Origin of the sequence: Streptomyces sp. NPDC059247 (assembly GCF_042754005.1) — a bacterium.
Taxonomy (GTDB): Bacteria; Actinomycetota; Actinomycetes; order Streptomycetales; family Streptomycetaceae; genus Streptomyces.
In genome coordinates this window covers 131,217-176,592 of the sequence record NZ_JBHYZW010000014.1, presented here as the reverse complement: position 1 = coordinate 176,592, position 45,376 = coordinate 131,217, and the positions used below count along the sequence as shown (strand labels likewise).

Sequence of the window (45,376 nt, the reverse complement as noted above, 5' to 3'; positions counted from 1 at the left end):
AGCTACCTCGCCGGCCTCCACCTCCGCGCCGCGATGATCTGGATCGACGACCTCCTGAAGGTCGCCGACTGATCACAACATCACACAGGCCCTAGGCGCCAGGTTCCTGCGCGAAATGAAATCGCACCTGCCCGTCGAACTGCTGCTCCCCGTCATCACGCCCCTGGGCGACCTCTCCGGCCTCCGGGTCTTCGTCTGGCAGTTCGACGGACTCTTCGTCGTCCTGGCCGGTGTCCTCCTGATGAACGGGACACAGTCCGCACCCGCCGCCGCCCTCACCGCCCTGGCCGCCACCACCTGCTGCGTCTGGGCAGGCCTACGCCGCACAGGCCACCCCCTCCACTCCCTACCCACCCGCCTCCACCGCACCTGACCGACCAGGAGGAACCCGCACCCGAATCTCCGCCCCGAAGGCATCCGAGACGAGACAACGACGCCCAGACCCGAGAACCACCCGACGACGTCTCCGAAACGCACAGGCCACCCGCCCCGAGGACCGGCGTTCCCGCCCGCGAAGACCGCCACCACCGACCCCCGAAAACGAAAGGACCCGACCCGAAGTCCGGGCCGAGGGTCGCCCCGCGCAGGCCACGTCCCCTACCTCCTCCAGCACGCGGACAACCCCGTCGACTGGTGGCCCTGGGGACCCGAGGCCTTCGAGGAAGCGAAACGGCGGGACGTGCCCGTCCTGCTGTCGGTCGGCTACTCCGCGTGCCACTGGTGTCAGTGAACTCACAGACCCGGTAGCCGACGGTGCTCACACGTCCCTGATGATCACGCGCTTCCCGCAGAGCTTCGCCCAGTCGTCACGGTCGGAGGTCAGAACGATCACGGGAGCCGGGACACGGAGCGCGAGCGCGGTGACGAGGGCGTCGATCGCGTACTTGTGCCCGTGCAGCCCGCCAGCGTCCTGAAGCAGCGCCACGGCGGCCAGGGAATCCTCCTGGCTGACCGGTTCCACCCGCAGCCGGGAGAGCACCCACTTCAAACGCGCCAGATCGGTCTTACCATGTACGGCCTCAACAATGGTCAGCGCGGACACGAGTACGGGAACTCCAGCCTGCCGGGACGCCTCGATGCGAGCCGCCATGCCGCGGTCGTTGCGCAGAAGCAGAGAAAGCGCCTCGGAGTCGAGCACCAGCGAGCGGGCCGGCTGCTCCTTCACGCGGCGCCCCGCTCCACATTCTCGGCGTTCACGTCTCCGAACAGCTCGCGACGAGCGGCTTCGATCTCCTGCTCCGTGAGCGCGCCATGCTCCTCCTCGTGGGACGCCACGATCTCGGCGAGCCCGTCCATGGCGAGCTGGTGCCTGACAGCTTCGGTGATGTAGCTGGACAACCCGCGGCGGCCGGTTCGGGAGCGGAGCTCGCTGACCAGCTCGGCGGGCATGGACACGGAGATGTTCTCGGTGGTCCCGGGGCGGGATGGCTTCATGGCCCTAGTGTAATACATCATCTATTACAAGGAGAGGGTTTGTGAGGCAGCGAGGGCTTGCGGTGCTCCGCGTACTCCGAGGTCGACATGGCGGGGGAGCCCTCTCGACCCGTCGCGAGGACAGCAGGCGGGACTGATGGAGCGGCGGTTTGTAGGGGGAGGAGCAGAATTCCCGCCCGTCGGTGTCCGGCATTTGGTTGGGTGGGCGTCGTGTCCCTCTCGAACGGTGAATTCCGCCTGCCAGTCGACGTCCGTCCGATCTGGGGGAAGCTGGGCAACGGTTCCCGGCCGCACCCCCTCATCTGTCATGCGTTGGACACCGCGGAAGTGGCGTCCCAGTTGTTCGACCTATGTCTTGGGCCCTATCTCAAGAACCGTCTGGAAGCGGCGCTGGAGCCGCTCGGGGACGCGCGGGAGTGGGCCGCGAGGCTGGCGGGACTGCACGACCTGGGCAAGTGTTCACCCACCTTCCAGGGGTTGAGGGCGGACGTCGCCAAGACGCTGCTGCCAGAGTCCGATCACGCGGGCATCGACCGGTTGCGGGAAGGTCTGAGGAGTTCCGGGGCGCGGACGGATGTGGCGCACGGGCTGATCAGCGCGCTGTACGTACGGAAACTGCTGCTGAAGTGGGGCGCCTCGGCGGAGACTGCCGAGTCCATCGGGGTCGTGCTTGGCGCTCACCACGGGTACGTTCCGGGCCCGGCCGATCTCCGGCAGGTTTCCTACAAGCGCGGTGCGACCGGAGGGGAGACCTGGGCCACCCGTGTGGAGGCACTGGCCGACGAGTTGTGCAGGTTGCGTCGTACCTCGGAAGGTGAGCCGAGTGCGGCCGACTGGGCGCGGGTGACGATGGACGGGCCTGCGGAACTGGCCCTCGCGGCGCTCACCTCGGTCAGTGACTGGGTCGCGTCCGATCGGAAGGAGGTGGCCCACGCCGGTGCGGGCGTCGACATAATCGCGTATGCCGCCGGAGTGGCAGCGACCGAGCAGCCGAAGGTCAAGTCCTTGGGGTGGGAGGCGTGCACGGTACCCGAGGACACCTCCTTCGGATCGTTGTTCCCCCAGAGTTCCGAACGGCGCGACCTCCAGACCCGGCTGGAGCAATTGGTCGCCGGTGAGCGAGGACTCGGGGTGTTCCTGTTGTCCGCGCCGACCGGTGAGGGCAAAACGAAGGCTGCCTTGCAGGCTGCGGCTTGCATGATCCGTCTGCATCATCTGCGGGGGTTCCACGTGGCCATGCCGACCAGGGCGAGCGGTAACCAGGCGTACGAGGTTGCCGCCGAACTGCTGAGGCCGTGGGATGGACACGCAATGGGTCGGCTAAAGCTGTTCCACGGCGCCGCGGGCGAGTACCTGGACCGGCGGTCCGCCGTCGGTCCGCCACCGTTGTGTCCCGAGTGCGTCGCGGAGGACGGCGGCTCCGGGGCATCGGAGCAGTTCGGGTGCGACAGTGACGCGCAGGCGAAGGCTCAGCTGTCCTCCAAGGCCGATCACCTGAATCCGCTGGTGGTGAGCACTGTCGATCAGGTGTTGAAGGCTGCCGTTCGCTCGGGGCACGTCTTCGTGCGACTGGCGGGGCTCTCGGGCAAGGTGATCATCTTCGATGAGGTGCACGGCTACGACGTGCACGCGGGGGTTCTGTTCGAGACCTTGTTGTACCGATTGGGCGGGCTGCGGACACCGGTGGTGCTCCTGTCGGCGACCCTGTCGACTCGCCAGCAGCACGCCTTGGTGAACAGCTGGCGGGCGGGAGCCCTGGGGCTGTCGGTGGGGGAGCTGCCGGAACCCGAAGTCCCGGGGACGGCCGCCTATCCGCGGATCCTTTCCGCCGATGTCTCCGTCGGGGGCACGGTGTCCGCGGTGGGGGTCACCGCCGCTCCCGTCAACCGTGACCGGGTGGTCCAGTTGCACTGGGTGGATCGGCAAGACGTCGTGGAACTCGCCTTGCGGGAGGCGCGTCGGGGTCGGAACGTCGCGATCGTGCACAACCTCGTCGGGGAGGCGGAGAGGGACTGGGAGTCGCTGCGGAGGGGAGTGGGGGACGTGGCCGGGCAGACCGTGGTGACGGAGTTGATTCACGGGCGGCTCGGTCTGGCGGAGCGGCTCGCGGTGGAAGGACGCCTGCGCGCCTGCTTCGGGCCGCGGGGTTCGATGACCGCAGCGGCTGGGAGCGGGGGATCGGTCGTGATCGGCACCATGGTGCTGGAGAGCAGTCTCGACCTGGACTTCGACGTGATGATCAGCGCGGTGGCGCCGATCGACAGCCTGATCCAGCGGATGGGACGGATCGGGCGGCACCGGGTGGGTGCCGAACGGCCTGAAATCCGGTTCGTCCTCATCAGGGTGCCGGAGCCGCGCTCAGGACGGAAGGCGGTCAATTTCAGTTACGCCGTGAACGTGTACGACGAGGCGATCCTTCTTCGCACGTTGGCGGTGCTGAGGGAGCGGGACGTGATCCGATGCCCCGACGAGGTACAGGAATTACTCGACAGGGTGTACGACGACGGCGAGGAACTGCGTTCCCCGCTCGGATGGGAGGAGCAGTGGGAACGTGCGGCGGCCCGGTCAGAGAGGGGCACGCCGAAGGTGGGTCGCGAGGCGCTGATGGCCCGCATCCCCATGTCACCGGGTACGAGATGGGGTCTGCGGACCCTCACGGAATTCGGTCGTGCTGGTATCGGCACACGTCAGAGCGGCCATAGAGCCGACCGGGACCGCAAGGCCTGACCGGACTCCACGGCCGGGGCGGTAGGTCATTTTCGGGCAAGATCGCTGCCTATTGGCCGAATGTATGCGAGACGGCCGCGATTTCTTGAGGAACGTGTGCGCGGTGCGCCGGGATTCGCTTCACTGATCCCGCGCCGCAGTTCCAGAAGACGGAGGGGTCGAGTGACGTTCGATTTGTTGCGCGAACCCTGGCTTCCAGTGCTTCCGCTCGATTCCGACCACATCACCCAAGTGAGTCTGGTCGCCCTCGTCCTCAACGCGCACCGTCACCGCCGCCTCGTCGGCAGCAGCCCGACGATGACGGCGGCGCTGCACCGGCTCGTGCTGGCCTTCCTGCACCGGGCGTTCACCCCCGATGACGACGACTGGGACGAGCTGTGGATGGCCGACCCAGCACATCTGCTCGACGAGGAAGACGAGTTCCGGCGTCGGCTCGATCGCTATGTGGAGCGCACGGAGTCCCGGTTCGACCTGTTCGATGCCCACCGGCCGTTCCTGCAGTGCCCGGATCTCGCGAGGCGTCCCTCGTGGAATCCCGCCAAGGATGCCGAACCGCACCAGAGCACCGCCGTCCTCGTCGCGCCGTGGGCCACCGGCAACAACCGCACCCTTTTCGACCACACCACCGCCACCGAACGGCCGGAACTGTCACCAGCCGAGGCCGCGCGCTGGCTGGTCACGTTGCAGGCGTACGACACCGGTGGGCAGAAGACCGGATACGAGAAGAGCCCGGCCTCTTCGCAGACCTCTCTGGGCAGCTACTTCGGATGCGCCCTCCTGGAGGGGGACACGCTCCGCAGGACCCTTCTGCTCAACCTCGTCGCGTACCGGCCCGACGAAGGGCGTCCGACCGGTACCGGCCCTGCGGATCGGCCCGCCTGGGAGGACGACGAGGTGCACCGGCCCGATCCGGGCCCGCCGCGTCCCCCTCTGGGGCTCACCGACGCCTTGACCTGGCCGTCGCGGCGGGTGCTGCTCTTCCGCGGCCGGGAGGCCGCGGGGGCTTCGGTCGTGGGTGTGCTGCGCACTCCGGGGACCCGTCTCGACGGTGACTTGTCCCAGGACGTGGAACCCATGGCCGCCTTCCGCGAACGGTGGGTCTCGGATTCCAAGCCAGCACGCACCGTGCCCGTTCGGCTGGAGGGGGTGCGCGGCGTGTGGCAGTACACGCAGGAGTTGTTGTTGCCGGAGGTCGCGCGCTGGAGCCGCTCCGGCCGTAAGTACCAGGGCAAGGCGGGGGAGAAGAAGCTCGCGTCGAAGAACAAGCTCGTTCCCTCACTGGTTCCCGGAGCCGAGCCCGCCCGATTGCGACCCCTCGCGGTGTCCAGGGTGGACGGTTCGCACGTCATCCCCGACTCGACGGTGTTCACGCTGCGGGTCTTCGGACAGGAGTTGGGGAAGAACGGCGGGAACATCGTCGCGTGGTACGAGGAGGAGGTTCCGGCCCCCGTCGCCCTGATGCGGGCTCGTGATCGCCGTATCGGGTACGTCATCGGAGAAGCCGTCGCCTATGCCGACAACCTCGGTAACGCCCTGCGCGTGATGGAGACGACCTACCGCCAGAGTTTCGCCCCTCCGTCCTCCGGCCGTCGCGGAAAACCGTCTGCGGCCTTGCGGCGCACGGCTCTGGAAATCGACTTCTGGCCGAGGGTGGCTGAGCCCTTCAACGAACTCGTTCGGCGCCTCGGCGTCTCGGTGGGTTCGGACGCCGAGATCGAACAGGCCGTGACCGAATGGGCGGACGTCGTTCACGGCACTGCGGGCCGGGCAGCTCGACGCTGGGCGGAGGACGTCGGACGACGAGACCGGGAGCTTTTGGCGGCCGGTGAGAGCTACACGCACTACCTCCGTGCCGCCACGTGGCTCCGCGACCGTCACCGCGAGAACCTCGCCCAGTACACGGAGGTCTCATGAGCTGTCGAACACGGACGACGAGAATCGACGCGAGGAGGAGCGCCCAATGACGGTACGGACCGAAGCCCGTGAGGAACGGCAGACTCGGCGTGACGCGTTCGTCTCCCACCTGCACTCCCTCGCGACGGCGCGGGAATCGGACGCCACGCATCTGGTGGCCCGAGGGCGTGCGGAGCTCGCCGTGCTGAGACGGGGCTTCAGCGGCGGGCGACACCAGGCGCAGGCGTACGGGATCGTCGTCCCGTACGGCCCGCCGGAAGACGAGCAGGACGTCTGGCTGCTGGTGAGCGGTCTCTTCGCCCTGCACCCTCTGCCCCGCTCGCTGGGCGGACCGCACGCACCGACCCTCGCCCGTTCCCTCGGGGCTCTCGCACGGGCGAAGGGGAGTTCGGTCGAGCGCCGCTTCACCGAACTCGTTTCCGTGGAGGGCGCGGCCCTGGAACACCAGGTGCGCCAGGCTGTGCGACTCCTGCGCGGCAGCCACACGCCGTTGAACTACGGACGGCTCCTCGACGATCTCGTCGTCCTCCTCTCGACGGACCAGACGGATTACCGGGTGAAGGAGCGGCAACGCGTGCGACTGCGCTGGATCAGCGACTACCACCATCACCCGGTCGCCCGGCCCCGGAGGGCGGACGACGAGCCGGGCGGCGACCCTGGCACCCCGCTCGACCAGGCCCCCGATCCGACCACCCAGGATGACGAATGATCATTGAGCTCCACCTGCTCCAGTCCTTCCCGGTCAGCAACCTCAACCGGGACGACATCGGACAGCCGAAGACCGTGCGGTTCGGCGGGGTCACCCGGGCCCGGATCTCCAGCCAGTCACTGAAACGGGCGGCACGTGAGCTCTTCACCTCACACGGCCTGGAAACGGGTGACATCGGGCGGCGGACGAAGCAACTGCCGGAACGGGCCGGCATTCTCCTCGCTGAGCGCGGCAAGTGCGAGGTGGGCAGGGCGCAGCTGGTGGCCCAAGAAGCGCTGGCGGCGTTCGGATTCGGGGTGACCGAGGACCGGGGGCGATCCGAGTACCTGTTGTACGTGGGACCGGCCGCCGTGGAGCATCTCGCGGACTACTGCGAGAAGCGCTGGGGCATCCTGGAAAAGGCGCTGGAGAAGGAGGAGAAGCGCAAGGCGGACGCGAAGAAGGCGTCACGGACCAAGGTCAAGCCGACGCAGAAGGAGCTCATTGAAGCGCGGAAGGTCTTCGACTCCTCCCGGGTCGCCGACATCGCGCTCTTCGGCCGGATGATCGCCGACAACCAGGACTTCTCCGTGATCTCCGCCAGCCAGGTCGCCCACAGCATCTCCACCCACGCCGTGGCCAACGAGTTCGACTTCTACACGGCCATGGACGACATGCGTCCGGCCGAGGAGCCCGCCGCGGACATGATGGGCACCATCGACTACAACGCGGCTTGCTACTACCGCTACGCCAACCTGGACACCGACCGTCTGCTCCGCAACCTCTTCGGTGAGGAATCGGTGCCCCCGGAGGAACTCTCCACCGAGGACAAGGCGCTCTTGGTCCGCAGTGTCCGGGCCTGGCTTCGGGCCTTCGTCCACGCCGTCCCGCGCGGCAAGCAGAACTCCATGGCCGCGCCGACGGTCCCCGACGTCCTGTTGGGAGTCGCACGCACGGACGGGGCGTGGAGCCTCGCTAACGCGTTCCTCTCGCCCGTCGGCGACGTTGCGGACCTGATGGACACGTCCGCCCGGCGCATGACGGGATACTTCGATCAGATCCGTGACTTCTATGGGGACGAGGAGCTGCGCGGCGTGCACTACGGCTCCCTTGATCCGAGCGGAGGGCTCTCCGACCGCCAACCACGTGGTTGTCAGGAGGCGAAGGGCATCGATGCCTTCGTCGAGGGGCTCATCGGCTCGGCCGGTCTCTGAGGAGCGGTGCGGTGACGTCCACCCTGATCCTGTGCCTCGACGCTCCCATGCAGTCCTGGGGCGTCTCCTCCCGCTTCGACCGCCGGGACACGGCCCGTGAACCGACGAAGTCCGGAATCGTCGGTCTGCTCGCGTCGGCCCTCGGCGTGGCGAGGGACGACGACGATCGCGTTCGGGAACTCGCCACACTGCCGATGGGCGTTCGGGTGGACCGCGAAGGCGAGCTGGAACGCGACTTCCACACCGTTTCCAACGTGCCCAACACCGAAGGCGGTGCGGGAGCCACCGTCGTCAGCGAGCGGTTCTACCTGTCGGGGGCGCTCTTCCTCGTGGTTCTCGAAGGAGCGGACGAGGAGGTGCGCGGCCTGTACCGGGCCCTGAGACGTCCTCGATGGCCCCTGTTCCTCGGCCGCAAGGCATTCCCGCCCGGTACTCCCGTCGTACACCCGGACGAGAGCCGTGCGGTATACGACGGTCACGTGGACGACGTGCTGGAGGGCCATCCTTGGCTGGAGACACGTCCAGCGCGGCTGCGCCGTGCACGCGAGCGCCTGGACGCGGGTACACCGCTGCACCTGCGGACCGTGCGCGACACCGTGCCCGTGTTCGTAGGAGCCGAGTTGCGCCACGACCACCCGATCTCATTCTCGGCACGGCGGCGGCACGGAACGCGCGCGGTACGTGTCGGTCACGTCCCTCTGACCGCTCCGATGCTCCCACGACAGCCGGAGACCACCTCGAAGTCCGAACAGGTGGGAACAGCATGAGCCTCTGGCTGACCCGGTTGACCCCCGATCTGCGCAGAGGGGACGTGTTGAACGACCTGAATGACGCTCACTTGATGCACCGCCGCGTCATGTCCCTCTTCCCCGACCGCCTCTCCGACACCCCCCGCAGCGACGTGGGTGCCCTCTACCGGACGGAGCCCGTGCGAGACGCGGTAAAGGTCCTCGTGCAGAGTCACGTGCAGCCCGAGATCGGACGCCTGCCCGAGGGATACGCAGAGACGGGGGTGCTGCACCTGAAGTCGTACCTCGACACGCTCGCGGGGGGCATGCGGGTGCGCTATCGGATCGCTGCCAACCCTTCGAAACAGTTGGCCGTTCCCTCGGCGGGAGGCGGCCGGGTCGGGCAGCGGGTGGCCTTGCACGGGGAGGCCGCCGAGGAGTGGTGGAGGTTGCGTGCGGCCAAGGCGGGGCTCCGTCTCCAGTCCGGGCTCGTGACCCCCCGGCATCCGCTCGTCAGCCGACTCCGCGCACGCGCGGGCCTCCGATTTCACCTCGCACAGTTCGACGGGGAGGCGGAGATCCACGACGTGTCCGCCCTGCGGCGAGCCATGTGGGAGGGAATCGGAAGAGGCAAGTCCTACGGCTGCGGGCTGTTGAGCATCCTGCCGATCCGGCAACCCACCAGTGAGCCCGCCGACCACGGACGTCCCCCCACCTGAACGCGGCACGCCGTTCCTGACTGGCGGGTGGGGTGAAGCGGGCGGGGGCATAGGTTGGGGGCATGCCGAACCGCCTTGTGAACGAGACCTCGCCCTACCTGCTCCAGCACGTCGACAATCCGGTCGACTGGTGGCCCTGGGGACCCGAGGCCTTCGAGGAGGCGAAACGGCGGGACGTGCCCGTCCTGCTGTCGGTCGGCTACTCCGCGTGCCACTGGTGCCACGTCATGGCGCACGAGTCCTTCGAGGACGAGGCCACGGCCGCGCTCGTCAACGAGAACTTCGTCGCCGTCAAGGTGGACCGCGAGGAGCGTCCCGACATCGACGCGGTCTACATGGAGGCCGTGCAGGCCGCCACCGGGCAGGGCGGCTGGCCGATGACCGTCTTCCTCACCCCCGACGCCGCCCCCTTCTACTTCGGCACCTACTTCCCGCCCGAGCCCCGGCACGGGATGCCCTCCTTCCCTGAGGTCCTCGAAGGCGTCCGGGACGCCTGGACCGACCGGCGCGAGGAGGTCGGCGAGGTCGCCGACCGCATCGTGCGCGACCTCGCGAGCCGCTCCCTCGCCCACGGCGGCGACGGCGTCCCCGGCGAGGAGGAACTCGCCCAGGCCCTCCTCGGTCTCACCCGCGAGTACGACGCGCAGCGGGGCGGCTTCGGCGGCGCCCCCAAGTTCCCGCCGTCGATGACCCTGGAGTTCCTGCTCCGCCACCACGCCAGGACCGGCTCCGAGGGTGCCCTCCAGATGGCCGCCGACACCTGCGAGGCGATGGCCCGCGGCGGCATCTACGACCAGCTCGGCGGCGGCTTCGCCCGCTACGCCGTGGACCGCGCCTGGGTCGTACCGCACTTCGAGAAGATGCTGTACGACAACGCCCTGCTCTGCCGGGTGTACGCCCATCTGTGGAAGTCCACCGGCAGCGACCTCGCCCGCCGGATCGCTCTGGAGACCGCCGACTTCCTGGTCCGCGAACTGCGCACCCCCGAGGGCGGTTTCGCCTCCGCGCTCGACGCCGACAGCGACGACGGCACGGGCGAGCACGTCGAGGGCGCCTACTACGTGTGGACCCCGGAGCAGCTGACCGAGGTGCTCGGCGAGCGGGACGCCGCCCTCGCCGCCGCCCACTACGGCGTCACCGAGGACGGCACCTTCGAACACGGCAGCTCCGTGCTGCAGCTCCCGCAGGACGCGGGCGTCGCCGACGCCGGGCGGATCGCCTCGATCGCCGCCCGGCTCCTCGCCGCCCGCGAGGAGCGCGAGCGCCCCGGCCGCGACGACAAGATCGTCGCCGCCTGGAACGGCCTGGCCGTCGCCGCCCTCGCGGAGACCGGCGCCCTCTTCGACCGCCCCGACCTCGTCGAGCGCGCCACCGAGGCCGCCGACCTGCTGGTCCGCGTCCACATGGACGAGACCGCCCGTCTGACCCGTACGTCCAGGGACGGCCGGGCGGGCACCAACGCGGGCGTCCTGGAGGACTACGCGGACGTCGCCGAGGGCTTCCTCGCCCTCGCCGCCGTCACCGGCGAAGGCACCTGGCTGGAGTTCGCGGGCTTCCTCCTGGACATCGTCCTCGACCGCTTCACCGCGCCGGGCGGCGCGCTCTACGACACGGCCCACGACGCCGAGGCCCTGATCCGCCGCCCGCAGGACCCCACGGACAACGCCACCCCGTCCGGCTGGACCGCCGCCGCCGGAGCACTGCTCTCGTACGCCGCCCAGACCGGGTCCGAGGCCCACCGCGCGGCGGCCGAGGGCGCCCTCGGGGTCGTCAAGGCCCTCGGCCCCCGGGCTCCCCGCTTCATCGGCTGGGGCCTGGCCGTCTCCGAAGCGCTCCTCGACGGGCCCCGGGAGATCGCCGTCGTCGGCGCTCCCGGCGACGAGGCCTTCCGCGAGCTGTGCCGTACGGCGCTCCGCGCGACCGCCCCCGGCGCCGTCCTCGCCTTCGGCACCCCCGACAGCGAGGAGTTCCCGCTGCTCAGGGACCGCCCGCTGGTGGCCGGTGCGCCCGCCGCGTACGTGTGCCGTCACTTCACCTGTGACGCGCCGGTCACCGACCCCGCCGGGCTCCGCGCGAAGCTCTGAGACCGGCCCGCCCCGGGAACGGGACGGCCCCGCCGCCCCTCCGGAGAGGGAAGGCGGGGCCGCGCCGCGCGGAGCGGTGTCGCTCAGCTGTTGCCGGCGCCGTTGCCCGAGAGGATCGGGATGTCGTCCAGGATGTGCGACAGCGGCTCGTCGCCCTTGGCCTGGGTGGAGTTCTCGGTGCACTGCTGGTTCTGCGGGGAGGACAGCACGTTGACGTCCTGCACGGCGATCGGGATGAGCCCGATGAGCGAACCGGCGTTGACCTTGGCGGGCAGGCCGATGCACGGCTTGTTCAGGGAGCCCTGGACGAGCGCGAACTGCGGGCTCATGTTGCCGTAGGTCGCGGAGTTGCCGAACTCCTGCTTCGCGCCGTTGCCGCTGAGCGAGGTGGTGCCGCCGTCGTCGGCGATGGCGAGCGCCTGACCGGCACCCGCCGCCGTCGCGCCGAGGACCGACGCGGCCACAGCAGCCGTAGCCAACAGCTTCTTCATGGTTCAGGCCTTTCGGATTGTGGCCCGCTGAGTGGCGAGCCGCGCTGATCAACTGGCGGGAGGTCCGGAGGTTCCGCGATGTCCACCGGACGGACTACGGGCAGATGAGCGAAGTCCCGTCGGCGGGCCGGTAGACGGCCGCCGGGATCTCGCTCGGACCGACGGCGTCGGCGGGCGGCAGCGGCTCGTCCCGGCCCAGCCGCCCGAACACCTCGGCCGCCCCCTCCTCGTCCCAGGCGACGGTGGACCCGACGCCCTCGATGTCCGGGTTGAACCCGCGTACGGGTACGGTCGCGAACGCGGTACGAGCCGTGGCGAGGTTCTTCAACCGCCCTGCGAGTACGACGAGTTCGGCGGCGGAGACCCCCCGGTCGGCCGCGCCCGTCCCGCGCAGGGTCGCGGCGAGGGCCTTCAGCCGCTCCGGGTCGCCCAGCACGCCGTCGCGCAGCCGCTCCAGCGTGTTGACGACGAACCGCTGCTGCTTCCGGATGCGGCCGAAGTCCATCTGCCCGTCGGCCCGCCGCGACCGCACGTACTGGAGCGCCTCGCCGCCGCGCACCCGGGTGGTGCCGGGCGCCAGGTCGATGCCGGTGACCGGGTCCTTGAGGGGCTGCTCCGTACAGACGGGGACCCCGCCGTCGATCCGGTCCACGGTGTCCATGAAGCGGCGGAAGTCGATCTCCAGATAGCGGTGGACGGGGAGCCCCGTCATCGACTCGACGACCTTCGTGGTGAAGGCGGGACCGCCCTCCGCCCAGGCGTTGTTGATCTTCGCGGGGTGGGCGTCGTGGGCCTTTCCGGTACGCCGGTCCTGGTGCGGTCCCGGGAGGGTGGTGAGCGAGTCGCGGGGCAGGCTCACCACGTCCATCCGGTCGTGGGCCGCCGAGACGTGCACGAGCATCATCACGTCCGTGCAGTCGCACTCGCGCCCGCCGAGCCGGTAGCGCTCCTTCTCCTCCTCGGTGACGCCCTTGCGGCTGTCGATGCCGACCACCAGCAGGTTCAACCCGTGCTCGGGGGCCGGGAGGTCGTCGGCGGCGGTGGCGAGGGCGCCGGGGGCGAGCGCGGCGAGGGCGGTGAGCGCCGCCGGGACGAGCAGTGGACGCCGGGCCCACCGTGCACGGGGGAAATTCATGTCCGCACGTTATTTCGATCGTTCTCGCACACAGATACGCGACGCGACATGAACAGGGCGAATCACTCTCCTGCGGCGCTTGTGTCATGATGCGGGAATCGCAGCGGAAGGAGCGAAGATGGCGCCGGATCCCGGGAAATGGGAACGGATGGCCTTCATTCCGAAGAGCCGATACGTGAGTGATCCCGCCCCCGCCGACCGCACGCCGTTCCCGGTGTACGCGGCTCTGGTCAACCAGTGGGCGCAGTCGGGGAGGGCGGTCCCGGGAATGCCGGACCGGGAATGGGAGCGCCTGATGGCGACGCCGGTCTGGCCCACCTGGTAGGGAGATCCGCGAAGACGCCCGCCCGGCAGGGAGATCGGGAAAGACGAAAGGGGCCGCCCCGGAGGGCGGCCCCTGACGTGTGGACGTCGTCGCGTCGCGACGGCGGGGGTCAGCTGTTGCCGACGCCGTTGCCCGAGAGGACCGGGATGTCGTCCAGGATGTGCGACAGCGGCTCGTCGCCCTTGGCCTGGGTGGAGTTCTCGGTGCACTGCTGGTTCTGCGGGGAGGACAGCACGTTGATGTCCTGGACCGAGATCGGGACGAGGCCGATGAGCGAACCGGCGTTGAGCTTGGCCGGCAGGCCGATGCACGGCTTGTTCAGCGAGCCCTGGATGAGCGCGAACTGCGGGCTCATGTTGCCGTAGGTGGCGGAGTTGCCGTACTCCTGGTGCGCGCCGTTGCCGCTGAGCGAGGTGGTGCCGCCGTCGTTGCCGATGGCGAGCGCCGGGGTGGCGACGGCGGCGGTGGCGCCGACGATGGAGACGGCCGCGGCCGCAGTGGCCATAACCTTCTTGATCACGGGAGTTCCCTTCTAGAACCGGCTCCGTGCAGGGAGCGACCTGATCAACTGGATAAGGGCGCAAGGGTTCCGCTGTGTCACTCCCTTGGCGGAGCGCACTCGGCAGCGCGAAGCGCGAGCCCAGTCGAAAGGGTGAAGGGCCGGAACCAAAGTCCTCGGCCGCAGTTGATCCGGTCGCATCAATCAGCTCGATTGGTGGGAACAGGAACGGAATCACCGTGATCAAGAAGATTATGGCGGCTGCGGCTGTGACGGCCTCTGTTGTCGGCGCCACCGCTGCGGCGGCCTCCCCGGCGCTCGCCATCGCCGACGACGGTGGCACGACCTCGCTCAGCGGCAACGGCGCGAAGCAGGCGTTCGGCAACTCGACGACCGCGGGTGACTTGAGCCCCCAGTTCTCGGCGGTCCAGGGCTCGCTGAACAAGCTCTGCCTCGGCGTCCCCGTGAAGGCGAACGCCGGTTCGCTCGTCGGTCTCATCCCGATCGCCGTGCAGGACGTCAACGTCCTCGCCTCGCCGCAGAACCAGCAGTGCGCGGAGAACTCCACCCAGGCCAAGGGTGACGAGCCGCTGTCGCACATCCTGGAGGACATCCCGGTCCTCTCCGGGAACGGTGCCTACAACAGCTGACCTGTCACAGCGCGCGACTGGGCCGGAAGAGAGCGTAAATGCCCTCTTCCGGCCCAGTCGTATGCGCATTGGAGTGAATGATCAAGGCTCTCCGTTGTGTCGGTTTCCTTTTTGCGGCATGTTCGTTGTGTTCCGCGAGTCTTCCGCTATCGAAAGGACGCAGACGAAAATGAACTGTAAGAAGGCTGCTGCTGTCGTCGCCGGAATCATCCTGGCCATGGGTGCGGCCACGCCGGCCTTCGCCGACGCCGACGCGACAGGTGCGGCCATCGGTTCGCCCGGTGTCGCCTCGGGCAACGTCGTCCAGATCCCGATCCACGTGCCGATCAACATCTGCGGCAACAGCATCAACGTGCTCAGCGCGCTGAACCCGGCGTTCGGCAACACCTGCGTCAACGCCTGAGTCCCACCAGGACCCCAGGTACCCGGGGCCGGTCCCGGAGAGTGCGAACTCTCCGGGACCGGCCCTCGGTCATGTCCGGACCCGTTCCGGGCGGGGATAAGGGCCGGGGCCCGGGCCGCCCGGTGGTCGTTTCCGGAGCGGCGGGCCGCCGGTCTTCCACCCCGTGCGGGTGAGCGCACCGGCTTCGCCGGGGGCGTGCGCCGGGGCTCCGCACGGCATTTCCCCGCTCTCGGTGCCCCAATTGGGCGATCAAATACCCCGATGGACCAATGGCCAGAGGCGAGCCGCATTCACGGTCGGCTCATTAGGAATACTTTCGGAGTATCAGATTGACGGTCCATCAAAAAGCGTGTGACGTGGAGGAGTGGCCATGGGAACTGTCCGCCGGAGGACATCGAGAGCATGGCTGGGGGTCTTCACCGCCGGTCTCCTCGCCTCGGGATCGGTCGTGCTGGCGTCCCCGGCCCGCGCCGCGGAGTCCCCCTCGATCAGGGACCCCGGCCCCTCGCTCACCGGCGCCATGGGAGCCTTCCTCGACTCGGGTTCGCTCGGGGTCGTTCGTATCGGACAGTTGGAACGCTGGCTCGGCGGGCGGGAACTCCGCGTCGGGCACACCTATCTCCCCGGCGACCTGTGGCGGAACATCGAGGGTCCCCCGGGCTTCCTCGACGCCTGGGCGAACTGGCGCAACGCGAAGTCCGACCGCATGTTCGTCCTCAACGTGCCGATGCTGGAACGCAATGAGGCGGGGGTCTCCGACGCCGAGGTCCGCAGACAGCTCCGGCTCGGCGCCGCGGGCTACTACGACCACCACTTCAAGGCCCTCGCCCGGCGCCTCGTCGGCCTCGGGGCGACCGGCACCGTCATCGTCCTCGGCTGGGAGATGAACGGCACCACCTACACCCACCGGTGCGGACCCGACCCCACCTCGTGGAAGAGGTACTGGAACCGGATCGCCACCGCGATGCGGTCCGTGCCCGGCCAGGAGTTCCGCTTCGACTTCAACCCGAGCCGTGGTCTCGACGCCGTGCCGTGGACCGAGTGCTACCCGGGCGACGACGTCGTCGACATCATCGGGATGGACTCCTACGACCAGCCGCCCGGTTCGAGCTTCGACCAGCACGTGAGGGAACCGTACGGGCTCCAGAAGCAGGTCGACTTCGCCGCCGAGCACGGGAAGCAGATCTCCTATCCGGAATGGGGCCTGTTCCGGAACGGGGACAACCCCGTCTACATGCGCCGGATGCTGGAATGGATGAAGCTGCACAAGCCGCTCTACCAGACGATCACCGACTACTGCCCGCACGGAGTCTGGCAGTGCGACGACAACCCGAGGTCGTCGGCGATGTTCCGTCAGATGCTGTACGGCACAGGGCCGGAGCTTCCGACCGAGCCGACGGATCCCACGCGGCCGACCGATCCGACCGGTCCGACCGGTCCGACCGAGCCGACCAACCCCACGCAGCCGACCGATCCGACGGGCCCGACCGACCCGACACAGCCGACCGACCCGACACGGCCGACGGATCCGACCGAGCCCACCGATCCGACGCGTCCGACTGACCCGACGCGTCCGACGGACCCGGTCGATCCGACGAAGCCCAAGCCCAAGCCCGATCCGAAGCCGGAACCCAAGCCTGAGCCGAAGCCGGAACCCAAGCCGGAAACCAAGCCCGAACCCAAGCCCGAACCGAAGCCGGAACCCAAGCCCGATCCGAAGCCGGAACCCAAGCCCGAGCCCAAGCCCGAGCCCAAGCCCGAACCGAAGCCGGAATCCAAGCCCGAGCCCAAGCCCGAGCCCAAGCCCGAGCCCGAGCCCGAGCCCGAACCGAAGCCGGAACCCAAGCCCGAGCCCAAGCCCGAGCCCGAGCCGGAAACCAAGCCCACGCCCGACTGTTGGACCGTCAATCTCGGTTCCTGGGTGGAGAGTTGGATCGGCGGGCCCGTCTGTGTCCCCAGGGACTCCTGGAAGGACAAGGTCGATCTCGGCTGGAAGGACGCGCTGAAGGGCGTCTGGCCCTTCTGAGCCGTCCCGGACGGTGCGACGGAGCGGCGGCGGGGTCTCACCCCCCGCCGCTCCCCGGCGTCCGGCCCGACAGGCGGCCGATCAGCCGCCCCGCCCGGGTGCCCTCGCGGAGCTGCCGGGCCGCCCAGCGGCGCGCGTCGGCGGCGCCCGCGCGCAGCCACAGCAGCGGGGCCGTACCCCGGCCCGTCAGCATCAGCCGCTGGTTGCCGACGGTCTCGGGCCGCCAGTGCCGCTTGTACTCCTCGGTGCCCCGCAACATGCTCAGGGTGGCCCGGCCGCCGGTACTGGTCTCCCCGGCGCCGTGCCGCAGCAGCATCGTCGCCACATCGACCTTGCGGGCCCGCAGCGCCGGATCGGCGCCGTACAGATAACCGCCCGCGAGCCGCGGCGACATCAGGGTCAGATCGGCGGCCACCACGTCCCCGGCCAGCCGGAACTCGGTGACCATGGCGTCCCCGCGCTCCACCATGGGCCGTACGGCACGGGTGAGGTGCTGGGCGAACCGCTCGCTGGTGTGCTCGGTGGTCACCCCCCGCCCCTCCCACTGGAGCTGATGGAGCCTCAGGAGGTGGTCGAGGGCGGCGGGCACCTCGGAACCGTCGACGACCCGCGCGTCGATGCCCAGCGCGTCCAGCTTGCGCAGCTTGGCCCTGACCCGCTGGGCCTTCCCGGAGGGGATGCGTTCGAGGAGCCCCTCCATGGGCACGGCGGGCAGTTCCAGACAGAGCGAGTCGGGCAGTCGTCGGCGCGGGCCCCGCCAGTGGGCGAGGACCCGTTCGCTGGCCGCCCCCGGCCGTACCTCCCGCAGATCGACCACCGCGCCCCGGGCGGCCCGCGCGATGCCCCGGGCCAGCGCGGGCACCGCCGCCGGACAGCCGTCGTCGACGAGCACGTCCGTGAAGTCGGTGATCTCGCCGCCGAGCTGGGTGAGGACCGGCAGCGGCCCCCGGGCCCGCATCAGGGGCGCGGCGGCCACGAGTGCGCCGTCCGCGTCCCGTACGAGCACCACCCGCAGCGCACCGGGCCTGCCGTACGAGAGCCACCAGGAGTGCAGCCAGGCGTGGGACTGGAAGGGGGTGGCGGTGGAACAACGCCCGTACAGCGCCGTCCACTCGGCCGCGATCCGCCCGAACCCCGTCTCGTCACGGCACACCTCGATCCGCGGGTCCGCGGGGGTTCTCGCGCTCACACCGCCTCCGGCTGGTGCGCGGCGGCCGGGGCGGGCACGGCGGTGGACGCGGGGACGGCCGGGGCGGACGTCTGCCGGGAGTGGCGGGCGTCCCCGCGCGCGGCGGCCCGCTTCGGACGGACCAGCAGGGCGAGACCGCCGAGCAGACCGCCCGCGCAGCCGCCGACCAGCGCGGAGAGCGGCGCCGAGGGGGAGACCGGGGAGACCGGCTCGGTGGCGCGGGAGAACTCCACGACCTTCACACCGGTGCTGCCCGCCACGTGCGAACTGTTCAGGACGAGCGCGCGGGCCACCCCGTCGGCCATGGCCACGGCCTTCGAGGACTTCTCCGCACGGGCGGTGATCGAGATCATCGGCGCGTCCGGCGAGGTCTCCGCCCGCACGCTGCCGCGCAGGGTGGCGGCGGTGACCCCGGCCCACACCTGGGCGTCGCCGGTCACCGCGATGTCCGTGGCGACCCGCCCGTACGCCTGCGCGAAGCCGAGCGCGCCCGAGGGGTCGGACTTCTCCGCGGGGACGACGATGACATAGCTGGTCGCCGCGAACTCCGGGGTCTTCAGAACCCCGTACCCCCCACCGAGCACGGCTCCGGCGAGGGCGGCGGCGGGCAGCACCGCCCACCGGCCGGGGCGGCGCAGACCGGCGGGGAGGGAAACGCGGGGTGGGGTGGTCTTCATGGGACGGTCTCTCACTTCGCGGAGGAGGGGGTGCCGTGGACGGCCTGGTCGTAGAGGGACATCAACTGCCGGGCGCTGTGCGCGATGTCGTAGTGGCGGGCCGCCGCCGGGACCGGGAGCCGGGCGGGCCCGGCGGCCCGGACACCGCGCAGGGCGGCGACGAGGTCCGGCACGGAGGCGCCGGTCCGGCGGGCGCCCGGGGCCGCGCCGGGCCCGAGGTCCTCGACCGCCGGACAGGCCGCGTACAGCACCGGCAGCCCGGCGGCGAGCGCCTCGACGACGGCGAGCCCGAAGGTCTCGTCCGGGGACGGGGACACGAGGACGTCCATCGCGGCCAGGAGACCGGGCAGCGAGGGACCGGCCGAGCCCGCCGGGAGCGGGTCCGCGCGGGCGCCCGTGAGCAGCACCCGGTCGGCAACCCCCAGGGAGCGCGCCAGCGCCAGCAGATCCGCCCGCCGCTCGCCGTCGCCGACCAGCAGCAGCCGGGCGTCCGGCACCTCGGCGACCGCACGGACCAGCAGGTCGAACCGCTTCCCCGGCGCCAGCCGCCCCACCCCGCCCACCACGTGCGCGTCCCCGGGAATGCCGAGGGCCCGCCGGGCGCGGCGCCGGGCGTCGGCGTCGAAGGCGAAGCGGTCCGTCTCGATGCCGTTGGGGACGACCCGGATGCGGTCCCGGGGCACCCCCCAGTCGGCGAGCCTGCGGGCCACGCTGGCCGAGACGGCGACCGTGGACGTGCCGAGCCGCTCCGACGCCAGATACAGGGCGCGGGTCCCCGCCGACAGCGGACGGCCCTCGATCTGCGTCTCGCCGAGGGAGTGCTCGGTGGCGACGATCCGGCGCACCCCGGCCAGCCGCGCCGCCGCCCTGCCGTACACGCACGCCCGGTACAGATGCGTGTGCACCAGGTCGTACCTGCCCCGGCGGACGATCCCGGCCAGCCGGGGGAGCGCCCCGAGGTCACGGTTCCCGGCCATGCCCAGATCGGTGACGGGGGTGCCGTCGGCCTCGATCCCCTCGGCGACGGCGCCCGGGTTGGTGAGGGTGACCACCCGGCTCTGGACCGGCAGGTGCCGCAGCAGCAGCCGCAACTGCTGCTCGGCGCCGCCGATGCCGAGCCCGGTGATGACGTGCAGGACCTTCACGGCGCCACCACCGCGGGGCCGGGCCAGGCGGCCGGGAGATCGGCGGGGCGACGGCGGCGCAGCGGGTGCAGGACGCGCTTGGCGGTGAGCCGCCAGGAGATGTCGTCCTCGCCGATGTGGACGCGGGGCAGGGCGTACGCGCCGGTGTGCGGGCCCGGGTCGATCGCGCAGGCGTACCGGTACCCGGCCGCCCGCACGGCCCGGACCGCCCGTGGGTCGACCTGCCCGTACGGGTAGCAGAAGCCGTCCACGGGACGGCCGGTGATCTCCTCCAGGAGGATCCTGCTCTCCCGGGTCTCGGCGGCGAGGGCCGTGTCGTCGGCCTCGGGGAGCGACACATGGGTCAGCCCGTGCGAACCGATCTCCATGCCCGCGTCGGCGATCCGCCGGATGCCGTCCTCGGACAGCAGCGGCTTGCGCGGACCCGCCGTGTCCCAGCCGTTCTCGCCGTCGAGCCGCCCCGGCAGCGCGTACACCGTCGCCGTGAACCCGTGTCTCAGCAGCAGCGGCAGCGCCGAGTCGACGAAGTCGGCGTAACCGTCGTCGAAGGTCAGGCCCACGAGCCCGCGGGCCCGGCCCTCGGCGGTGGCGGCGAGCAGCTCGCGGACCGAGACCCCGCGCAGCCCCCGGTCGCGCAGCCAGTGCAGCTGCCGGGCGAAGCGCACCGGGGAGACGGTCACGCGGTACGGGTCGTCAGCGGTGTCCGCGATCGAGTGGTACATCGCCACCCACAGGGGCGGCCTCGCCCACGGTGGCGGCTTCGGCAGCATTCGGCGCAGCGCGGTGGCGGCGGGCATCGGGGTTCCTCCTCCGGTAGGTGGTGCGGGGCAGCGGCAGGATCTCGGGCGCCTCGGGGGCGCAGCCGAGGAAGATGACGAAGACGCCGACGACGACCAGTCCCGCGACGGCGACGGCGAGGAACGCGGGACCGATCGCGACCGAGGCCAGCCAGCCCGCGCCGGTCGCCCACGCGCCCGCGGCGGCGAGCCGCAGCAGCCTTACGCCGAGCCGCCCGGCGCGCACCGGGACGGCCTGCCGGTGCGCCCCGCGCAGCAGCAGCACCGCGGTGAGGGTGATGCCGAGGGCGTTGGCGGCGGCGATGCCGACGGCGCCCCAGTGCTCGGCGGCGGGTACGCCCGCGGTGGCGGTGGTGGCGAGCCCGGCGCCCATGGCGGCGGCCGGGTACCAGAGCGGGCGGGCGGCGGAGAAGTAGCAGCGGACGAGGGCGCCCACCATGGTCTGGCCGAGCAGCCCGAGCGCGTACACCCGCATCACCGCGGCGGTCGAGGCGGTGTCGGAGCTTCCGAACTGCCCCCGCTCGAAGAGGAGTTCCACGATCCGGGGGGCGGCGGCGATCACTGTGGAGGCGCCGACGAGGACGACGACCGCGGCGAGCAGCAGATCCCGCTCCACCTGGCGGCGGGCCTTCTCCGCGTCGCCCGCCGCGAGGGCCCGCGCCACCGTCGGGAAGCTGACCGTGCACAGCATCAGCGAGAGGATCATCGGCATCTGCGCCACCTTCTGCGCGTAGTTCAGATGCGAGATGGCTCCGGCGGGCAGCGGTGAGGCGAGGAAACGCTCGATCAGCGTCTGCGACTGACGGCAGAGCGAGAACGCGACCACCGGCGCGATGAGACCGAACAGCAGGATCCGGGCGTCGGCACCACCGTACGGACCCGATGAGCCCGATGAATCGGATGGGACCGATGAGCCCGATGGAGCCGATGAGACCGATGAGCCCGATGAGCCGGACGGTCCGGAGGAACCGGACGGCGGCTGAGACGGACCGGACGGTCCGGACGAGCCGGATGACTCGGGTGTCCTCGGCGGCGCCTGGCGGGTGCGCAGCTCCCGCAGCAGCGAGGGGGCCTGCACCAGGACCATCAGGACCCCGCCGACCGCGACCCCGGCGGCGGCGGACCGCACCCCCCACGGCTCCCGCAGCACCAGGACGGTGCCGATGATGCCCACGTTGTAGGCCACGTAGATCATCGCCGGGGGCAGGAAGCGGCCGTGCGCCCGCAGCGCCGCCGAGCAGTAGCCGACCAGCGAGAACGTCAGCACGCACGTCCCCGTCAGCCGCGTGCACTCCACCGCGAGCGCCGGATCGGACAGTCCCGGCGCGAGGGCCGAGACCAGCAGCGGGGCACCGGTGATCAGGAGCGCGGCGACGACGCCGAGGACGAGCACGATCCGGGGCAGCGTGCCCCGGACCAGGGCGCGCACCGGATCGCCGAGCGTGCCGTCGGAGCGGCGGGCCAGCGCCCGCGAGAAGGCGGGCACCATGATCAGCGCCATGGCGTCCTCGACGAGCAGCGTCGAGGCGAACTCGGGGACCGTCCACGCCACCAGGAACGCGTCGGTCTCCGCCCCGGCACCGAAGTACCCGGCCAGGATCTGGTCCCGTACAAGTCCCAGCAGCGCCCCGACGGCGGTGAGCCCGGCGGTGACGGCGGCGGCCTTCGCGAGGAACCCGCGCCCGGGGGACCCGCCGCCGCGCCGCTCCCGCACGCGGGCGTGCGCCGGGCGGTGCGGGGCGGGGGCCGGGGCCGGGACCCGCGCCGGTACGGGCGGGGGGCTCGGGTGCGGGACCGGCAGGGGCTCCGGCGGGCCTTCCCGTACGACGGGGGAGTCGGCCCGCACGGCGGCTTCTCCCCGCACGGGGGACTCTTCCCGTACGGGGGTCTCTCCTCGTACGGCGGCCCCTTCCCGCACGGAGGCCTCTCCCCGTACGGCGGAGGCGTCTTCCCGTGCGGGGACCTCTCCTCGTACGACGGAGGCGTCCCCCCTTACAGCGGCGGCCTCTTCCCGCTCGCCCGGGGCCTCCCGCGTCCCCGCGCTCCCGTCCCGCCCCGGCAGCACGACGGCCTCCGGGGGACACGGGGAGTCCGTGGGTCCCGGAGGCGCGGTCGGCCGGGGGCCGGTGGGCGGGGCGTCGGGGGGCGCGCCGCCCGGGGGGCGCGGCCCGCCGGGGGCGTCCGGTTCTCCGGACCGGGGGTCACGCACGCCGGACCTCCGCGAGGGCCCACCAGGCGGCGAGGCCCAGCACCACGGACATCAGGACCGTCGAGGGGCCGCCGATGTCCGCGTAGAAGAAGTCGACGAGCTGCCAGCCGAGCAGCCCGGTGGCGACCAGGGCGAGGTCCGGGCCGAGCCGCCACCGGCGCAGCCCGCGCACCAGCAGCGCCACCCAGCCGCCGGCCAGCGCGAGCAGCCCGAACAGACCCTGCTCGCTCAGCACCAGGAGGTACATGTTGTGCGGGGAGAGCAGCGGCTGCCGCTGGAACACGGCCCCCGCGCCCGCCGTGTCGCTGCCGGAGGACAGGGCGAGCGAGGCGTTCGAGTCGCGGTACGCGGGGAAGCCCTTCAGGCCGATGCCCGTGACCGGCTCCGTCCGCCACATCCGCCCGGCCGCCGCCCACATCGTGTACCGGTCGGTGACCGACTGGTCCGGCGCCGCCGCCACCCGCGTGATGCTGGTGACCCGCTCCTGGACCATCGCCGAACCGACGCCGAGACCGCCGACCAGGACCACCCCGAGCGCCCCGGCGGCGAGCGCCACCCGGACCGCCCGCCGGGGCCCCGACAGCAGCAGCTGCGCCCCGCAGGCGAGGACGGTCGCGATCCACGCGCCCCGGCTGAAGGACAGCACCAGCGGTACGGACAGCAGTACGGCGCAGCAGAGCGCGGCCGTCCGCGCCCGGCCCGCCCGGGACCCGAGCGCGATCCCGGTGACGACGACCAGACCGTACGAGACGACCGTCGCCATGCCCATCACATCGGTGGCCCCGAAGGTCCCGACGGCCCGGACGTCCTCGCCCTGGTAGGAGGCGCCGGTGCCGGTCAGGTACTGGACGACGCCCACCGCGCCCTGGAGCAGGGCGAGTCCGACCAGCCCCCAGGCGACCACGGCGAAGTCCCGCCGGTCGCGGATCATCAGGAGCACGGCCGCCGGGACGAGGACGAAGACCTGGAGGTAGCGGGCGACGCCCGGCAGGCTCGCCGCCGGGTCGTTCGAGGTGATCGCGGCCAGGCAGATCCCGAGGACCGGCAGACCGAGGACGACGGCGGCGGTCCGGGTCAGCGGCCGGGCGCCGCCGCGCAGCACCCGGACGAGACAGACGAGGACGAGCAGTCCGGAGGCCGCGTCGGCGACCGTGCCCGTCCCGCCCGTACCGCCCTGGGCCCCGCCGCCGCCCGGGACGAGCAGCAGCGCCATCACCGCGAGGACCGGGGACAGGGCCCCGGCCCTGCGGGCCCAGTCGCGGACGTCGGGGGTGACCGCGGGCACGGTCAGGGCCGTGGCCATGGGTCAGCTCCCCGTGGGGCGGACGAGTCCGGCGGCCGTCCGCACCAGGATGCAGACGTCCTGCCAGAGCGACCAGTGGTCGATGTAGTGGTTGTCGAAGCGGCAGCGGTCCTCGATCGAGGTGTCCCCGCGCAGCCCGTGCACCTGCGCCAGACCGGTCAGCCCCACCGGCATCCGGTGCCGGGCCGCGTAACCGGCGTGGATCTTGCTGAACTGGGCGACGAAGTAGGGGCGTTCGGGCCGGGGGCCGACGAGGCTCATGTCGCCGCGCAGCACGTTCCACAGCTGCGGCAGCTCGTCGAGCGAGCTCTTCCGCAGGAAGCTCCCGGCCGCGCTCATCCGCCGGTCGCCCGCCACGTTCCAGCGGGTCGCCGACTCGGCGTCGTCGCAGGGGCGGAGCGTACGGAACTTCAGCAGCGTGAAGTGGCGCCCGTGCTGGCCCACCCGCTCCTGCCGGAACAGCACCCCGGGACCGTCCGAGAGGCGCACGGCGAGCGCGCACACCAGCAGCACCGGCAGCGCGAGCGCCATGGCGGGGGCGGCCAGCGCGATGTCGAGGAGCCGCTTGGCGGTCAGCCCGCGCCGCTCCTCCAGCGGGACGACCCGCTGCCAGGCGTACCCCCACACATGCGCGCCCATCGGCCCGTCCTGCCCCCGCCCGTCGGCCCGCCAGGTGGCGCAGCCGTAGTGCTGGAACAGCGTCATGAGCCCCGGGTCGTCGGCGAGGAACACCGCGTCGCGCACGGTGTTCTGGATGACGGCCCGGTGGATCTCCTCCGTCGTGGTGAGCACCGGGAGCCCGGACTCCCCGGTCGGGCGGGACGCGCCGCCCTGCTCGGGCAGACCCACGATGCCGACCGGCCGCACCCCGTACTCCGGGTGCTGGGCGGCGGCGGCGGCGAACCGGCGCGCGGCCCCCGGCCCGCCGACGACGAGCGCCGACCGGGGACGGTTCCGCGCGGTCCGGCGGCGCCGGGAGAGCAGCAGGGCCCGGACCAGGACGGCGACGCCGACATGGGCGGCGTAGGCGGCGCAGAGCCGCAGCGGGCCGATGGCCAGGGCGGGGGAGTAGGCGGCGGTACCGGCAGCCGCGAGGCACCAGACGACGCCCGCGCGGGAGGCGAGCGCGGGCAGTTCGTCGAGGGCCCGGACGTGCGCGGGCGGCCGGTGGAGCCCGGCGCGCGCGTCGAGGAGCAGGACGAGCGCCACGACCGGCAGCAGCAGCCGGACGTCGTGGTGCCCGGTGCCGAGGAAGGTGGCGCCGGTGAGCACGGCGAGCACGTCGACGGCCGCGAGCACGGGCGCGCCGGACCTCGGCCGGGCGCGCCGGTGCTCGGGCAGCGCGAGCCGGTCGGGGGCGCCGCGGCGCGGTGCGAGGGAGGCGAGGCCGAAGGCCTGGCCCGCCGTGGGCCAGGGGCCCGGAGAGGAGGGGACGCTGGTGCTTTCCGTGGTCACTGCGCAATCGGCTCTCTGTGCTCGGCGTCCCGCACCCCGGCCAGTTCGCGGTAGACGTCCGCGACGGCCGCGCCGGTGCGCCGGACGTCGAATCTGCTGAGTACGTGTTCGTGGGCCTCGCGGCCCAGGCGGTGCCGCAGCTCCGGCCGGCCGAGGAGGCGGCCCAGGGCGGTGGCGAGCGCGGCCGGGTCCTCGGGCGGGACCAGGCACGGGGTGCGGTGGGCGGGCGGCAGGCTCTCGCGGGCCCCGTCGACGTCGCTGACGACGACCGGCCGACCGGCCGCCATCGCCTCCAGGGGGGCCAGGGCCATGCCCTCCCAGCGGGACGGCAGGACGACCACGTCGGCGGCCCGGTACCAGGGGACGGTGTCGTCGACGGCTCCGGTGAACCGCACCGAGGGTCCGGCGGCGGCGCGCAGCCGGTCGGCGTCGGGACCGTCGCCGACCAGGACGAGCCGGGCGTCCGGCACCTCGGCGAGGACGGCGGGCCAGGCGGCCAGGAGCACGTCCTGGCCCTTCTGGCGGCAGAGCCTGCCGACGCAGACGACGGTGGGCACGGGGTCGCGGGACGGTCCGTCGGACGCGAACCGGGCGATGTCCACGCCGTTGTGGACGACGGCCCAGTCCGCCCTGATGCCCGCGGCCTCGCCGGTACGCCGCTCGGCCTCGCTCACGCAGAGGACGCGGTCCGCCCAGCGGGCGCCGAACCGCTCCCAGCGGCGGGCCAGCGCGGCGGTCGTCCCCTCGACCGCCTCGAAGGACCAGGCGTGCGGCTGGTACACGGTCGGGACGCGTCCGCGCACCGCGAGCCGGGCGCAGAGCCCGGCCTTGGCGCTGTGCGCGTGGACGAGGGAGGGCCGGACCGTACGGACCAGCCGGGCCAGCTCCCGGGTCTCGCGGACGAGCCCGGGACCGGGGTCCCGGCCCGCCCGCCAGTCGTGGGTGTCGGCTCCCTCGGCGCGGACGGCCGTGGACAGGGCGGTGCCGGGCGGGCAGGCGACGGCGACCCGCAGACCGATGGCGAGCTGGGCGCGGACCAGGTCGACGACGACACGGGCGACCCCGCCGTCGCCGGGCTGGACCGCGTGCAGGACGGTGACGGACCCCGGGCCCGTTTCTCGTGGTGTCCGCACGTCAGCGCCGGACTGCGTGGAATTCGGTGGTGCCGGAGTTCATCAGGTCGTTCGGGGAAGCGGACGGCGTCGCAACCGACAGGGCGCACAACACCCTGTGATGCACAGCGAGAAGCGCTGAATTCCGCATACAGGTTCTCCGCTTTGATGAGAGAAGGAAGGGAAGACCCGCGGGGGCAGGGGGAAGGGAAGGTGTCGTCCGCACGAAATGAGTGAACGCACGGCGGGCCCGGAAGCAACGTTCTGAAACGTTATAACCCCGATGCGGGGCGATAGTAAGCATTAGATGCCTGGAAAATCTAACTCCCGTATCCAGGAGGCAGGTTCCTCGTTGTGCGTGTTGCGCCATTCTGCGCCCACTCCCTCCAACGGCCCCCTTGTGGCCCAAAGATCGGTTGAACGTCACCCGTTCGGGAGAGCAACCGATGAAAAGCGGGAACGTTGTTGAGGGAGCCGGGCCGAACAGTCCGAGCAGTCCGCGTTGAATTCCGATCGAGGAGCACTTCTCCATGTCCCGTATCGCCAAGGCCGTCGTTCTGACCGTGGGTGCCGTCGCCGCGGTCGCCGGTGCCGCCGGTGCCGCCGCCGCCGACGCCGGCGCCGAGGCCGCCGCCGTGGGCTCCCCCGGTGTCGCCTCTGGCAACGTCGTCCAGATCCCGGTGCACGTCCCGGTCAACCTCTGCGGCAACACGATCAGCGTCATCGGTCTGCTGAACCCCGCCTTCGGCAACACCTGCGTCAACGCCTGATCTCGCACGCCTGATCGGTCCTTCCGAAGCCGGTGCGCCCACCCGACGGGTGGGCGCACCGGCTTTTTCCTTGCCGGAGTTGGCTGACTACTCGTTCGGCGGCACCGTCGTGCGCCGTCCGGTGCAACGGCGTACGCCCCTTCGAGGGGCAGGTCAGGAGGGTGGATTCACCCGAACGGAGGTGTGGCGCTCCGTAGTTTCTCGATCGCGGAGGGCTATCACCGCAGGCACGGTGAGCGGGAAGTCGTCCGACGCGTGAGGAAAAGGAACGCATATGCGACCCCTGGCCGGGCGCCGTCTCACCGCCCTGGCGATATCCGCCGTCGTCCCCTCGGCGCGGCGGGCCCCGCCCTCGCCGTCGGACACCACTAAGTCCTCCGCGGCCGAACGGGCCGCCCGCGCACCCCTTCCCGACACCGCCGCCGTCCTGCCGGACCGGACGGACGCGCCCGGGAAGCTCGGCTCGGTGACCACTCCCGTGACCGAACTCGTCGAGGCGGCTCTCAGGGCCGGACCGGGGCGGCTCCCCGCGGCCGACGCCGAGGCGTCCAGGGCCAGGACCGAGACCGCCGTCGAGCGGGCCAGAGTCACCACGTCGACCCCGCTGCCCGCGATCCCGCTGCCCGCCACCCCGTAGACCGGCCTCCCGGCCACCCCGACCTCCCTGGTCGACCTGGCCGTCGCCACTGTCCTCGGCAGTGGCCTGCCCGCCCCGGACCTCGCCGGACGGCCCGCGCTCCCGGCGCTCCCGGTCGGCGCGCCCGAACTGTCCGTGGGGCCGCCCTCGGTGCCCGTCGACCTGCCACGGCTCCCGGTCAAGGTGCCGGTCAAGCCCCTGGTGGACGGGCCCGAACCGACGGTGGAGCCCCCGCCGTCGGCCCGCCGGTCGTTCCCGTTCCCGTACCGGTCAGGCGTACGCCCGACCGGTACGGGCGCGTGTGGTCGGCAAATAGCACCGGTCCGCATCGATCGGGTGCAGTGTCGAGAAATCCTTCCTCCCGGAGTTTCCGGGAAGCACGCCTCTCGTTACAGAAGCAGAACGGCGCACGGGATTCGGTCAAGGGCCTTTTTCCGTACGTGACTTGAAAGAACAGAGGAAGGATTCTCCCCATGAAGCCCACCAAGGTAGCCGCGGTCGTCGCCGGTTCGCTGATGGCGCTGGGTGCCGCCGCGCCCGCCATGGCCACGGAGGCGCTGACCCCGACCAGCCTGAACGGTGGTCTGGAGGCGATCGCCGCGAACGGTCTGAAGTCGGACGCGCTGAGCAGCACCACGGACGGTTCCCCGGTCAAGACCGTCACCGACGCCGCGAACCAGCTCAACAAGGCCACCAAGGGCGCCCCGCTGCTCGGTGGCCTGCCGGTCCCCGGCGGCCTCCCGCTGGGTGGCTGACGCCTCCTCAGCATCCGGGATCGTCCGGGCATTTACGGAGCCGTTCGGCCCCGTTACCCACGGTCGGCTGATCGAATGATTTTCTGATCAGCTGCCGTGTGGCCCGCTTAACGCTTGACGCGTGGACCTCTACTCTCTGGCCAGTCCCACGCGAAGGTCGGCGTGGAACAGGCCGGTCGGAGCGAGGGGGGATCCTCGTCGGCCTCTCCCTTTCCCAGAGGAAGAGCGGTATGCGGTCCATCATCAACAGGAAAGTACTCACCGCGGCGGCAGCGACGGGCATCCTGTCGCTGAGCGGCGGATTCGCCCTGGCTGCGAACGCCCACCACGGGGACGACGGCTACGGTACGACCGCCGCCGGTCACGCGCGAGCCCCCCGGCCCGCGGACGTCTGCGGAAAGGGCATGGACCTCGGCGGGTACGTCGCCGCCGCCGTCGGCGGTCTCTGCGCCCAAGCGGAGGGCTCCGACGGCTACGGCGACGAACCGGACGGCTATGGCGACGAACCGGGTGGCTATGGCGACGAACCGGGTGGCTACGGCGACCAACCGGGTGGACCGACGAAGCCCCCCACGCACCCGCCCACGCACCCGCCCACGCATCCGCCGACGCATCCGCCGAAGCCGCCCACCAAGCCGCCGACGAAGCCGCCCACGCATCCGCCGACGAAGCCGCCGAAGCCGCCCACCAAGCCGCCGACGCATCCCCCCACGCACCCGCCGACGCATCCGCCGACGAAGCCCCCCACTAAGCCGCCGACGCACCCGCCGACGCACCCCCCGAAGCCGCCGACGAAGCCGCCCACGCATCCCCCCACGCACCCGCCGACGCATCCCCCCACTAAGCCCCCCACGAAGCCGCCGACGCACCCGCCGACGCATCCCCCCACTAAGCCGCCGACCCACCCGCCGACGCACCCCCCGACCCACCCGCCGACGCATCCCCCCACGCACCCGCCGACCACGCACCCGCCGACGGCTCCTCCGACCACGCCCGGGAAGCCGCACCTCCCCGACACCGGAAGCGACCCCGCGCTCTGGGGTGCGGCGGCGATCAGCGCCGCGCTGATCGTCGGCGGCACCGTCGTCCGTCTGCGGAGCGGCCGGGTCAGCCGCCGCCACTGACCCCCACCGAGCCGACGCCGTGTCCGATCCCCCCCGGGCACGGCGTCAACCAGGGCCCTCACCGTCACCGGTGAGGGCCCCGTGCGTTGCTGCACACGGGTTAGTTCCGCCACGTTTCGGCCAAGGGACTCGTTCACCTCATATGAATCTGCGTTCTCACGCGGGCATGGGGCTCCTCATGACCGCCTTCGCCTCCGCCGCCCTGGCTTCCCCCGCAGCCGCCGTCGAAGCGCCGGTGGTCGTTCCGCTCCAGGGTCTGGAGCCGATCCTGCCGATGGCCGCGCCGACCATCGCGACCGGCGTGCCCGTCCCGATGCCCGGTGCCCCCACCGGTTTCCAGAAGGGCCTGGGCGCCCTCCCCGACCTCGCGCTGCCCAGCGTGCCGCTCACCGGCACCCTGCCGGGGACCGTCGTCGACGCCCCGCTGCCCCAGCTCGTCAAGGACAGCGAGCCCGGCCGCGCCCTGCTCAGCAGCCCGCACTCCGAGATGCGGGCCGCCACCCCCGGCGCCGTCGTCGGCACCCCCCTGGAGGCCCCGCGCGGCAACGGGCTCGCCGGACTGCCCGAGCTGACGAAGCCCCGGGTGGGTCTGCTCACCCCGGTGCTCAGCGGCGCCCTCGAACCGCAGCTCGGCCTGGCGCCCTCCGCACCCTGACCCCACCCCCGCCCGTTCCCCCGTACGGGCCGTCACCGGCCGGGTGAAGGCACGATTCCTCCCGCCGCTCCCCGGCCCCTCGCGCGCCGTGGGGACGGCCCGTCGTCCGGACGCGGTCCGCCGCCCGAGCACCGTCCCGCCGTATCCGGCGGTCGACGGGATTCGGACGGCGGACCATTTTTTCGGTTCTCCTTCCTCCCGTTCGGCCCAATGCCCGTGACCCGTTCCGCCGACCGGCGTTGAACGGGAACGACGGCCGTGATCCCTGCGGTCGCTTTCCAGCTCAAGGAGTTCTTGATGTCTCGCATCGCGAAGGCTGCCGCTGTTCTCGCCGGCACGGGTGCCGTTGCCCTCAGCGGAGCCGGCCTGGCCGTCGCCGACGCCGGCGCCGGAGCCGTCGCCGCTCACTCGCCCGGTGTCCTCTCCGGCAACGCAGTGCAGGTCCCGGTCCACATCCCGGTCAACCTCTGCGGCAACACCATCAACGTCGTCGGCCTGCTGAACCCGGCCTTCGGCAACACCTGCGTGAACGCCGACGGCGGCCACGGTGACGGCGGCTACGGCGGCTGATCGCCCGTGACACAGGTGTCCCCCCGGTCCTACGGGCCGGGGGGACACCCGCGTCCGGGGCCGCTCCGTCAGGCGTAGCGGTAGATCCTGCTGTGGTCGAACAACGACGCCGGGGTCACCCCCCAGGGCTTCATCGCCTCGTGCCGCGCCACGACCTTCCGGTACTGCGCGTCCCCCGGCGGCGGCGGCTCCGCCGGGAGGTAGGCGGCCCCCGGGTTGCGCTGCTGCCACCGCGACCACACCAGGTCCACGAAGGAGTGGTGCAGCCAGAACACCGGGTCGTTCACCGAGCCGCCGCTCAGCATCATCCCGCCGATCCAGCGGTGCACCCGGTTGTGGACCCGGAACCGTTCGTTGCCCCGGCCCCCCGCCCAGCCCTCCAGCCGGTTGCGGAAGCCCGAGGCGCTCGTCGAGTTCCAGGGCGCCACGTCGTACGCCCGCTCCCGCATCACCTCGTCCAGCTCCGCCGAGGTCGGCAGCGCGATCGGGTCGCGCGGGCGGCCGAAGTCCCGGGTCAGGAAGTGGTCCTCGGTCATCGACGCGGTGATGTCCCAGCGCCCCGAGGAGTGCGCGAACGGCCCGGTCATCACCTGGAGGTCGGCGCGCCGCCCGTTGCCGCCCAGGAAGTCCTCGGCCCACAGCGACGACGCCGGGGAGTCGTCCTGGGTCCAGTCCCAGTACGGGACGGCGACCCGGGAGTCGATCCGGCGCAGGGCCGTCTCGAAGTCCAGCAGGAACCTGCGGTGCCAGGGCAGGAAGCTCGGCGCCATGTGGGCGGTCCTGAGCCGCCCCTCGCCGTCGGACGTGTAGTGGTCGATGTGGGTGCGGACGAATTCGTCGTACCCCCCGGTCCTCTTGAGCTCCAGGACGGCGGCGACGAACGCGCGCCGCTCGGCGGCCGTCAGATCGCGCTGGTTCTTACGCGTGTACACCACGCGGGCTTCCTCCCGTCGGGGCGGTGTGGACGCCGTGGGCGCCCGCCAGCGGGGAGAGCCGGGCGGTCCCCAGCTCGTCCACGGCCGCGCGGGTGGCCGCCAGCGGCGTCGGCCAGGACTCGTAGTGGTCGATCGGGGTGATGTAACCGCCGTCGGCACAGCGCATCAGCTGGAGCGGCCGGCCGTCGACGAAGGCGGCAGGGGCGCCCCCGGCACCGGACAGACCGATGATGCGGCGGCCCCGGTACATCTCGTCGAAGGCATGGGGATCGCCTGGTTCCGCCACGGGTCCCCCCGATGGCGGACGGTCCGCGACCCGGCCGAGCGCGCCCCCCGTGAAGGCGGTGACGGCGATCGTGAAGAGGGACCGCAGTGCGACGCGGCGCGGGACGATCATGAGTGATCTCCTCGGGGTCGGCTGGGCCCTTCCCGCTCCGGGGAAGGGAGGGGCCTCAGGGCACAACGATGAAACCCCGGGTTCGTTGCGCCGGAAATGCCAGCGGTGTGAATGTCGGCCGTTCGGGTGAAAGTGGCGCGGGGAAAGGGTGGTTGGAGCACTAGCATCCCGATTCATGACCACTTCCAACGTCGTTTCCTCGACGCGCAGCGCCTCCCCGCTGGGAACTCTCACGGTGATTCCGTGGGCCAGCGAGCCCACCGCCGAATCGGCCGGGACGCCGTTCCTGATGGCGTACTCGCTCGGCGACGGCCGGGACGGACCGGAGGCCGGTCAGCAGGCGCTGCGGGCGGCCCTGGAGACCATGGGCCTCTCCGTGGGCGACCGGCTCTTCGACCTCGACAAGGACGCCGGGATCAACGCCTCCCTGCTCGTCGAGGGCGGCTCCGCCGTCCTCAGCCTGCCGTTCCTGAAGGTCCAGTGCCCGGTGCCCGACGAGTGGCAGACGGCGGCCCGCGAGTCCGGGAAGGTCTACCTCCTGTGCTCGGTGCGGCCCTGGCCCGAGGCCGTACCGGGGCGGCCGGTCGAGGAGGAGCTGCTGCGGTCCTTCGTCGCCGACGAGGAGACGCTCGCGGACTGCGCCCACGTCCTCATGCCGGTCCGTCGCCTCCAGGGCTGAGCGAGCGGGAAGGGGGTCGCGCCATGGCGACGGTGAACGTACGGGGCGGGGTGCCGGGACAGCGGCAGGAGGAGACGTCCGGGCGGGAGGCCCCCGGGGCGCTCGGCGCGGGCCGGGCCCTCGCCTGGGTGCTGATGGTCACCGGGGCGGCGGGCCTGCTGGCCGCCTGGGTGATCACCATCGACAAGTTCCACCTCCTGGAGGACTCCGGCTTCCAGCCCGGGTGCAGCCTGAACCCGGTCGTCTCCTGCGGCAGCGTCATGAAGAGCGAGCAGGCGGCCGTCTTCGGCTTCCCCAACCCGATGCTGGGGCTCGTCACGTACGCGGTCGTCGTCGCCGTCGGCGCGGGGCTCCTCGCCGGGGCCCGCTACCGCCGCTGGTACTGGCTCGGCCTCAACGCGGGCACGCTCTTCGGCACCGGCTTCTGCACCTGGCTGATGTACCAGTCGCTGTACGAGATCAACGCGCTCTGCCTGTGGTGCTGCCTGGCCTGGACCGCGACCCTCGTCATGTTCTGGTACGTCACCGCGCACAACGTGCGGCACGGCGTGATCCCCGCCCCGGCGGGACTGCGGACCTTCTTCGGCGACTTCGCGTTCGCCCCGCCCGTCCTGCACCTCGGGATCATCGGGATGCTGATCCTGACCCGCTGGTGGGACTTCTGGACCGGCTGACGTGAACCGTCCCTCCCCCGGGCCGCGGGCCGCACTGACCGTGCTGCTCGCGGCCCTCCTCGTGCTCCTGCTCCCGTACGACCGGCTCGCGCCCGGCGACCGGCGCACCGGGGGCGCCGACGTGTCCGGGCCGGGACGGCTCCCCGGGGTGCCCTCGGGGTTCTTCACCGGTTCGGACGCGGCGGGGGTGCGCCGGATCGCGGGGGCGCAGGCATGGCTCGGCGGGGACGCCCTGACCGTCGGGCACACCTATCTGCCGGGGGACCGCTGGTCCAACATCGAGGGGCATCCGGCGCTCTTCGGGCCGTGGGCGCGCTGGAAGGAGGCCCGCCCCGGACGGCTCTTCGTGCTCAACGTGCCGCTGCTCGACCGCAACGAGGAGGGGCTGCCGGACCACGAGGTGCGGGCGGGGCTGCGGGACGGCGCGGCGGGCGCCTTCGACCGGCACTTCCGGACCCTGGGGGAGCGGCTCGTGGCGCACCGGCTCGGGGACGCGGTCCTGGTCCTGGGCTGGGAGATGAACGGGACGACGTACAGCCATCGCTGCGGCCCGGACCCCGAGGTCTGGAAGGCGTACTGGCGGCGGGTGGTGGGGGTGCTGCGGGCGGTGCCGGGGGAGCGCTTCCGCTTCGACTTCACGCCGAGCCGGGGGCGGGACGCCGTCGAGTGGCCGCGCTGCTACCCCGGGGACGACGTCGTCGACGTGATCGGGATGGACGCCTACGACCAGCCCTCGGGGCTCTCCTTCGAGGGGCAGGTGACCGAGGAGTACGGGCTCGCGCACCACGTGGCCTTCGCGGCGGCGCACGGCAAGCCGGTCTCGTACCCGGAGTGGGGGCTCTTCCGGAACGGCGACAACCCGGCGTACGTACGGGGGATGCTCGACTGGTTCGCGGCGCACCGGCCCGTCTACCAGACGTTCACGGACTACTGCCCGCACGGGGTGTGGGGGTGCGCGGGCAATCCGGCGTCGGCCCGGGTGCTGCGGAGGGCGCTGGGCTCCCCGGCCGGACCCTGAGGGCCCCGGCGGCGGGTCCTGGCGGCCCGGCCGGTTCCTGGTGGACCGGCCGGTGGGCCGGTCAGGAGTGCTGGTAGGCGACCAGGGAGATGCCGACGTAGTGCACGATGAACGCGGCCAGGGTCAGCGAGTGGAAGACCTCGTGGAAGCCGAACCAGCGCGGTGACGGGTTCGGGCGCTTGATGCCGTAGATCACACCGCCCGCGCTGTAGAGCAGTCCGCCGACGACGACCAGGACGAGGACGGCGATGCCGCCCGTGCGCAGGAAGTCGGGCAGGAAGAAGACGGCGGCCCAGCCCATCGCGATGTAGCAGGGCGTGTAGAGCCAGCGGGGCGCGCCGACCCAGAAGACCCGGAAGGCGATGCCCGCCGCGGCGGCTGCCCAGACCGCCCACATGAGCGGCTTCGCCGTGGAGTCCGGCAGGAGCAGCAGGGTGAGCGGGGTGTAGGTGCCCGCGATGATCAGGAAGATGTTGGCGTGGTCGAGGCGCCGGAGGACGGCCTCGCCGCGCGGACCCCAGTTCCCCCGGTGGTAGAGCCCGCTGATGCCGAAGAGCAGGCAGGCGCTGAGGACGTAGATCCCGCAGGCGACGCGGGCGCGGGGAGAGTCGGCGAGGGCGACGAGGACCAGGCCCGCGACGATCACGGCGGGGAACATGCCCGCGTGCAGCCATCCCCTGAGCCGGGGCTTCGTCGGAAGCGACGGGGGGCGCTCGATCGGGGGCACTTCCGGGAGGGCTGCTGTCATGGAAAGGAATCGTACCTACGGTTCCGTAGGTCCCGGATATGAGTGGCGATGCTCACATGGGCGGACCCCTGGACATATGGGCGTATCGAGCGGATGATCAAATGAGTGCGGTCGGCACCGGATGAGCAGCTACGAAGCGTCCGGGTCGCGGCCCCCACGGGGCACACAACAAAAAACCCCTCAACAAGGAGCAATCGTGGCGCGCGACAACGCGGCTCCCCTTCACCTTCCGACCCAGCACCAGGAGCTCGTCTCCTGGGTGGACGAGATCGCCGGGATCACCCAGCCGGACGCCATCGTCTGGTGCGACGGCTCCGAGGCCGAGTACGAGCGCCTGTGCGGGGAGCTCGTGGCCAAGGGCACGTTCAAGAAGCTCGACCCGGCCCTGCGACCGAACTCGTACTACGCCGCCTCCGACCCGTCCGACGTCGCGCGCGTCGAGGACCGGACCTTCATCTGCTCCGAGAAGGAGGAGGACGCGGGCCCGACCAACCACTGGAAGGCCCCGGCCGAGATGAAGGAGATCTTCACCGGCGAGCAGGGCGTCTTCCACGGCTCCATGCGCGGTCGCACCATGTACGTCGTGCCCTTCTGCATGGGCCCCGTCGGCTCCCCGCTCTCCGCCATCGGCGTCGAGATCACCGACTCCGCGTACGTCGCCGTCTCCATGCGCACCATGACCCGCATGGGCCAGCCCGTCCTCGACGAGCTGGGCACCGACGGCTTCTTCGTCAAGGCCGTCCACACCCTCGGCGCCCCGCTCGCGGAGGGCCAGCAGGACGTGCCGTGGCCCTGCAACACCACCAAGTACATCTCGCACTTCCCCGAGACCCGCGAGATCTGGTCGTACGGCTCCGGCTACGGCGGCAACGCCCTGCTCGGCAAGAAGTGCTACGCGCTCCGCATCGCCTCCGTCATGGCCCGCGACGAGGGCTGGCTCGCCGAGCACATGCTCATCCTCAAGCTCACCCCGCCGCAGGGCGAGCCCAAGTACGTCGCCGCCGCCTTCCCCTCCGCCTGCGGCAAGACCAACCTGGCCATGCTGGAGCCCACCGTCCCCGGCTGGACCGTGGAGACCATCGGCGACGACATCGCCTGGATGCGCTTCGGCGAGGACGGCCGCCTCCACGCCATCAACCCCGAGGCCGGATTCTTCGGCGTCGCCCCCGGCACCGGCGAGCACACCAACGCCAACGCCATGAAGACCCTCTGGGGCAACTCCGTCTTCACCAACGTCGCCCTCACCGACGACGGCGACGTCTGGTGGGAGGGCATGACCGAGACCGCGCCCGCGCACCTCACGGACTGGAAGGGCCAGGACTGGACGCCCGCGTCCGGGACGCCCGCCGCCCACCCCAACGCCCGCTTCACCGTCCCGGCCGGACAGTGCCCGACGATCGCCCCCGAGTGGGAGGACCCCAAGGGCGTCCCGATCTCCGCGATCCTCTTCGGCGGACGCCGCGCCTCCGCCGTCCCGCTGGTCACCGAGTCCTTCGACTGGAACCACGGCGTCTTCCTCGGCGCGAACGTCGCCTCCGAGAAGACCGCCGCCGCCGAGGGCAAGGTCGGCGAGCTGCGCCGCGACCCCTTCGCCATGCTGCCCTTCTGCGGCTACAACATGGGCGACTACATGGCCCACTGGGTCAAGGTGGGCGCCGACGCCGACCAGGCGAAGCTCCCGAAGATCTACTACGTGAACTGGTTCCGCAAGAACGACGCGGGCAAGTTCGTATGGCCCGGCTTCGGCGAGAACAGCCGCGTCCTGAAGTGGATCGTCGAGCGCCTCGACGGCACCGCCGAGGGCGTCGAGACCCCCATCGGCGTCCTGCCGACCACGGACTCCCTCGACACCGACGGCCTGGACCTCCCGGCCGACGACCTGGAGTTCCTCCTCAAGGTCGACCGTGACGTGTGGCGCGAGGAAGCCGCCCTCGTCCCCGGCCACCTCGGCACCTTCGGCGACCACACGCCGAAGGAACTGTGGGACCAGTACCACGCGCTCGTCGAGCGCCTGGGCTGATCCCGCCCCCCTTCTCGTGGTGGGTTGCCCCGACATTCCGCCCTGACCAGTGGGGTCACGACGGCTCACCACGACGCGACCGGCCCCCGGAGCCCCCTCAGGCTCCGGGGGCCGGAGCACGTCCGCGATCAGTCGCCGCGCTCCTCCACGTACCGGGTGTGGATCCGCTGCCGCAGCTCCTCCGCGTCCCGCAGGGCCCCCGCGACCGCGCCCGCCTCCTCCCGCAGCGCGGCCAGCTGGCGTTCCAGATGTGCCTCCGGCGCCTCCGTGCCCGGGGCGAAACGCGACCACCACCGGGTCCGTACGAAGGTGTCGACGGCCTCCGGCACGTCCTGGCGGACCGCGCGGGCCAGCACGTGCAGATGCTCCGGATCGCTCACCGCGCCCGGCGCGAGCAGGGCCGCCAGGAGGCCGTCCAGGGCGGCGAGGGACGCCCGCGCGGCCGGGGGCAGCTCCACCTCCGCCAGATACGCGCGCAGGGCCGCGAAGTCGGCCCGCAGCCCGTCCAGCCGGTCGCCCTCCTCGGTGAAGTCCGGGGCGTCCGGGCGCTCCGGCGGGGCGATCAGCGCCCCCGCCGCGTAGAGACCGGCGACCACCAGCGGCCACAGCGCGCCCGCCGCCCCGGTGAGCGCGAGGCCCACCCCGGCCAGACCGCAGACGCAGCCGGCCAGGTTCTTGCGGGACCCGGCCCATCCGGCGAGCCGGGCGGCCGGGCCGTCACTGGTAGCCACGGATCTCCTCGAAGGCGCCGTCGAGCGGGCCCTTCGTCGCGTCGAACAGCCTGCCGCCGGTGAGCTCCGCGATGTGGTCCAGCGCGCCCCGGTCGGAGTCCCCGAACAGGATCGGGAAGACCGGGGTGTGCCGCTGGGCGGCGGGCAGGGAGCCGTAGAAGCGGTCGAAGGCGGCGGCCGGGTCGCCGTCGGTGTTGTCCCCGTCCGTCATCAGCACCACCGAGGTGAACGTGTCCCCGGGGGTCCGGCCGAGGAAACGGTACGCCTCCTGGAGGCTGGAGTAGATCGCGGTGCCGCCCGAGGCGGTGAGCCCGCGCGCGTCGGACGCGATCGCGTCCGGCGCGGACCCCGGCGCCGCCGGATCGACCGTCCGCGTGCGCACCTCGCCCCGCTTCACCGCCGAACCGAACGGCATCAGGGTCACCTCCTCGCGGTCGCGGAAGTCCCCGGTCAGCTCCACCAGCGCCGCCTTCAGCCGGTCGAGCCGGTCACCGGCCATGGAACCCGAGGTGTCGAGGACGTACACCGTGCGGGAGGGCCTGCGCAGGGTGTTGTCGTACGCGTCGAGCAGCCCGTCCGCCACCGCCCGGCTGCCCGGGAACGGCAGCTCGCGCCGGGGATCGCGGGCCAGCGCCGCCGCCGGTTCCACCCCGGGCACCACCGGCCGCCGCAGCGTCGTCGTGGTGATCCGCCGCTGTGCCTCCGGGGTGCGCAGATACGTGGTGAGCCGCCCCGCCGCCTCCTTCGCCTCCGGGCGGGCCGAGGTGAGCAGGGTCAGCGGGTAGTCGGCCGTCACCACCCCGTCCGAGGGCCGGATCACGGTCAGCTTCCCGGGCGCGGACAGCAGTACGGACTCGTAGTTGACCAGCGCGTCCACATCGGTCCTGCGGGCGTACGCCGAGGCCAGCCAGCCGGAGGAGCCCGAGGTCAGCTTCTGCCCCCGGAAGAACTCCTTCAGCCGGGGCGTGGCGCGGGCGACGTCCCGCGCGGTCAGCGCCGACTGGGCGCCGGAGAGCCCCGAGGCCACCGAGACCAGCGCGGAGAAGCCCGAGTTGGAGCGCTTCGGATCGGTCATGCCGTACGTCAGGCTCCCGGCGGCCACCGCCCGGTGGAGCTGCGACCAGGTGACCTTCGCCGGGTCCCAGCCGAGCCGGGCCACCGCCTCGGGGCGGACGCCGACGGCCACCGGGGAGGTCATCACCGGGGTCTCGCCGGTGATCCGGCGGGCGGTGTCCGGGCGGATCCGCAGGTAGGCGTCGGAGGAGAGCCAGACGGCGTCGTACGACCGGTCCGCCTCGCCCGAGGCGATCCGCTCGACGGCGTCGAGGGTGCCGACGTAGGTGGGCCGGACGGTGACGCCGGTCGCCTTCCGGGCCTCGGCGAGGACCGGCGCCATGTCGGCCAGCTCGGAGGAGGCGAGGACCCGGAGGGTGCCGGGCGCGTACTCCCGCCCGTGCCCGTCGGGGCCCTCGGCGCGGTCGCCGGGGGCGGAGCAGGAGCCGCCGGTGGCCGTGACGAGGAGGGCGAGCACGAGCCCGACGAGAGCGCGGGGGCGGCGGCGGGGCCGGACCGGGGGGAGGGGTGCGGTGCGGGGCGTGGCGCGGGTGGTCATGCGGGGTCGCCTTCTGCCGGGGGGCCGGTGCGGGAGGTGGCGGGGGAGAGGGTCCGGGGCGGGGTGCGAGGCCGGGTGCCCGATGGTGGGCGGGGGCCGGTGCGGGGTCCGGTGCGGGTGGTCATGCGGGGGTGTCTTCCGGCAGCGGGCCGGTGCGGCGGCTGCGGTCCAGGTGGGCTCCGGCCCCCCGGAGTTCGGTGCTCAGCGCGTCGACGGTCGCCGCCATCGACTCCGTCGCCCGCGCCTTGTACGTGTCGATGGCGTCGAGGGTCCGGTAGATCTGCTGGAACGCGGTGCGCAGCGTCTCCGCGCCGATCGCCGGGTCGGCCGCGATCCGCTGGATCTCGCCCGCCTGGGTCGCCAGCATCTCCGCGTTGCCCCGGACGAGGTCCTCGGTCGTCGCACGCAGCGCGGTCACCTGCTCGGTGACCTTGCGCTGGTTCTCCAGCGCGGCGGCGAGCATCACCGCGATCCGCAGCGCGGACAGGGTCGTCGTCGCCGCCCGGTCGACGCCCTTGACCAGCTCGTCGTTGTTCCGGCGCACCACGTCCATGGCCAGGTACCCCTGGGCGCAGACGGCGAGCTGGGTCAGCAGGTCCTGGTGCTTCTGCCGGACCGGGAAGAGGAGGTCGGCGCGGAGCGCGTCCGCGCGGGCCGGGTCGGGGGCGCGTGCGACGCGCTCCTCCACGGCCGCGTCCAGCGCCTCGGTGAGCACCGCGTACTCCTGGAGCCTGCCCATGGTCTCCCAGAGGCGGGCCCGCTCGGTCAGCAACGCGGCGTTGTCCCGGCGCAGTTCGTCCTGGCCGCCGCGCAGCGCGCCGACGATCCGGTTCAGCGTGGTCTGCGCGGAGGCGTACGCGGTGACGTGGTCGCGGAACCGGTTCCCGCCGGGGAGCTTCGCCAGGAGGCCCTTGAGGCCCTTGCCGGGGGTGGCCCTGGGGTCCAGGTCCTCGACCGTGCGCCGGAGTTCGACCAGGGAGGAGCCGACCCGGGCCTGGGCGTCGCCGCCCGCGCCCCCGGAGCCCAGCGAGCGGACCGTGCGGTCGAGCATCCGGTTCGACTGCTGGGCGGCCGAGCGCATCTCGCCCGCGCCGAGCGCCGAGATCTCGCCGACGCGGCCCGCGAACTCGGGCGAGCGGACGTCGAGTCCGTCGAGCGAGCCGACGTACTCGGCGGCCCGGCGGGACATCTCGGTACGGACGGCCTCGTCCAGCGGCACCAGACCGGCGGCCCGCTCGGGGCGGACCGGCGGGACGGGCTCGGGCGGGGTGAGGACGAGCGGGGGCTCGTGCGCGGGCGGTGTCAGGGCCGTCGTCCTTCTCGGGTCCTCGGGTGCGGTCATGCGGTGTCTCCCTGGTCGCGGGCCCGCAGGGCCATCTCGTGCAGCACCGCGACGGTGGGCACGGGCGCCTGGCGGATTCCGGTCAGCGTCTGGTCGAGGTAGGCGGTGTGGGCCCCGGTCGCGGTGGTGAACTCGTCCGCCGCGCCCTGCGGGCGGAAGCCGTGGCGGGCCACGAGCCTGCGCAACTCCGGCTCGGTGGAGAGGAGTTCGCCGAGCAGTCGGCCGTTCTCGGTGAGCGGTACGAGGGTGTGGTCGCTGCTGACGGTGGTGTCCGGGTAGAGGACGACGAGGTCCCCCATCGGGCGTCCGGCCAGCAGCTGCGCGGCGACCTGGGACTCGTACACGAGGACGAGCGGATTGCCGACGCCGCTCACGAAGTCCCGGAAGGGGGCGTCGGAGCCGGACTGCTGGGCGCCCTGCACCTGGACGAGCTTGCGGAGCAGCGGGGCGGTGCGGGTCACGGCGGCGCTGTCGCCCGCGACCCGGCCGCCGTCGGCGACATAGCTCGCGGCGGCCAGGTAGAGGGCGCCGGAGCTGGAGGCGAGGGGGTCGGTGGAGGTGATGAAGACGGTGCCGCTGAGTTCTGCGTGGCCCGTGGAGCCCTTGAGCTGCTGCCAGGTCCGGTCGGCGCGGGCCGCCGCGAGGTAGGCGCCCATCTTCAGGGTGCCGCTGGTGCCGCGCGGGCCGAGGGTCGCCAGACCGTTCGCGGCGAGGACCCGGGCGGCGGCGCTGTGCGCGACGACGACGAGCGGTGAGTAGAAGGGGCGCAGCGGCGCGGTCGCCGCCCGGTCCTTCGTCCTCGCCTTGGCGCGGAGTCCGTCGGCCGGGCCCTTGGCGGCGGGGAACGCGAAGTCGTATCCGTCCAGGGGCAGTTCCTCCATGTCCCAGGACCCGGAGGTCTCCGTCACCACGGTGAGGCCCTTCGCGGCGAGGGCCTTCACCACCTGCGGGTCGGCGAAGAACTCGGCCTTCTCCGACCCGATCACTCCCCGCACGGTCTTCGTCGCCGTGCCCGTGTCCTTGTCGCCGCCCGTCACGAGGACGGCGGCCACGCCGCCGAGGAGCAGGGCGGCCAGGACGATTCCCAGGATGCGTCTCACGCGGGCAGCGTGCTCGCGGAAACCCACGTTCCAGGGGGAGTTGGGTGTACGGGGGGTGAAGGGCCGATCCCGGTACCGAACCGGAGCGGGGGGTACCGTGGACCTCCTTCGGGGGAGGTGGGGGAATGCCGCGATGGGCGGTGGTGACGCTGGTGGTGGCGGGGGCGCTCGTCGTGCTGGTGCCGGTGGGGATCTTCGTCGGTTACGTGTACGCGTACGGGGAGAACCACAAGGACATGCGGTTCCCGTCCGACGACGTGACGGTCGCGCGGTGCGGTCTCGATCCGGCCACCCGGCGGCCGGTGGCGGAGCTCTCGATCACCAGCGGGGCGGTCCGGGACGGCACCTTCGCGGTGACCGTGGGGTTCCTGGACGGGCAGGGGGCGACCGCCGACCGGGGCACCGGGGCGGCTCTGGAGGTCGCGCCCGGGGCCACCGGCACGACCGTGGTCACGGGCACCAAGGCCTTCGGAAGGGACGCGCCGCGCTGTGTCGTCGAGGACGCCGTCTTCGCGTCCACCGAAACCTCGGCTGCCACCGGCCCGTAAGGGCTCTGCCGGGGGTGGGTGGCACCCGGTCCGCGCGTTTCGTGACGCGCGGACCGGGGCCGTCAGGGGGCGCCGACCAGGGATTCCCCGGCCAGTGCCGCGGTGTGCGCGTCCATGCGCCCGGCGGCGAGGATCGCGGCGGCGGTGTCCGCCCGGGAGGCGGCGACGACCAGGGCGCGGCCCGCGAGGGCGTGGGCCCTGCGGTGCAGGTCCCTCGGCGCGGCGCCGCTCAGACCGGCGTGCCGGGCGGGCGGTGCGCCGCGCAGCCGTGCCACCTGGCGGGCGATCAGCTCGCCCGCCTCCGTGTCGCCCAGCTCGTCGGTGACGGCGAGGAGGGCGGCGAGGTGTCCGGCGAGCTGGATGTCCAGCTCCTCCTCGCGGGAGCGGTGCGGATACGCGTCCTGGGTGTCGTCGGCCATCCGGTGGACCGACTTGGTGCGGATCGGTTCGTACATGGGGACGGCCTCCTGAAGTGCTCGGGAGCCATCCTAGCTTAGATTTCGTCTAAAGTTGAGTGTTGTCCGGTGTGGGTGTGAGGAACGGCGGCGGCCCCCGTGGAGGGCCGGGCGGTCAGTGCTGGCCGTACCCGTCCAGGAACCGGCCGATCCGCGTCACCGCGTCCGCCAGGTCCGCCGCCGCGGGCAGGGTGACGATCCGGAAGTGATCGGGCTCGTGCCAGTTGAAGCCCGTCCCGTGCACCACCATGATCTTCTCCGTCCGCAGCAGGTCCAGGACCATCTGCCGGTCGTCCTTGATCTTGTAGACGTTCGGGTCGAGCCTCGGGAACAGGTACAGCGCCCCCTTCGGCTTCACGCACGTCACCCCCGGGATCCGGGTCAGCAGCTCGTACGCGGTGTCCCGCTGCTCCAGGAGCCGCCCGCCCGGCAGCACCAGGTCCTCGATGGACTGGCGGCCCTGGAGGGCCGCCGCCACCGCGTGCTGCGCGGGCATGTTCGCGCAGAGGCGCATGTTGGCCAGGATCGTGAGGCCCTCGATGTACGAGGACGCGTGGTGCTTCGGGCCGCAGACCGCGAGCCAGCCGCAGCGGAAGCCCGCCACCCGGTAGTTCTTGCTCATCCCGTTGAAGGTGAGGACCATCAGGTCGGGGGCGATGGCGGCGGTCGGGGTGTGCGTGGTGCCGTCGTAGAGGATCTTGTCGTAGATCTCGTCCGAGCAGACCACCAGATCGTGACGGCGGGCGATCTCCGTCAGGGCGCGCAGCATCTCGTCGTCGTAGACCGCGCCGGTCGGGTTGTTCGGATTGATGATCACGATCGCCTTGGTGCGGTCGGTGATCTTCCGCTCGATGTCCGCGAGGTCCGGCATCCAGTCCGCCTGCTCGTCGCAGCGGTAGTGCACGGCCGTACCGCCCGCGAGCGACACCGACGCCGTCCACAGCGGATAGTCCGGGGCGGGGACGAGGACCTCGTCGCCGTCGTCGAGCAGCGCCTGCATCGACATCTGGATCAGCTCCGAGACGCCGTTGCCGAGGTAGATGTCCTCGACGGAGAGCGGGATGCCCTTGGTCTCGTAGTGGCTCATCACCGCGCGGCGGGCCGCGAGCAGCCCCTTCGCGTCCCCGTAGCCGTGCGCCTCGGAGAGGTTGCGCAGGACGTCTTCCAGGATCGCGGGCGGGCACTCGAAGCCGAAGGCGGCCGGATTGCCGGTGTTCAGCTTGAGGATGCGATGACCCGCGGCTTCGAGCCGCATCGCCTCTTCGAGCACCGGACCCCGGATTTCGTAACAGACGTTGGCGAGCTTCGTGGACTGGATCACCTGCATGTCGAGAGCTTACGGCCGGGCGGGCCGGGCCGCCTCGTGTTTTGGGCCACGCGGAGCGCGCCGGGGGCCCGGTGGGACGGGGGTCCGGCGGCCCCCGGGCCGCCGGGGCGGGCGGGGGCGCCCGGACGGCGGGATAGGTTGGGCGGTCATGTGGGTTTTCAGCGCCTCCGGATGCCGGTGGCTGGGTGTGGCCGGATCGCTCGCCGTCGCCGCGGGCGGGTGGGCCGCCGGAACGCTGCCGGTGCTCGGCGGCCGGGGACTGTGGGAGCCGCGCGGCTCCGCCCTCACCCTGGCCGGTGCCCTGCTCGCGTACCTCGGCCTCGCGGTGCTCGTCGCCGCCTGGTGGCGGTACGGG

Annotated in this window: 45 protein-coding genes and 1 pseudogene (1 of these 46 running past the window's edge); 24 read left to right on the top strand and 22 right to left on the bottom strand. The window is 72.1% G+C overall.

The window, feature by feature from the left end; all coding sequences use genetic code 11:
- Window positions 1-115: 115 nt before the first annotated feature.
- Both ACFXGN_RS23990 and ACFXGN_RS23985 read left to right on the top strand, forming a co-directional pair.
- Window positions 116-373 (top strand): hypothetical protein, encoded by a 258-nt coding sequence (locus ACFXGN_RS23990; protein ID WP_384862715.1) that lies wholly within the window; start codon window positions 116-118, stop codon window positions 371-373.
- Between the two features lie 222 nt (window positions 374-595).
- A pseudogene (locus ACFXGN_RS23985) lies at window positions 596-724 on the top strand (DUF255 domain-containing protein); the annotation flags it as partial.
- Between the two features lie 33 nt (window positions 725-757).
- Here the strand turns inward: ACFXGN_RS23985 and ACFXGN_RS23980 are convergent.
- Window positions 758-1,165, bottom strand: a complete 408-nt coding sequence (locus ACFXGN_RS23980) for a DNA-binding protein (protein WP_384862712.1) — start codon at window positions 1,163-1,165, stop codon at window positions 758-760.
- The gene (locus tag ACFXGN_RS23975) at window positions 1,162-1,434 is read right to left on the bottom strand and encodes a hypothetical protein (protein ID WP_384862710.1); all 273 of its coding nucleotides are present in this window, start codon (window positions 1,432-1,434) and stop codon (window positions 1,162-1,164) included. Before ACFXGN_RS23975 ends, ACFXGN_RS23980 begins: the two co-directional genes overlap by 4 nt.
- Window positions 1,435-1,644: 210 nt before the next feature.
- On the opposite strand from ACFXGN_RS23975, the gene cas3 reads away from it, so the two are divergent.
- The 7 genes from cas3 to ACFXGN_RS23940 all read left to right on the top strand — a co-directional run bounded on the left by cas3 (window position 1,645) and on the right by ACFXGN_RS23940 (window position 11,508).
- Complete coding sequence (gene cas3, locus ACFXGN_RS23970) at window positions 1,645-4,161, top strand: CRISPR-associated helicase Cas3' (RefSeq protein ID WP_384862708.1); 2,517 nt, start codon at window positions 1,645-1,647, stop codon at window positions 4,159-4,161.
- A 162-nt stretch (window positions 4,162-4,323) separates the two neighbouring features.
- Window positions 4,324-6,075, top strand: a complete 1,752-nt coding sequence (casA, locus tag ACFXGN_RS23965; protein ID WP_384862706.1) for a type I-E CRISPR-associated protein Cse1/CasA — start codon at window positions 4,324-4,326, stop codon at window positions 6,073-6,075.
- A gap of 46 nt (window positions 6,076-6,121) precedes the next feature.
- Window positions 6,122-6,784 (top strand): type I-E CRISPR-associated protein Cse2/CasB, encoded by a 663-nt coding sequence (gene casB / locus ACFXGN_RS23960; protein ID WP_384862703.1) that lies wholly within the window; start codon window positions 6,122-6,124, stop codon window positions 6,782-6,784.
- Window positions 6,781-7,977: a type I-E CRISPR-associated protein Cas7/Cse4/CasC gene (cas7e, locus tag ACFXGN_RS23955; protein WP_384862700.1), complete on the top strand. Its 1,197-nt coding sequence runs from the start codon at window positions 6,781-6,783 to the stop codon at window positions 7,975-7,977. The genes casB and cas7e overlap by 4 nt, the downstream gene beginning before the upstream one ends.
- An 11-nt stretch (window positions 7,978-7,988) precedes the next feature.
- On the top strand, window positions 7,989-8,744 hold the full coding sequence (gene cas5e, locus ACFXGN_RS23950) for a type I-E CRISPR-associated protein Cas5/CasD (protein WP_384862697.1): 756 nt from the start codon (window positions 7,989-7,991) through the stop codon (window positions 8,742-8,744).
- On the top strand, window positions 8,741-9,424 hold the full coding sequence (cas6e, locus tag ACFXGN_RS23945) for a type I-E CRISPR-associated protein Cas6/Cse3/CasE (protein WP_384862694.1): 684 nt from the start codon (window positions 8,741-8,743) through the stop codon (window positions 9,422-9,424). The genes cas5e and cas6e overlap by 4 nt, the downstream gene beginning before the upstream one ends.
- A 62-nt stretch (window positions 9,425-9,486) precedes the next feature.
- Window positions 9,487-11,508, top strand: a complete 2,022-nt coding sequence (locus ACFXGN_RS23940; protein ID WP_384862692.1) for a thioredoxin domain-containing protein — start codon at window positions 9,487-9,489, stop codon at window positions 11,506-11,508.
- An 83-nt stretch (window positions 11,509-11,591) separates the two neighbouring features.
- On the opposite strand, the gene ACFXGN_RS23935 is transcribed toward ACFXGN_RS23940, so the two are convergent.
- A complete protein-coding gene (locus tag ACFXGN_RS23935; protein WP_366439959.1) occupies window positions 11,592-11,999 on the bottom strand; it encodes a rodlin in 408 nt (135 codons plus the stop codon).
- A 94-nt stretch (window positions 12,000-12,093) separates the two neighbouring features.
- Entirely contained in the window at window positions 12,094-13,134 is a 1,041-nt protein-coding gene (locus ACFXGN_RS23930) for an LCP family protein (protein ID WP_384862689.1), read from the bottom strand.
- A gap of 175 nt (window positions 13,135-13,309) precedes the next feature.
- Here ACFXGN_RS23930 and ACFXGN_RS23925 point away from each other — a divergent pair, with 175 nt between their 5' ends.
- A complete protein-coding gene (locus ACFXGN_RS23925) occupies window positions 13,310-13,459 on the top strand; it encodes a hypothetical protein (protein WP_384862687.1) in 150 nt (49 codons plus the stop codon).
- Between the two features lie 109 nt (window positions 13,460-13,568).
- Here the strand turns inward: ACFXGN_RS23925 and ACFXGN_RS23920 are convergent, their stop codons facing one another.
- Entirely contained in the window at window positions 13,569-13,979 is a 411-nt protein-coding gene (locus tag ACFXGN_RS23920) for a rodlin (RefSeq protein WP_384862684.1), read from the bottom strand.
- Between the two features lie 218 nt (window positions 13,980-14,197).
- Between ACFXGN_RS23920 and ACFXGN_RS23915 the strand changes: the two genes are divergently transcribed.
- The 3 genes from ACFXGN_RS23915 to ACFXGN_RS23905 all read left to right on the top strand — a co-directional run bounded on the left by ACFXGN_RS23915 (window position 14,198) and on the right by ACFXGN_RS23905 (window position 17,037).
- The gene (locus tag ACFXGN_RS23915; protein ID WP_384862681.1) at window positions 14,198-14,608 is read left to right on the top strand and encodes a rodlin; all 411 of its coding nucleotides are present in this window, start codon (window positions 14,198-14,200) and stop codon (window positions 14,606-14,608) included.
- Between the two features lie 169 nt (window positions 14,609-14,777).
- Window positions 14,778-15,011, top strand: a complete 234-nt coding sequence (locus tag ACFXGN_RS23910; protein ID WP_384862678.1) for a chaplin — start codon at window positions 14,778-14,780, stop codon at window positions 15,009-15,011.
- Window positions 15,012-15,381: 370 nt separating this feature from the next.
- On the top strand, window positions 15,382-17,037 hold the full coding sequence (locus ACFXGN_RS23905; RefSeq protein WP_384862675.1) for a hypothetical protein: 1,656 nt from the start codon (window positions 15,382-15,384) through the stop codon (window positions 17,035-17,037).
- Window positions 17,038-17,074: 37 nt separating this feature from the next.
- Here ACFXGN_RS23905 and ACFXGN_RS23900 read toward each other — a convergent pair whose 3' ends face one another.
- From ACFXGN_RS23900 to ACFXGN_RS23865, 8 genes are all read right to left on the bottom strand, one after another.
- Entirely contained in the window at window positions 17,075-18,226 is a 1,152-nt protein-coding gene (locus tag ACFXGN_RS23900; protein ID WP_384862672.1) for a GNAT family N-acetyltransferase, read from the bottom strand.
- Complete coding sequence (locus tag ACFXGN_RS23895; protein WP_384862669.1) at window positions 18,223-18,903, bottom strand: lipopolysaccharide biosynthesis protein; 681 nt, start codon at window positions 18,901-18,903, stop codon at window positions 18,223-18,225. The genes ACFXGN_RS23900 and ACFXGN_RS23895 overlap by 4 nt, the downstream gene beginning before the upstream one ends.
- 11 nt (window positions 18,904-18,914) lie before the next feature.
- Entirely contained in the window at window positions 18,915-20,048 is a 1,134-nt protein-coding gene (locus ACFXGN_RS23890; protein WP_384862666.1) for a glycosyltransferase, read from the bottom strand.
- The gene (locus ACFXGN_RS23885) at window positions 20,045-20,845 is read right to left on the bottom strand and encodes a polysaccharide deacetylase family protein (protein WP_384862664.1); all 801 of its coding nucleotides are present in this window, start codon (window positions 20,843-20,845) and stop codon (window positions 20,045-20,047) included. The genes ACFXGN_RS23890 and ACFXGN_RS23885 overlap by 4 nt, the downstream gene beginning before the upstream one ends.
- Entirely contained in the window at window positions 20,742-22,709 is a 1,968-nt protein-coding gene (gene murJ / locus ACFXGN_RS23880) for a murein biosynthesis integral membrane protein MurJ (RefSeq protein ID WP_384862661.1), read from the bottom strand. The genes ACFXGN_RS23885 and murJ overlap by 104 nt, the downstream gene beginning before the upstream one ends.
- Window positions 22,710-23,046: 337 nt before the next feature.
- A complete protein-coding gene (locus tag ACFXGN_RS23875; RefSeq protein ID WP_384862659.1) occupies window positions 23,047-24,357 on the bottom strand; it encodes an O-antigen ligase family protein in 1,311 nt (436 codons plus the stop codon).
- Window positions 24,358-24,360: 3 nt separating this feature from the next.
- Window positions 24,361-25,812, bottom strand: coding sequence for a sugar transferase (locus tag ACFXGN_RS23870; RefSeq protein WP_384862656.1), 1,452 nt, complete (start codon window positions 25,810-25,812; stop codon window positions 24,361-24,363).
- Entirely contained in the window at window positions 25,809-26,945 is a 1,137-nt protein-coding gene (locus ACFXGN_RS23865; protein ID WP_384862653.1) for a glycosyltransferase family 4 protein, read from the bottom strand. Before ACFXGN_RS23865 ends, ACFXGN_RS23870 begins: the two co-directional genes overlap by 4 nt.
- A 509-nt stretch (window positions 26,946-27,454) precedes the next feature.
- On the opposite strand from ACFXGN_RS23865, the gene ACFXGN_RS23860 reads away from it, so the two are divergent.
- The 5 genes from ACFXGN_RS23860 to ACFXGN_RS23840 all read left to right on the top strand — a co-directional run bounded on the left by ACFXGN_RS23860 (window position 27,455) and on the right by ACFXGN_RS23840 (window position 31,435).
- The gene (locus ACFXGN_RS23860) at window positions 27,455-27,694 is read left to right on the top strand and encodes a chaplin (RefSeq protein WP_384862650.1); all 240 of its coding nucleotides are present in this window, start codon (window positions 27,455-27,457) and stop codon (window positions 27,692-27,694) included.
- A 274-nt stretch (window positions 27,695-27,968) separates the two neighbouring features.
- Window positions 27,969-28,331, top strand: a complete 363-nt coding sequence (locus ACFXGN_RS23855; protein WP_384862647.1) for a hypothetical protein — start codon at window positions 27,969-27,971, stop codon at window positions 28,329-28,331.
- Window positions 28,332-28,804: 473 nt separating this feature from the next.
- Entirely contained in the window at window positions 28,805-29,086 is a 282-nt protein-coding gene (locus tag ACFXGN_RS23850) for a hypothetical protein (RefSeq protein ID WP_384862644.1), read from the top strand.
- Window positions 29,087-30,352: 1,266 nt separating this feature from the next.
- The gene (locus ACFXGN_RS23845) at window positions 30,353-30,865 is read left to right on the top strand and encodes a hypothetical protein (protein ID WP_384862642.1); all 513 of its coding nucleotides are present in this window, start codon (window positions 30,353-30,355) and stop codon (window positions 30,863-30,865) included.
- A gap of 297 nt (window positions 30,866-31,162) precedes the next feature.
- Entirely contained in the window at window positions 31,163-31,435 is a 273-nt protein-coding gene (locus tag ACFXGN_RS23840; RefSeq protein WP_384862639.1) for a chaplin, read from the top strand.
- Between the two features lie 68 nt (window positions 31,436-31,503).
- Here ACFXGN_RS23840 and ACFXGN_RS23835 read toward each other — a convergent pair whose 3' ends face one another.
- Window positions 31,504-32,370, bottom strand: a complete 867-nt coding sequence (locus tag ACFXGN_RS23835) for a tyrosinase family protein (RefSeq protein ID WP_384862636.1) — start codon at window positions 32,368-32,370, stop codon at window positions 31,504-31,506.
- A complete protein-coding gene (locus ACFXGN_RS23830) occupies window positions 32,354-32,767 on the bottom strand; it encodes a tyrosinase family oxidase copper chaperone (protein WP_384862633.1) in 414 nt (137 codons plus the stop codon). Before ACFXGN_RS23830 ends, ACFXGN_RS23835 begins: the two co-directional genes overlap by 17 nt.
- A gap of 175 nt (window positions 32,768-32,942) precedes the next feature.
- Between ACFXGN_RS23830 and ACFXGN_RS23825 the strand changes: the two genes are divergently transcribed.
- The 3 genes from ACFXGN_RS23825 to ACFXGN_RS23815 are packed head-to-tail and all read left to right on the top strand — an operon-like array spanning window position 32,943 to window position 35,138.
- On the top strand, window positions 32,943-33,446 hold the full coding sequence (locus ACFXGN_RS23825) for a DUF5949 family protein (protein ID WP_384862630.1): 504 nt from the start codon (window positions 32,943-32,945) through the stop codon (window positions 33,444-33,446).
- 23 nt (window positions 33,447-33,469) lie between these two features.
- The gene (locus ACFXGN_RS23820) at window positions 33,470-34,120 is read left to right on the top strand and encodes a vitamin K epoxide reductase family protein (protein ID WP_384862627.1); all 651 of its coding nucleotides are present in this window, start codon (window positions 33,470-33,472) and stop codon (window positions 34,118-34,120) included.
- Between the two features lies 1 nt (window position 34,121).
- On the top strand, window positions 34,122-35,138 hold the full coding sequence (locus tag ACFXGN_RS23815) for a glycoside hydrolase family 26 protein (RefSeq protein WP_384862624.1): 1,017 nt from the start codon (window positions 34,122-34,124) through the stop codon (window positions 35,136-35,138).
- A gap of 61 nt (window positions 35,139-35,199) precedes the next feature.
- On the opposite strand, the gene ACFXGN_RS23810 is transcribed toward ACFXGN_RS23815, so the two are convergent.
- Window positions 35,200-35,886 (bottom strand): hemolysin III family protein, encoded by a 687-nt coding sequence (locus tag ACFXGN_RS23810; RefSeq protein ID WP_384862621.1) that lies wholly within the window; start codon window positions 35,884-35,886, stop codon window positions 35,200-35,202.
- A gap of 196 nt (window positions 35,887-36,082) precedes the next feature.
- Here ACFXGN_RS23810 and ACFXGN_RS23805 point away from each other — a divergent pair, with 196 nt between their 5' ends.
- A complete protein-coding gene (locus ACFXGN_RS23805; RefSeq protein ID WP_384862618.1) occupies window positions 36,083-37,906 on the top strand; it encodes a phosphoenolpyruvate carboxykinase (GTP) in 1,824 nt (607 codons plus the stop codon).
- 128 nt (window positions 37,907-38,034) lie between these two features.
- Here the strand turns inward: ACFXGN_RS23805 and ACFXGN_RS23800 are convergent, their stop codons facing one another.
- The 4 genes from ACFXGN_RS23800 to ACFXGN_RS23785 form a co-directional block, all read right to left on the bottom strand.
- The gene (locus ACFXGN_RS23800; protein ID WP_384862617.1) at window positions 38,035-38,637 is read right to left on the bottom strand and encodes a hypothetical protein; all 603 of its coding nucleotides are present in this window, start codon (window positions 38,635-38,637) and stop codon (window positions 38,035-38,037) included.
- Window positions 38,624-40,249, bottom strand: coding sequence for a substrate-binding domain-containing protein (locus ACFXGN_RS23795; protein ID WP_384862614.1), 1,626 nt, complete (start codon window positions 40,247-40,249; stop codon window positions 38,624-38,626). The genes ACFXGN_RS23800 and ACFXGN_RS23795 overlap by 14 nt, the downstream gene beginning before the upstream one ends.
- Window positions 40,250-40,370: 121 nt before the next feature.
- Window positions 40,371-41,591, bottom strand: coding sequence for a toxic anion resistance protein (locus ACFXGN_RS23790; RefSeq protein ID WP_384862611.1), 1,221 nt, complete (start codon window positions 41,589-41,591; stop codon window positions 40,371-40,373).
- Window positions 41,588-42,718 (bottom strand): hypothetical protein, encoded by a 1,131-nt coding sequence (locus ACFXGN_RS23785; protein WP_384862608.1) that lies wholly within the window; start codon window positions 42,716-42,718, stop codon window positions 41,588-41,590. Before ACFXGN_RS23785 ends, ACFXGN_RS23790 begins: the two co-directional genes overlap by 4 nt.
- Window positions 42,719-42,816: 98 nt before the next feature.
- Here ACFXGN_RS23785 and ACFXGN_RS23780 point away from each other — a divergent pair, with 98 nt between their 5' ends.
- Window positions 42,817-43,239 carry a hypothetical protein gene (locus ACFXGN_RS23780; RefSeq protein WP_384862605.1) on the top strand — a complete coding sequence of 141 codons (423 nt, stop codon included), beginning with the start codon at window positions 42,817-42,819 and terminating at the stop codon, window positions 43,237-43,239.
- Window positions 43,240-43,301: 62 nt separating this feature from the next.
- Here ACFXGN_RS23780 and ACFXGN_RS23775 read toward each other — a convergent pair whose 3' ends face one another.
- Together ACFXGN_RS23775 and ACFXGN_RS23770 are read right to left on the bottom strand one after the other, a co-directional pair.
- A complete protein-coding gene (locus ACFXGN_RS23775) occupies window positions 43,302-43,694 on the bottom strand; it encodes a hypothetical protein (RefSeq protein ID WP_384862603.1) in 393 nt (130 codons plus the stop codon).
- Window positions 43,695-43,809: 115 nt separating this feature from the next.
- Complete coding sequence (locus tag ACFXGN_RS23770) at window positions 43,810-45,021, bottom strand: pyridoxal phosphate-dependent aminotransferase (protein ID WP_384862602.1); 1,212 nt, start codon at window positions 45,019-45,021, stop codon at window positions 43,810-43,812.
- A 148-nt stretch (window positions 45,022-45,169) separates the two neighbouring features.
- Here ACFXGN_RS23770 and mptB point away from each other — a divergent pair, with 148 nt between their 5' ends.
- Window positions 45,170-45,376, top strand: the 5' end (the start) of a protein-coding gene (mptB, locus tag ACFXGN_RS23765; RefSeq protein ID WP_384862600.1) for a polyprenol phosphomannose-dependent alpha 1,6 mannosyltransferase MptB. Its footprint extends 1,314 nt past the window's final position; the window shows 207 of its 1,521 coding nt (coding positions 1-207); its start codon is at window positions 45,170-45,172; the stop codon falls past the right edge of the window.

Coding starts and splice junctions, on each gene's coding strand:
- cas7e (WP_384862700.1), top strand. CDS start 6,781: ATGATCATTGAGCTCCACCTGCTCCAGTCCTTCCCGGTCAGCAACCTC.
- ACFXGN_RS23940 (WP_384862692.1), top strand. CDS start 9,487: ATGCCGAACCGCCTTGTGAACGAGACCTCGCCCTACCTGCTCCAGCAC.
- ACFXGN_RS23850 (WP_384862644.1), top strand. CDS start 28,805: ATGAAGCCCACCAAGGTAGCCGCGGTCGTCGCCGGTTCGCTGATGGCG.
- ACFXGN_RS23790 (WP_384862611.1), bottom strand. CDS start 41,591: ATGACCGCACCCGAGGACCCGAGAAGGACGACGGCCCTGACACCGCCC.
- cas6e (WP_384862694.1), top strand. CDS start 8,741: ATGAGCCTCTGGCTGACCCGGTTGACCCCCGATCTGCGCAGAGGGGAC.
- ACFXGN_RS23910 (WP_384862678.1), top strand. CDS start 14,778: ATGAACTGTAAGAAGGCTGCTGCTGTCGTCGCCGGAATCATCCTGGCC.
- ACFXGN_RS23935 (WP_366439959.1), bottom strand. CDS start 11,999: ATGAAGAAGCTGTTGGCTACGGCTGCTGTGGCCGCGTCGGTCCTCGGC.
- ACFXGN_RS23885 (WP_384862664.1), bottom strand. CDS start 20,845: ATGCCCGCCGCCACCGCGCTGCGCCGAATGCTGCCGAAGCCGCCACCG.
- ACFXGN_RS23860 (WP_384862650.1), top strand. CDS start 27,455: ATGTCCCGTATCGCCAAGGCCGTCGTTCTGACCGTGGGTGCCGTCGCC.
- ACFXGN_RS23845 (WP_384862642.1), top strand. CDS start 30,353: ATGAATCTGCGTTCTCACGCGGGCATGGGGCTCCTCATGACCGCCTTC.
- ACFXGN_RS23975 (WP_384862710.1), bottom strand. CDS start 1,434: ATGAAGCCATCCCGCCCCGGGACCACCGAGAACATCTCCGTGTCCATG.
- ACFXGN_RS23780 (WP_384862605.1), top strand. CDS start 42,817: ATGCCGCGATGGGCGGTGGTGACGCTGGTGGTGGCGGGGGCGCTCGTC.
- ACFXGN_RS23905 (WP_384862675.1), top strand. CDS start 15,382: ATGGGAACTGTCCGCCGGAGGACATCGAGAGCATGGCTGGGGGTCTTC.
- ACFXGN_RS23875 (WP_384862659.1), bottom strand. CDS start 24,357: ATGGCCACGGCCCTGACCGTGCCCGCGGTCACCCCCGACGTCCGCGAC.
- ACFXGN_RS23855 (WP_384862647.1), top strand. CDS start 27,969: ATGCGACCCCTGGCCGGGCGCCGTCTCACCGCCCTGGCGATATCCGCC.
- ACFXGN_RS23810 (WP_384862621.1), bottom strand. CDS start 35,886: ATGACAGCAGCCCTCCCGGAAGTGCCCCCGATCGAGCGCCCCCCGTCG.
- ACFXGN_RS23775 (WP_384862603.1), bottom strand. CDS start 43,694: ATGTACGAACCGATCCGCACCAAGTCGGTCCACCGGATGGCCGACGAC.
- casB (WP_384862703.1), top strand. CDS start 6,122: ATGACGGTACGGACCGAAGCCCGTGAGGAACGGCAGACTCGGCGTGAC.
- ACFXGN_RS23840 (WP_384862639.1), top strand. CDS start 31,163: ATGTCTCGCATCGCGAAGGCTGCCGCTGTTCTCGCCGGCACGGGTGCC.
- ACFXGN_RS23895 (WP_384862669.1), bottom strand. CDS start 18,903: ATGAAGACCACCCCACCCCGCGTTTCCCTCCCCGCCGGTCTGCGCCGC.
- ACFXGN_RS23770 (WP_384862602.1), bottom strand. CDS start 45,021: ATGCAGGTGATCCAGTCCACGAAGCTCGCCAACGTCTGTTACGAAATC.
- ACFXGN_RS23795 (WP_384862614.1), bottom strand. CDS start 40,249: ATGACCACCCGCGCCACGCCCCGCACCGCACCCCTCCCCCCGGTCCGG.
- ACFXGN_RS23820 (WP_384862627.1), top strand. CDS start 33,470: ATGGCGACGGTGAACGTACGGGGCGGGGTGCCGGGACAGCGGCAGGAG.
- ACFXGN_RS23830 (WP_384862633.1), bottom strand. CDS start 32,767: ATGATCGTCCCGCGCCGCGTCGCACTGCGGTCCCTCTTCACGATCGCC.
- ACFXGN_RS23930 (WP_384862689.1), bottom strand. CDS start 13,134: ATGAATTTCCCCCGTGCACGGTGGGCCCGGCGTCCACTGCTCGTCCCG.
- ACFXGN_RS23990 (WP_384862715.1), top strand. CDS start 116: ATGAAATCGCACCTGCCCGTCGAACTGCTGCTCCCCGTCATCACGCCC.
- ACFXGN_RS23825 (WP_384862630.1), top strand. CDS start 32,943: ATGACCACTTCCAACGTCGTTTCCTCGACGCGCAGCGCCTCCCCGCTG.